At 52.0% G+C, this 57,671-nt stretch carries 39 protein-coding genes and 1 pseudogene (1 of these 40 running past the window's edge); 10 read left to right on the top strand and 30 right to left on the bottom strand.

Translation table 11 applies throughout. The annotated features are described in order from the left end of the window. Together QQ91_RS19320 and QQ91_RS19325 are read left to right on the top strand one after the other, a co-directional pair. Positions 1-97 (top strand): annotated as a pseudogene (locus tag QQ91_RS19320) (IS1 family transposase); the annotation flags it as partial. A gap of 267 nt (positions 98-364) precedes the next feature. Further along, entirely contained in the window at positions 365-2,476 is a 2,112-nt protein-coding gene (locus tag QQ91_RS19325) for an ABC transporter ATP-binding protein/permease (RefSeq protein WP_166277552.1), read from the top strand. A 111-nt stretch (positions 2,477-2,587) separates the two neighbouring features. On the opposite strand, the gene QQ91_RS19330 is transcribed toward QQ91_RS19325, so the two are convergent. The 4 genes from QQ91_RS19330 to QQ91_RS19345 all read right to left on the bottom strand — a co-directional run bounded on the left by QQ91_RS19330 (position 2,588) and on the right by QQ91_RS19345 (position 16,484). Next, positions 2,588-11,611, bottom strand: a complete 9,024-nt coding sequence (locus tag QQ91_RS19330) for a type I polyketide synthase (protein ID WP_166277554.1) — start codon at positions 11,609-11,611, stop codon at positions 2,588-2,590. A gap of 371 nt (positions 11,612-11,982) precedes the next feature. Further along, positions 11,983-13,842: a fatty acyl-AMP ligase gene (locus tag QQ91_RS19335; protein ID WP_166277556.1), complete on the bottom strand. Its 1,860-nt coding sequence runs from the start codon at positions 13,840-13,842 to the stop codon at positions 11,983-11,985. Between the two features lie 398 nt (positions 13,843-14,240). Then, positions 14,241-16,061, bottom strand: coding sequence for a fatty acyl-AMP ligase (locus tag QQ91_RS19340; protein ID WP_166277558.1), 1,821 nt, complete (start codon positions 16,059-16,061; stop codon positions 14,241-14,243). Between the two features lie 168 nt (positions 16,062-16,229). Continuing rightward, positions 16,230-16,484, bottom strand: coding sequence for a hypothetical protein (locus tag QQ91_RS19345; protein WP_166277560.1), 255 nt, complete (start codon positions 16,482-16,484; stop codon positions 16,230-16,232). 426 nt (positions 16,485-16,910) lie between these two features. Here QQ91_RS19345 and QQ91_RS19350 point away from each other — a divergent pair, with 426 nt between their 5' ends. Further along, a complete protein-coding gene (locus QQ91_RS19350) occupies positions 16,911-17,228 on the top strand; it encodes a hypothetical protein (protein WP_166277562.1) in 318 nt (105 codons plus the stop codon). A 139-nt stretch (positions 17,229-17,367) separates the two neighbouring features. Here the strand turns inward: QQ91_RS19350 and QQ91_RS19355 are convergent, their stop codons facing one another. Then, positions 17,368-18,684: an aminotransferase class I/II-fold pyridoxal phosphate-dependent enzyme gene (locus QQ91_RS19355; protein WP_166277564.1), complete on the bottom strand. Its 1,317-nt coding sequence runs from the start codon at positions 18,682-18,684 to the stop codon at positions 17,368-17,370. Continuing rightward, positions 18,677-19,132: an acyl carrier protein gene (locus QQ91_RS19360; RefSeq protein WP_201277205.1), complete on the bottom strand. Its 456-nt coding sequence runs from the start codon at positions 19,130-19,132 to the stop codon at positions 18,677-18,679. The genes QQ91_RS19355 and QQ91_RS19360 overlap by 8 nt, the downstream gene beginning before the upstream one ends. Positions 19,133-20,218: 1,086 nt before the next feature. Between QQ91_RS19360 and QQ91_RS19365 the strand changes: the two genes are divergently transcribed. Beyond that, positions 20,219-21,379 carry a histidine kinase gene (locus tag QQ91_RS19365; protein ID WP_166277566.1) on the top strand — a complete coding sequence of 387 codons (1,161 nt, stop codon included), beginning with the start codon at positions 20,219-20,221 and terminating at the stop codon, positions 21,377-21,379. Between the two features lie 78 nt (positions 21,380-21,457). Here the strand turns inward: QQ91_RS19365 and QQ91_RS19370 are convergent, their stop codons facing one another. From QQ91_RS19370 to purL, 6 genes are all read right to left on the bottom strand, one after another. Then, positions 21,458-22,621: a glycosyltransferase family 4 protein gene (locus tag QQ91_RS19370; RefSeq protein ID WP_166277568.1), complete on the bottom strand. Its 1,164-nt coding sequence runs from the start codon at positions 22,619-22,621 to the stop codon at positions 21,458-21,460. Positions 22,622-22,685: 64 nt separating this feature from the next. Further along, complete coding sequence (locus tag QQ91_RS19375; protein WP_166277571.1) at positions 22,686-24,242, bottom strand: MFS transporter; 1,557 nt, start codon at positions 24,240-24,242, stop codon at positions 22,686-22,688. A 3-nt stretch (positions 24,243-24,245) separates the two neighbouring features. Then, complete coding sequence (gene recO, locus QQ91_RS19380) at positions 24,246-25,133, bottom strand: DNA repair protein RecO (RefSeq protein ID WP_166277573.1); 888 nt, start codon at positions 25,131-25,133, stop codon at positions 24,246-24,248. Next, positions 25,130-25,810, bottom strand: a complete 681-nt coding sequence (gene deoC, locus QQ91_RS19385) for a deoxyribose-phosphate aldolase (RefSeq protein ID WP_166277575.1) — start codon at positions 25,808-25,810, stop codon at positions 25,130-25,132. The genes recO and deoC overlap by 4 nt, the downstream gene beginning before the upstream one ends. Positions 25,811-25,816: 6 nt before the next feature. Beyond that, on the bottom strand, positions 25,817-27,331 hold the full coding sequence (purF, locus tag QQ91_RS19390) for an amidophosphoribosyltransferase (protein WP_166277577.1): 1,515 nt from the start codon (positions 27,329-27,331) through the stop codon (positions 25,817-25,819). Between the two features lie 50 nt (positions 27,332-27,381). After that, a complete protein-coding gene (gene purL / locus QQ91_RS19395; protein WP_166277579.1) occupies positions 27,382-29,742 on the bottom strand; it encodes a phosphoribosylformylglycinamidine synthase subunit PurL in 2,361 nt (786 codons plus the stop codon). A gap of 194 nt (positions 29,743-29,936) precedes the next feature. On the opposite strand from purL, the gene QQ91_RS19400 reads away from it, so the two are divergent. Continuing rightward, entirely contained in the window at positions 29,937-31,310 is a 1,374-nt protein-coding gene (locus tag QQ91_RS19400) for a J domain-containing protein (RefSeq protein WP_166277581.1), read from the top strand. A gap of 140 nt (positions 31,311-31,450) precedes the next feature. Here QQ91_RS19400 and QQ91_RS19405 read toward each other — a convergent pair whose 3' ends face one another. The 3 genes from QQ91_RS19405 to QQ91_RS19415 form a co-directional block, all read right to left on the bottom strand. Beyond that, positions 31,451-32,413 carry a 30S ribosomal protein S1 gene (locus tag QQ91_RS19405; RefSeq protein ID WP_166277583.1) on the bottom strand — a complete coding sequence of 321 codons (963 nt, stop codon included), beginning with the start codon at positions 32,411-32,413 and terminating at the stop codon, positions 31,451-31,453. Positions 32,414-32,631: 218 nt separating this feature from the next. Continuing rightward, complete coding sequence (nrdR, locus tag QQ91_RS19410; protein WP_166277585.1) at positions 32,632-33,135, bottom strand: transcriptional regulator NrdR; 504 nt, start codon at positions 33,133-33,135, stop codon at positions 32,632-32,634. A gap of 112 nt (positions 33,136-33,247) precedes the next feature. Beyond that, positions 33,248-33,601: a DUF4342 domain-containing protein gene (locus tag QQ91_RS19415; RefSeq protein WP_166277588.1), complete on the bottom strand. Its 354-nt coding sequence runs from the start codon at positions 33,599-33,601 to the stop codon at positions 33,248-33,250. A 99-nt stretch (positions 33,602-33,700) separates the two neighbouring features. Here QQ91_RS19415 and cofG point away from each other — a divergent pair, with 99 nt between their 5' ends. Continuing rightward, on the top strand, positions 33,701-34,741 hold the full coding sequence (cofG, locus tag QQ91_RS19420) for a 7,8-didemethyl-8-hydroxy-5-deazariboflavin synthase subunit CofG (RefSeq protein WP_166277591.1): 1,041 nt from the start codon (positions 33,701-33,703) through the stop codon (positions 34,739-34,741). Here the strand turns inward: cofG and QQ91_RS19425 are convergent. Further along, the gene (locus QQ91_RS19425; protein ID WP_166277594.1) at positions 34,722-35,507 is read right to left on the bottom strand and encodes a hypothetical protein; all 786 of its coding nucleotides are present in this window, start codon (positions 35,505-35,507) and stop codon (positions 34,722-34,724) included. The genes cofG and QQ91_RS19425 overlap by 20 nt on opposite strands. Positions 35,508-35,835: 328 nt before the next feature. Between QQ91_RS19425 and QQ91_RS19430 the strand changes: the two genes are divergently transcribed. Next, entirely contained in the window at positions 35,836-36,636 is an 801-nt protein-coding gene (locus QQ91_RS19430) for a hypothetical protein (protein ID WP_166277597.1), read from the top strand. A gap of 88 nt (positions 36,637-36,724) precedes the next feature. Here the strand turns inward: QQ91_RS19430 and QQ91_RS19435 are convergent, their stop codons facing one another. The 5 genes from QQ91_RS19435 to QQ91_RS19455 all read right to left on the bottom strand — a co-directional run bounded on the left by QQ91_RS19435 (position 36,725) and on the right by QQ91_RS19455 (position 43,039). Beyond that, on the bottom strand, positions 36,725-38,380 hold the full coding sequence (locus QQ91_RS19435; protein ID WP_166277600.1) for a dipeptide ABC transporter ATP-binding protein: 1,656 nt from the start codon (positions 38,378-38,380) through the stop codon (positions 36,725-36,727). Beyond that, on the bottom strand, positions 38,377-39,168 hold the full coding sequence (locus tag QQ91_RS19440) for an ABC transporter ATP-binding protein (protein ID WP_166277603.1): 792 nt from the start codon (positions 39,166-39,168) through the stop codon (positions 38,377-38,379). The genes QQ91_RS19435 and QQ91_RS19440 overlap by 4 nt, the downstream gene beginning before the upstream one ends. Then, a complete protein-coding gene (locus QQ91_RS19445) occupies positions 39,158-40,459 on the bottom strand; it encodes a branched-chain amino acid ABC transporter permease (protein ID WP_166277606.1) in 1,302 nt (433 codons plus the stop codon). Before QQ91_RS19445 ends, QQ91_RS19440 begins: the two co-directional genes overlap by 11 nt. A 123-nt stretch (positions 40,460-40,582) precedes the next feature. After that, positions 40,583-41,857, bottom strand: coding sequence for a rod shape-determining protein RodA (gene rodA, locus QQ91_RS19450; RefSeq protein WP_166277609.1), 1,275 nt, complete (start codon positions 41,855-41,857; stop codon positions 40,583-40,585). A 117-nt stretch (positions 41,858-41,974) separates the two neighbouring features. Further along, complete coding sequence (locus QQ91_RS19455; RefSeq protein WP_166277612.1) at positions 41,975-43,039, bottom strand: Mrp/NBP35 family ATP-binding protein; 1,065 nt, start codon at positions 43,037-43,039, stop codon at positions 41,975-41,977. Positions 43,040-43,152: 113 nt separating this feature from the next. On the opposite strand from QQ91_RS19455, the gene QQ91_RS19460 reads away from it, so the two are divergent. Further along, on the top strand, positions 43,153-43,983 hold the full coding sequence (locus QQ91_RS19460) for an alpha/beta fold hydrolase (RefSeq protein ID WP_250833412.1): 831 nt from the start codon (positions 43,153-43,155) through the stop codon (positions 43,981-43,983). On the opposite strand, the gene QQ91_RS19465 is transcribed toward QQ91_RS19460, so the two are convergent. The 5 genes from QQ91_RS19465 to QQ91_RS19485 form a co-directional block, all read right to left on the bottom strand. Then, positions 43,984-44,262 (bottom strand): DUF1816 domain-containing protein, encoded by a 279-nt coding sequence (locus tag QQ91_RS19465; RefSeq protein ID WP_166277615.1) that lies wholly within the window; start codon positions 44,260-44,262, stop codon positions 43,984-43,986. 214 nt (positions 44,263-44,476) lie between these two features. After that, on the bottom strand, positions 44,477-45,403 hold the full coding sequence (rlmB, locus tag QQ91_RS19470; RefSeq protein WP_236095981.1) for a 23S rRNA (guanosine(2251)-2'-O)-methyltransferase RlmB: 927 nt from the start codon (positions 45,401-45,403) through the stop codon (positions 44,477-44,479). A gap of 77 nt (positions 45,404-45,480) precedes the next feature. After that, the gene (locus tag QQ91_RS19475) at positions 45,481-45,894 is read right to left on the bottom strand and encodes a Mini-ribonuclease 3 (RefSeq protein ID WP_166277620.1); all 414 of its coding nucleotides are present in this window, start codon (positions 45,892-45,894) and stop codon (positions 45,481-45,483) included. Between the two features lie 14 nt (positions 45,895-45,908). Next, positions 45,909-46,280 carry an STAS domain-containing protein gene (locus QQ91_RS19480; protein ID WP_166277808.1) on the bottom strand — a complete coding sequence of 124 codons (372 nt, stop codon included), beginning with the start codon at positions 46,278-46,280 and terminating at the stop codon, positions 45,909-45,911. 154 nt (positions 46,281-46,434) lie between these two features. Further along, positions 46,435-47,877, bottom strand: coding sequence for an LCP family protein (locus QQ91_RS19485; RefSeq protein WP_201277206.1), 1,443 nt, complete (start codon positions 47,875-47,877; stop codon positions 46,435-46,437). 374 nt (positions 47,878-48,251) lie between these two features. On the opposite strand from QQ91_RS19485, the gene QQ91_RS19490 reads away from it, so the two are divergent. Then, positions 48,252-49,214, top strand: coding sequence for a nucleotidyltransferase family protein (locus QQ91_RS19490; protein ID WP_166277623.1), 963 nt, complete (start codon positions 48,252-48,254; stop codon positions 49,212-49,214). An 85-nt stretch (positions 49,215-49,299) separates the two neighbouring features. Here QQ91_RS19490 and carB read toward each other — a convergent pair whose 3' ends face one another. The 4 genes from carB to QQ91_RS19510 form a co-directional block, all read right to left on the bottom strand. After that, positions 49,300-52,560: a carbamoyl-phosphate synthase large subunit gene (gene carB, locus QQ91_RS19495; RefSeq protein ID WP_166277626.1), complete on the bottom strand. Its 3,261-nt coding sequence runs from the start codon at positions 52,558-52,560 to the stop codon at positions 49,300-49,302. 158 nt (positions 52,561-52,718) lie between these two features. After that, positions 52,719-53,588 carry a branched-chain amino acid ABC transporter permease gene (locus tag QQ91_RS19500; protein ID WP_166277629.1) on the bottom strand — a complete coding sequence of 290 codons (870 nt, stop codon included), beginning with the start codon at positions 53,586-53,588 and terminating at the stop codon, positions 52,719-52,721. Between the two features lie 406 nt (positions 53,589-53,994). Beyond that, positions 53,995-55,893 (bottom strand): tetratricopeptide repeat protein, encoded by a 1,899-nt coding sequence (locus QQ91_RS19505; protein ID WP_166277632.1) that lies wholly within the window; start codon positions 55,891-55,893, stop codon positions 53,995-53,997. Further along, positions 55,880-56,560 (bottom strand): hypothetical protein, encoded by a 681-nt coding sequence (locus tag QQ91_RS19510; protein WP_166277635.1) that lies wholly within the window; start codon positions 56,558-56,560, stop codon positions 55,880-55,882. Before QQ91_RS19510 ends, QQ91_RS19505 begins: the two co-directional genes overlap by 14 nt. Before the next feature lie 152 nt (positions 56,561-56,712). Between QQ91_RS19510 and QQ91_RS19515 the strand changes: the two genes are divergently transcribed. Next, positions 56,713-57,671 carry the 5' portion of an ATP-binding protein gene (locus tag QQ91_RS19515; protein ID WP_166277638.1) on the top strand. 214 nt of this gene lie beyond the right edge of the window, so the window shows 959 of its 1,173 coding nt (coding positions 1-959); it begins with the start codon at positions 56,713-56,715; the stop codon falls past the right edge of the window.

Raw genomic sequence — 57,671 nt, forward strand, 5'->3', positions numbered from 1 at the left:
CTCGAGGCTAGTGAGAAAAACGCTCTCGTTCTCTAAGAAGCTGGAGAACCATATTGGCGCTATCTGGTACTTCATCCATCATTACAATGCATCCTTACAGGCGCTATCTGGTACTTCATCCATCATTACAATGCATCCTTACAGGTTTAGGACTACCAACTTCAAGACCTTCCCTGGATGAAAGCTCTCAATCTTTTTTCTTGGGTATCTGGGCTCACTTCTCTCACATCCTCAAGGCTAGGTACCCCTTTGCGTTCTGCGTGGGAGCGGGAGGATAAATCTGGGATTGTGATTGTCTTTAAATTCAATAAAGGGTTAGGATGACTCATCTTGCCAACAATTTTATCAAAAGCTATCCCTTGGTATGACCAATCCCAAAGCAAATCTCTCAGAGATCTCTCTTGCTTCCTGGAACTATCCTCCTTTCCTCCTGGATGCCCAAGGATTAACTCAAACAGTTGGCCGGGGTCAGATATTGCTGAATAATATCTCACTGACTATTCAGTCAGAAGAGTTTGTGGGTATTGTCGGTGTGAGTGGTGCAGGAAAAACGACTCTTCTCAATGCACTTAGTGGATATCGTCCAGCCAAGCAAGGCAAGGTCTATGTAAATGGCCAGGATTTATACAAGAATTTTAGTACGTTTCGCGCCGAGCTTGGATATGTTCCGCAAGATGACATCATTCATCAAGATCTGACGGTCTACCAGGCCTTTGATTTCTCAGCCCAGCTGAGGCTATCTCCCAGTTTATCTGGTAGAGAAAGAACAAGACAAATTCAGTCGGTCTTAGCTGATCTCGAACTGACTCATCGTCAACATACCCTGGTTAGAAAATTGAGTGGGGGTCAGCGTAAACGGGTATCTATTGGGGTGGAGCTGTTAACTAAACCTCGATTGTTCTTTTTAGATGAAGCGACTTCCGGACTTGATCCAGGCACTGAGTATCAACTGATGCTGTTGCTCCGGCGACTTGCAGATGAGGGACGGATCGTCCTGCTGAACACCCATACTACAAAAAACATCAAGCTTTGTGACAAAGTGGCTTTTCTGGCAAAGGGAGGGAGACTGGTATATTTTGGCCCGCCTGCAGACGCCTTAGAGCATTTCTCGGTTGATCATTTTGATGAAATCTATATCAGAATTGATGAAGAACTTGCGGCTCGAAATTGGCAAAAACAATATTTTCAGTCATCGGCCTATCAGAAATATGTTGTTGAGCCCCAAAAAAATGTTCAAAATTTGTCCTTGAATTCTACAATTTCTACTAGGAAAAAAACAGGATTTATTCCTAAGATAAAGAGTAACCAGTTAGGAGTCTGGCTTCGTCAATTAGCCATCTTGTCCCATCGCAACCTGACTTTATTACTTCAAGATCACTCTAGTTTAATTCTCACAATTTTGGTTGCACCTATGCTTGGTGGGCTAGATTTGTTAATGGTGAGGCGCAATATCTTTGATCCCTGGAAAGGTGACTCTGGACAATCACTGACGTTAATGTTTATTGCTTGTCTAATTGCCGTATTGACTGGCAGTTTGGCTACCATGCGCGAAATTGTAAAAGAGAGTGAAATCTATCGCCGTGAACGCATGATTGGCCTTTATATTATTCCATATATCCTTTCTAAGATCTGGCTTTGTATTGTAATTGCTGTCTATCAATCTGCGATATTTTGGGTCACCAAAATTTATCTTGTAGAATTGCCAAACAATGGTGTCGATGTCCAAGCATTGGCTTTATACTTTACGCTATTTCTATCAACTTTAGGGGGGATGATCATGGGATTGCTAATCTCGTCGCTCTCTGCCTCCCAAAATGCTGCACCATTACTAACGATTTTATTTCTAGTACCTCAAATTACTTTTGCTGGAGCAATTTTTCCCTTAACAGCCTTTGGTCCCCCAGGTCTTTGGATTAGCCGACTGACACTGACGCGCTGGAGCTATGAGTCGATGGTGACCTTGTCTGGCCTAGGCCAAAATGTGGCAAATGATCCATGCTGGCAACGCCCTGAGGAAGAACGACAATCTTGGAGTGAATCGGAAAAGGAGTCTTGTCAATGTTTAGGACCTCATCTATTTGAACGCTGCACATTTCCAGGGTTGCACAAAGAGTTTGACCCTGCTGTTGACCGACCTGAACCCATTAAACCTAATGATCTCGCAGAACCTCCTCAGACCCCCGACTCTTTCTTTGGACCTGAAGCTGAAACATTCCGAGATGACTTGGAGGTCTATCGCAAGAACGTTAAAATTTACAAGCAAGAAATGGAGCAGTGGCGACAGGAATTATCATCTTGGCAAGAACAGCGAGGTAAAGCCTTAGCTGCGGGAGAAGCCTTAATCACGCGAGTGCATCGGACTCAGGGCCAGAGTTTTGGGGTAGACGTCAGAAAGCACTGGGGACGTTTGGCAGCTTTAATTAGTGGAATGCTAGGACTTTTAGTGTTCGTTCAAAGACAGAAAGACATTCTGTAGATGGCGGGAGCATGTTAACCTTGCCCTATGAATCTATGAAGTGCCTCCGATGCGGAAATCTTGAGCACTAGAAGCTTGAGTATCTTCACTCCTGATCTAGAGAGTGTCCTGCTATATTTGCTGATCATTGTTCTGTGGATCAAACTCAAGTTCAGGAACCTGTTCAATCAGATAGTCTATTAATTCATATAATGTTGGGTGCTCAAATAAAAAGCTAGCCGGAATCGATTCGCCGATATTTTCTTCTAACTGATTTGACAGTTCCACCGCCATGAGTGAGTCAACACCCAGATCAGACAGTGTTTCATCGAGTGGCACTTCCTCTGGGGTGTTAAATCCTAACACTTCTGCTACTTCGGTGCGAATCTGCAAAGTAAGGAAATTGCGGCGATCGCAGCTGGGTAGTTGACGTAACTGTTCCAACCACTGAACCCGGGTATCTGATTGTGCAGATGCTGGGGATTGAAAGGCAGAAAGTAGTGGTAACTCAATTCCTTTAGGTAATTGATTCATGAATTTCAGCCAATCAATCTGCAGAACCCCGACTTGAGGACGATCGCTGCCTAAGAGCTCCCCTAGGGCCTGTATTCCCTTTTGGGGCGAAATGGGGTAAATGCCCCGTGACTCCAATCGGGCCTTTTGCTGCGGGCTCAATTCGGCAGCCATCCCAACCTCAGCCCAGGCTCCCCAATTGATACTGAGTCCCGGTAACCCTTTCTGGTGCCGATATTGTACCAACGAATCCATAAAGGTGTTGGCGGCGGCATAACTTCCTTGCCCCGGTGAACCGATCAAGGAAGCCATTGAAGAAAATAAGACAAAATAGTCAAGGGACAGCGATTTCGTTAATTGATGCAAATTCCAACTTCCGGCCACCTTCGGAGCCATCACCTGGGTAAAGCGTTTCCACGACAGTTGGGCTAACAACCCATCGTCTAGCACACCTGCGGCATGGAAGACACCAGTCAGAGGGGGGAGGGTCGCTGCAATCGTCTTAAATATTGGGGCTGCCTCCGCCCAGCAAGAGATATCACCCAACTGCACGGACACCTTTGCACCATTGGTTTCTAGTTGCTCAATCCTGGCTAGGGCCTGATCGGATGGGGAACGCCGGCCCATTAGAATTAACTGTTTTGCCCCCTGATGGACGAGCCACTGGGCCACTTGCAGTCCTAATGCACCAAGCCCCCCAGTAATTAAATAACTGCCAGCCGGGTTGATCGAAAGTCCGCTCAGCTCTGCTTGTTGAGATGGGCTGGGGAACGTCAACACCACTTTGCCAATATGTCTGGCCTGTTGCATGTAGCGAAAGGCGCGAATGCCTTGCTGAATTGGAAACTGCTTGAATGGTAGTGGTTTGAGGGTTTTAGCTTCAAAATGATCCTGTAGTTTCTGCAATAATTCGCAAATTAACCATGGGTCCGCCTTGGTCTCATCCCCTAAATCAAACGGAAAATACTGTGCCCCTGGATATTGCTGATGGACTTTTGTCCTGTCCCAAATCCCAATTTTACCGAGCTCTACAAATCGCCCATTGGGGGCTAGGGCCTCAAAGCTCTTACCGATGTAATCGCCATTGAAGCTGTTAAGGACGACATCAACGCCTTTCCCGTGAGTTGATTGGATGACCTCATCGGCGAATAAGAGGGATCGAGAATTCATCACATGGGTGACCCCCTGCCCTTGTAACACAGACCACTTTCCAGGACTCGCAGTCGCATAAACCTCGGCCCCAATCCATTGGGCAATTTGGACGGCGGCTTGACCCACGCCACCTGCAGCAGCGTGAATCAAAACTCTTTCGCCGGGTTGGAGTTTTGCGAGGTGAACTAACCCGTAGTAGGCGGTTAAAAAGGCTAAGGGTAGGGTCGCAGCTTGGGCAAAGCTTAAGTGTTTCGGTTTGGCGATCGCAAACTCAACCCGAGTTGTAACGTAGCAACTCACACCATCCATCAGCATTGTTGCCATCACTTCATCGCCAACTTTGAATTGGGTCACCTCCTCACCTGTTGCAACTACAGTTCCGGCACATTCAAACCCAAAGGTTAGTTGGTTAGCGCTTGTAATGCCTAAATGCTCAGCATAGTAGTCTTTGAGCAGTCCAAGTGCATTCAGTACATCTCTGAAATTCAGGCCGGCGGCCTCGACTCGAATCTCGATTTCATGCGCTCCAGGATTTCGACGGGAGATTGGCTGGAGCGTTAAGTTATCAATCAGGCCGTATTCTTTGAGCTTGAGTTGGAAGGCATCTTCTAGCGGCAGAGCTAGGCGTGGGGTTTTGCTTAGGGTTTTTACAGGCGCAATGCGGGCAACCCATCGGCCCCCACGACGATAGGCAATTTGACTTTCAACATCAGGGGAAATCAGCTCTTGAAGCAGTTGTTGTAATCCAACCTTCTCCAGATCCGCATTGCTGATTTCTGCAGTGTTCAGGTCAATAGAAGGATCTAAATCAAGGGTACGACAACTAAATTCAGGATATTCGAGCGCGATAACACGTCCTAACCCCCATAACGGTGACTGGTGAACCTGGATGGTTGTTCCGTCTCCTGCCAGGATTTGTGCGCCCTGGGTCACCAGCCATAAATCAAGGGAGGTCCTGGTGTAAACTTGAGTTAAGGCTTGAACCAAGTACAGGACGCTTTCACATTTGAGGGATTGAATGCGATCTAGGGAAGCGGAGGGCGTTGAGGTGTCTGGGTTAAGACTCCAAAGATGAATGACCCCACGCAGAGATACATCCTGATCCAGAAGACTCCTGAACAGGGCTTGAAAATGCTCCGGTTCAGACGGATTTAATTGATAATGTTGCGGATCGATCCGTTGATAGTTATTGCCGGGAGTCACGAAAAGATAACCTAACTCAGAGGAGGCTGACTCTGCTGGATCGAGGTTTGCAGGGGCGAGAACTCCAGGAGGTAGATCTACAGGGGCCTGCGCTTCGGGAGGCTGTAGATGCGGGGGGAGGTGAAATGTGTGCTGCCGGAGTCCCTCCGCAATCTTGTGCCCAATGGGGGGAACTGTGAAGATCAACCATGCTCCAGTGGGTGAAGGGGTTGAGGCGAAGGCAGTGTCTCGCTCAGCGGTTATCAGCGCTTTTTGTTCCCAGATCGGTTCATAAAATTCGGGCGTTCTCTCGGGTTCCAGATACCGCATTAACACCTGACGATTGGTTCGGGCTAAGGTTAAGCCTTCCACATGGGCAATAAGCTTCCCAGATTCATCAAATAGCTGGACCTCACCCATAAGATTACGTTTTTCAGGACCGAGGCCAACGGAGTTTGTGGGGGCATCGTTCAGACCAGACCCATCTAGAATTTCCCCTTTTGCCCAGAGCTGACTGGGAACAGGGTGATAAACTCGTAGGCGCTGGACACCGGCAGGTAAATAGATCCCCTGATCTTGACTTTGCCCAATCACCGCCGCCAAAATTTGGAAACTGGCATCCAAAAGAACCGGGTGTAACTGATAGGTATTGATGCTTTGAGCAAGGAATTCATTCAACTCGATTTCCCCTAACGCACGCTCCGGAGACGCCCACAGTCTTTTGACCCCCTGAAAGGCCTGACCATACTCCAACCCCCATTGATTCAGAGATTGATAGAAATCGGTCACAGAAATTTGCTTTGGTAAGGTCGCCTGATCAGTCTCTCGATCAAAGGTAAGGTGTGCAGGCTCAGCCTGAGTTGCGCCCCCAACCCTCTCTACCGTTCCCTGAGCATGAGCAATCCAGGTGGGTTCCTGGGCTGCTCCACCATCTGTCTCAGTATTGTCTTCAGACTGTAAACTAAAAATCTCAAAATGATAGGAATCTTGCTCAAGGGGGGTCAGAATCGTTTGCACAGTTAGCCCTTGAGTCTCCGGTAAAATCAAACCGCGTTGAAATTTCAGGTTGGTCAACTGCAGCGTGTGCTGATTGGGTTGATTGGAGGCAATTCCCGCTGCTAATGCCATTTCACAGTAGGCGCTTGCAGGAAGAATGACATGTCCAAAAACCCGATGGTCACTTAAAAAACTGGGAACGTTCGGACTGAGATTGCTCTGAAATTGGATTTGTCGAATCGCTGAGTGAAAACGTTGACCTAGCAGGGGGTGGACGGCTGAACGGGCTGCTCGTGCTTCACTACCGGAGGCTGGAAATAGCTCAACATTTGGGACCGTGGGGTGTGCTTCGATCCAATATCGTTGCCGCTGGAATGGATATGTGGGCAGACTCACTTTTTGGTGGGATTTTATTTGAGTATGGCCGATTGGATCCGAACCAGTTTGATCTGAACTCGTTGCATAAACCGCGTTCCAGTTAACAGCAATACCATTCACATGGAGATGACCTAAGCTCTGCAGAACCTGATGTAAATCGAAAATGTCCGGGCGGAGACTTGGTAACCACGCGCCAGGTGCCTTAGCTAAACATTGACGTCCCATGCCGAGCATCAATGGCTTGGGACCTACCTCTAGGTAAATCGGGGGAGCTGACTGTTTAGATGCGATCGCTCCTATTACTTGCATCCCCTCTAAGAAGCGAACCGGAGCCTTTAGATGTTGAATCCAATAATCTGCCTTAGCAATATCCTGATCCACCTGTGTGCCCGTTAAACAGGATACGAAGGGAATTTCGGGAAGAGCGTAGGAAACCGTTTCTGCGATTTGTGCAAAGGGTTTAACCATTGGATCCATCAAAGCGGAATGGAACGCATGGGACACATTGAGCCGCTTGTGTTTGATCGCTTGTGTACTCAAGTTTGCGGCAATGTTCTGAATGACCGTTTCCACGCCGGAAATCACAACACTGGTCGGTCCATTAATTGCTGCGATCTCAACCTCAGATTTATAGGGCTCAATCCAGTTCTGCACAGTTTCCAGCGGCGCTAAAATCGCGAGCATGGCTCCTCCGGCTGGCAGGGCCTGCATCAATTGCCCCCGATTGACAATGAGCCTAAGGCCATCTTCCAAACTCATAACGCCTGCAATACAGGCTGCTGCATACTCTCCAACGCTATGGCCCAGGACAAAATCGGGCTGAATGCCCCAAGCTTGCCACAGTTTGGCCAGCGCATACTCTATTGCAAAGAGCGCAGGTTGCGTATACCCGGTTTGATCCAGAAGGGATTGAGGAGGAGAATGCACACCTGAAGCCTCCTGAGGATCTAAGTCCTGGTTATTTACCGGATCATTCGAGTGAGGATATAAAACCGATAACAGCGGTTGATCCAAATAAGACCGCAAAATTTGGTCACACTTATCTAATTCTGCTCGGAATACAGGTTGCGTTTCGTAGAGCTGACGCCCCATGTCAATATACTGGGATCCTTGTCCAGTAAATAGAAAAACAATGGCGGGGATATTGGATTTATCCACATACCCAGAGATGACATCGGGGGTCTTTTTCCCGGAGATAAACCCTTCTAGTTGTTGTTGTAGCTGCCCAAGAGACGCACTGGTGACCGCTAAGCGCCAATTGTAATGCGATCGCCCCATATTGGCTGTGAAGCAGATATTTGCAAGGGAGTAATGAGATCCATTTTTTGAGACATGACCGTTTGAGGCATGGTCATTTAAGGATTCACCTTTCCTGCATAAATCCTCGAGCAGATCGCCATATTGGCTCACTAAGGTCTGTAATGCTAACTCTGATTTCGCTGATAGAGTTAATATCTGGGGTAACGGATCAGACTCTGCCAGTTGATCGGGTGGAAGATGTTTGGCGGCGGGCTCCACCAGAACCGTCTCCCTTTGGGGGGGCTCTGTCACAATCACATGGGCATTCGTTCCCCCAAAACCAAAGGAACTGACTCCAGCGATGCGGGGACGTTCTCCTTGCGGCCAAGCCTGACCTGTGGTTGGAATCTTTAAAGGGGTTCCTTCCAACTGGATGTAAGGATTAATCTCTTTTAAATGCAAATGGGGCGGAATTTCTTCGTGTTGTAGCGCTAGGAGAACTTTAATCAAGCCTGCAATCCCAGCAGCTGGTTCAAGGTGACCTATATTAGTTTTTACAGACCCCAACCAGCAGGAATGCTGGTTATCTCGAGGAGCTAGAAAAATGGATTTAAGTGCATTGACTTCAATCGGATCCCCTAAGGATGTTCCAGTACCGTGGGCTTCAATATAGTCAACTTGGTCAGCCTCAAACCCAGAATTGGCAAGCGCCTGACGAATGACAGCCTGTTGAGCCAGACTATTAGGCGCCGTTAAACCATTGCTGCGGCCATCTTGGTTCATGGCCGAACCTTTAATTAAAGCAATAATAGAATCGCCATTCTGCTGGGCATCGGAAAGCCGTTTTAAGGCAATGACCCCACATCCCTCACTGCGGACATAGCCATCCGCACTGGCATCAAAGGTTTTACAACGGCCGTCTGAGGCCATCATCTGGGCCTCAGAAAAGGTCAATGTCAGCTGAGGATTGAGAATTAAATTGACGCCTCCTGCGAGGGCAAGATCGCACTCCCCAGCATTGAGACTTTGGCAAGCTTGGTGGATTGCCACCAGGGAAGAGGAACAGGCAGTATCAACGACTAAGCTTGGACCATGCCAATCCAGGAGGTAGGAAAGACGATTGGCCGCAATACTAAATGCATTGCCTGTGCCGTAGTATATCTCCTTTGAAAGCTGAATTCCCTGTAATCGGGAATAATCCCCATTACTCATGCCTAAAAAGATGCCAGACTGACTGCCTGCTAATTGTTCCGGTACCAGTCCCGCATATTCCAAGGTTTCCCAGCACACCTCTAGCAGCAGGCGCTGTTGTGGATCCATCGCACTAGCTTCCCGTGGTGAAATGCCGAAGAACTTTGGATCAAATTGATCGATATCCTCGATGAACCCACCCCAACGCGCAGGTAATTCAATATCAGAGAAGGGATCAACATTATCCACATTCCACCGAGATGCGGGAACTTCGATAATTGCATCATTGCCATTCTTAAGTAAGTCCCAAAAGGCCTTTAAGGTCGGAGCACCAGGGAATCGTCCCCCCATGCCGATGACTGCGATCGCCTCATGGTCCCCTCGACGGTGCTGAGGAAATTGCACCGCTAGGTTGGGCTCTTCATCCAACGCTAACTTACGGGCCAAGCCATCGATTGTTGGATAATCATATATAATCGTGGGCGACACGGCCATCCCCAGCCATGCCTCTAAATCTGCAGACATGGTCACAACTTGTATCGAGTCCAACCCATAACTCGCTAAGGGTTGGTCAGGATCAATCTGATCAACCGAAAGTTGCATACGTTGGGCGATCTGATTAACTAACCAGTCCTTCAAGACCTGAACCTTTTCGACGCCATCAAGTTTAGATGAGGGTTTGGCAAACCCAGGATTATTTTTTTGACCTTCTAAATTGAGTTCCCACTTTGCAACTGATGTAAAACTTTCTTCTAAAAAATTGCAACGGCTCTGTCGTCGCATTACTTTCCCGCTAGTCGTTTTAGGTAGACTTCCAGGTGTGAGTAATTCGATGGCATAGATTTGTAACTCGTGGGCTTCAGAAATTGCTCGTCGAATGGCCAAGATCACTTCGTCTGCTTTGACAGAATCGCTACTCAACTCACGAAGATGCGATCGCTTGACCTCTTGGACTAGGACTAATTGTTCTGAATTATTTACCTCAATGGAAAACGCAGCTCCAGAATTTTTCTGGAGTGCGGGATGACAAGTCTCAGCTGTTAATTCAATATCTTGAGGATAATGATTCTGACCTCGGATAATTACAACATCTTTGAGTCTACCCGTTACAAATAATTCACCCAGATCACTGACACCAGAGAACTGCTCTGCTTCACTGTCATGCCAGAAAAAACCCAGATCTCCGGTTCGTAAATATGGACCGTCTTCTGAATCTGCCAGATATGCGTGAAAAGTGTTTTTTGTGATTTCTGACTTTTGCCAGTAACCCTGGGCGACACTAGCTCCCGAAACCCATATCTCCCCAATTGTTTCGGGGTCACAACGCGTTAGTGTTTCTGGATCAACAATGAGCACCTGGTGATCGAGCCAGGGATGTCCACATCCAACCAACAGTTTACTATCTTGAGGATTGGAACTTGGAACCACACGGTTTTGAGTTAACTCTTTGGCATCGAACCGACGCATGATGCTTGGAGTTGCCCGTTGTCCCCCTGTGACCAAGAGCGTGGTTTCTGCCATCCCATAGCAAGCATATAAAGCATTTCGCTTGAATCCGTAGGGCGCAAAGGTTTCAGAGAATTGATCTAGGGTTTCGCCCCGGATGGGTTCTGCGCCATTAAAGGCCAATTGCCACTGGCTTAGGTCAATTCCCTCCATCTGGTTGGGTTTGCATGTTTGAATACATAGATCGTAGGCAAAATTAGGCCCACCGCTGATATCTGCGTGGTAATCAGAAATTGCTCTCAACCACCGGGCAGGTTTTTGCAAAAAAGAGACAGGAGCCATGAATATCATGGACCCACCTGCAAAAAGGGGCTCTAATACTCCGCCAATCAGACCCATATCATGATGGAATGGCAACCAAGAAACACCAATTTGCTCTCGCGAACCATCAAAGCAGGTATAAATAGTCTTACAATTTTGGACTAAATTGCCATGGGAAACCATGACCCCTTTTGGGGTTCCTGTGGATCCAGATGTATATTGTAGAAGCGCAATCTTATCGGATGTCGGTGATGGTAACTGATGGCTTAGATCCTTCAAATCGTTGAAATGAATTTCAGTGGTAGCTAGCCATATCAATCGATCAGAAATGGGATCACTCTTCCCCCAACGCCTTACATCTGTGATAATTTTTTGGGTGCTAAGGGCCAGAACTGCCTGACAATCTGCTGCAATTGCTTGAAGACGCGATAAGCTCTGATTTTGACGCGGGGGGTAGGCTGGAACCGCAATTAACCCTGCATAAAGACAGGCGAAGAATCCAATGGTAAAATCTAGTCCCGCAGGATATAAGAGCAGAGCGCGATCGCCCGGTGAAGCGTATTTCTGAAGTTCCTGTGCGACTCTCCTAGCTCTAACATGAAGATCTTGAAAGGTCAGATGAGACTCTTCCTGTTCGCCATCTTTCAAAAAAGTATAGAGAGTTTTATTGGGTTGTTTTTTGGCCCAAAACTCTAATAAATCCACGAAGTTATCACTGTTGGAATCGAATATTGTCATACCCTATAATTTAGTGCTATTGAATGCAGTTCTTGAAAGGTTGAGTAAAGTTTTTGTTCGAAGAACCTTACGATTGACGACGATGCCATTGCCGTCGTTGAAACTCGATTAAACGGCTGGTTCTATACAGAACCGGTTGCAATCAATATAGTATTTAAATCAATCCCCCATTGGTAAATAATAAAGCCGCTCATTTGCAGAAAATGCATCAATACCCCCCAGAGTTTTTGTCTTGGAGGTTATTGGGTTGCTCATTCTTGGTGAGGATAATACGGTATTGTCAACATTATGATGATGTCTAATCTTTAGTCTTCCAATCATGGATGAGTCATAGAGTTTAGCTCGTTGAACCTTGCACTTGGCGAACACCTTTATGAAACCGAACCGTTGGTATTCAGATCTGCAGAAACGAGAATTCCTTCTGCAATACGGCTATTGGTCCAGCGTTCAATTACTTTGAGACTTCCCTCCAAAAACTGCGCACGACAGGCAGACCTTTGAATTTTTCCTGTGGGTGTTTTTGGAGTACTCCCAGATCGTGTCAATACAATTGAATGAGCTTCTACGGCATGACGCTCTGCCAGATTCTGACGAATGGCCTGGATCACTACGTCAGCTTTCAGGTTTCTTAAATCACGAGACTCAACTTCTTGGGCCACGACTAAATGCTCTGCACCATTGAACTCCACACCAAAGGCCGCTCCGCATCCTGGACGCAGACAAGGATGACTTTTTTCAACTGTTGCCTCAATATGATGGGGGTAATGATTTCTCCCCCACAAAATAATCATGTCTTTTAACCGCCCTGTGACAAACACTTCATTATTTTGAATAAAGCCCAGGTCACCTGTTCTTAGGAAAGGTCCTTCTCCTGTATTCAAGTGAGCATTAAACGTCTCTTCAGTTTCTTTTAGACGATTCCAATATCCCTGTGCCACACTGGGTCCTTTGATCCAAATTTCTCCCACCTGATTCGCTTGACGCCGTTGTTTGGTTTCAGGGTTCACGATAATAATAGTGTGGTTCTCTCCAATTTGACCGCAGCCGACAACAGAACGATGTTCAGACGTTGTTCTCGGAGGATAGGATTGGTCAGTCTCTGTGCGAGTGGGGATGGGTTGCACCACCCCGTTAGTCAGGGCTTCTTGTTCCAGTAATTGGACTATGGGAGGAGTTTTGCGCTTACTCAACGAAACCATGACAGTGGTTTCAGACATGCCGTAGGCTGGACAAAATGCTTCTTGACGAAATCCATATGGAGCATAGGTTTTTACAAAGTTTTTTAAAGTTTCTGCTGAGATGGGTTCCGCTCCATTTATTGCAATACTCCAAGAACCTAAATCAAGGCCGCTTCGTTGCTGAGGCGTTGTTTTACGAATGCAAAGATCAAAGGCAAAGTTGGGGCCACCCGTGGTGCTAGCGTGATAGCGCGAAATAGCCTTCAACCACCGAATCGGTTTGAGGATAAAATCAACAGGCGACATCATGACGACCTGGCCGCCCGTGTAAACTGCTTGCAAGACACCGCCCACCAGTCCCATGTCATGAAAAACAGGGAGCCAGCAAATTCCACCGCCATGACGATCTGCTTCAGTATACTCACAAGCCGTACTCAGTAAGCTCAAGTTATTTAAGGTATTACGGTGAGTAATCATGGCCCCTTTGGGATTGCCCGTTGAGCCTGAGGAATATTGTAAATAAGCAAGCTGTGATGTCTCTGGATGGAAGACTTTCCACGCATGACTGTCTCGCGTAGAAATCTGATCGGTCTCGATCCAGTTCAGTTCTGCTAGTTTTGGGATGGAGGCCAATTGTTGATGACTTTTTACTCGGAGTGCCTGGGTGGTCAATGCAAACCTGACTTCCGCGTCAGTGGCTTTAAAGGCTAGTTCAGATAATAGAGTTTGATTGAGCGGAGGCCAAGCGGTCACCGCGATCGCTCCTGCGTAAAAACATCCAAAAAACGCAGCCGTAAATTCTAAGGTTGAGGTCAGAGGATAGGTCAGTAAAACGTTTTGTCCTGTTGCTCCCCTTGACTGAAGGTGGGCCGCGATCGCCCGGGCTTGATTATCAAGCATTTCAAACGTTAAAGACCCCACCTCCTTTTCGCCATCCTTCAAGAACCGGTAAGCACAGACATCTGGCTGATCTTGAGCCCTATAGCGTAAAAGATCAACTAGAGATGGAATCTGTTTCCAGTCTGATGGAAGGCCAACTGGGTTAAAATCCATAGGGTCTAAAATTTGACAGGGTAAATATCAAAAGGATTATAGCTGGGTTGGTTCAAAATGGGGTAACACTTTCGGCGTGAAACTTTCGGAGGAGCTAATCTCAGTTATTAGCTTATATCTGGCAATTTTGGGGTGATCCTGCACAACAAAAGAACTCTCATTCGAAGGATGCCTTGAACGTCAGAACAAAAAGCCCGACTCCGATCCCACCACCATTCAATCGCTGACTCTGTATGAAAACAGCGGTCTGGTTTTCCGGCAAGCCTTTCAAGATTTAAATTAAAGATACGCGTGCAGATCTAGGCATACATAGAGCTAGATTAGGTCATTTTGAATGCCGCTAACTGAGCGGCATGAAAGCGGGACGAGAGCAACCTTCAAATAAAAATACTGCAGTCTTAGCCGGTATGAATACAGGCTAAGGTTCCAGCCAAATAGGATTCTTGACACTGATGTCGTTGAATCTTGCCGCTTGAGGTTTTGGGTAGAGTCCCAGTGCGGATCAAAACAAATTGGTGCACCGACAATTGGTGATGTTGCCAAATTTTTTGACGAAGCGCTCGAATTATCTTGTCAAATTGTTCCGAATGTTTATCTGGATTGAGGTATGAGCGTTCGACTTCCGCCAATACCACAACCTGTTCCTGATTATTGTGTAGAACTGCAAAGACCGCGATACAACCCGCTCTCAAACAAGCGTAACATTCATCTTCAATGGTCCACTCAATATCTTGGGGATAGTGATTTGCACCATGAATGACGATCACATCCTTCATTCGTCCAGTGCAAAACAGTTCGCCTTGACTTAAGAATCCTAGATCACCGGTTCGCAGAAAAGGACCCATTTCATCTTTTTCGGCTGTTATCCTAACATTTGCTGTTGTATCTGTGGGTATCTTTTGCTGCTTCTGCGCCGGTCTTTTGAATCCGTTGTCTGCCAAATATCCATGAAAGGAAGAGAGTGAGTCCCGATTCCAGTAGCCAGCGGCAACGCTCGGACCCTGAACCCATATTTCTCCTACCTCATGTTCCGCGCAGGATAATCTTGTTTCGGGGTTCACAATAATGATACGTTGATCTGGCAACGACTGACCGCACCCGACTAAGGTCCGACTCTCTTGGCCATCATGCTCCAAGGGTAATGCCACGTTTTGGCCCAAGGCACGAGATTGAATTGTCTTGAAAATAGGAGGATGTTGCTTTTTTCCCCCTGTTGCAATTAAAGTTGTTTCTGCCATGCCGTAGCATGGATAAAAGGCATGAGCTTGGAATCCGCATGGAGCAAAGGCGGCGGAGAATTGCTCTAGGGTATGCGGATTAATGGGTTCTGCCCCATTGAAGGCCAATTCCCAGCAACTCAAATCAAGGTTTTCCTTTTGTTCTGATGTAATCTTTTTGACACAGAGATCGTAGGCAAAATTGGGGCCACCGCTAATGGTGGCTCGATGGGTTGAAATGGCGTTCAACCACCGAAATGGACGTTGGATAAACATCAATGGTGACATAAGGGTGACTGGAAAACCGCTGTAGAGCGGTTGAAGAATTCCGCCAATGAGTCCCATGTCGTGAAAGGGCGGCAACCAGATAACGCCACTGCTCTGATCTGAAATCTCGAAACATTGGTGCAAAGATTGCAGGTTATGCAGCAGGTTCCGATGACTAATCATTACGCCCTTTGGGACAGAGGTTGATCCAGAGGTATATTGAAGAAAGGCTAAAGTCTCCGCTCTTATGGGGGGGGGGTGCCAACTGTCCCAGTCATGGAGTGTATCAGAGTCCGTTGTAATCCAATGGAGGTTCGTAAATTCATGGATTTTTTGGATACTTGTTTCGAGACTAAGTCGAATCTGTTGAGTGGTTAGAATTGCCGCTGCATCACAGTCTGCCAGGATGCTTTGCAGACGATGCAGTGAACGATTGAGGCGAGGTGGGTAAGCTGGTACGGCAATCATGCCTGCGTAAAGACAGCCTAAAAAAGCGGCAATGTAATCTAACCCTGGCTGATAAAGCAGCAGGATACGATTTCCAGGCGTGTATTGCGATTGCAGTTTGACGGCAATCGCGCATGCGTAGCGATACAGGTCTTGATAGGTTAAGCCTTCGGTTTCAGCCTCACCATCGATGAGGAACTGGTAGGCAATTTGAGTTTTTTGTTGTTGAGTACGATATAGAAGTAAATCCACTAGCGTCTTGACTGTAGACGGTAGAAACTGGCTCATTATCTTGTTTCTGATACTAATTGCGTTTGTGCTGCCTAGGTCATCCCGACTTCAGATTCAGGCCTGAGCGGTTTTCTTCTTGTGGTTGTGTGGTTGGTAGCGTGCGGTTGCAGAATGTAAGGATCTGTTCAGAGGGATTAGAAAATAGTGCTGAGAGTATCTATTAGATCAGTTGGGGATTAGATCAGTCGGGGGCGGTGAGGCCATGCCCGTACATAACCATAGGGCAGGCTCTATTTTCCGCAATTGATGACTGGTTTGCACGGCTTTGCTCCCGGAGGAACTGTCCTCTTTAGCAATCGTGCTGTTTGCCCTATCGCTGAGCCACTGCTTCATGGCCTTTCGATACCGCATTGCAGCTTCATTTTTACCCGTGAGGGGATGACCACATTTACTGCTGTAGACCGGATAGTGATTTTCCACAGCTTTGCACAGATTAGGGGGGGAATGCTTTTGCGGAGGGCCCTCATGCCTCTTTTGAGCAGTTCGCCTGCTCTTTGTTTTAAGCTTGTTGACCGACTTCGAATTCTGGGACGAAGGTGGGGGCAAGTTTTGTGAGTGACTGTCGACTTTTTTGCTCAATTCCTCATTGAGGGCTTCAAGCTTAGCGATGTGCGACAGAATTTGCTGGACCGCTCGCCTGAAACTTTCTGGTCTCTTTGACCAGTCGTCCTCCGAAACCGCTGTCAGGAAAATGCTATAGGTAAGGATTGCCATAGAGAAAACACTATCAGATTTGCCTGGCAAGAGCATCATCAATTTCTGTCCGCTGAATGAATACGACATTTCAGAGACCGGTCAGTTAGTGAAACCCGCGGGTTGCTTGGGCAACCGATCGGTGGGATCCAGATGCACAACCAGATTCTTCAGATCCAGACTGAAGGATTGCCGCACAGGGTCTGCGAAATGCTCTGGTTCCCTAAGGCCGCTGAGATCGAATCGCTGCTGCTACTGTTCAAGACAGGATTCGGTTCGGATTGCCTACTGCTCAGCCAACCGGCGGATCGCATCAGTTCCCTGTTCCAGTTTTGCCTGTGGATTCATCCCCTCCCAATTTGCATCACAGCATTGACAGAGCGGTATGTGATTGATTCTATGGCTCCCACTATTTTGGCGGGATTCGCCCAGGAAGTGCTTGAATACCTTCTTGCAAAGGGCAGCGAATGAGAGCCCTTCTGGGTGCGCTTGCATTCTGGGAATTGTTGGATGGCTACCGCCATGTTTATCGCGAGACCCACCAATCCAATCCGGAACAACATGCTGTACGGGCATTGGCAGCCGCCTATCCCATTAATCCAAGCAACGACTATAACATTAGCTTAGCTACTTCTTCAGTTAAGGCGTCAACCGTTTCTCGAATCTGCGCTTCTGAGTGGGTAGAACTGATGAAGAACCGTAACCGAGCCGCATTATGAGGCACCACCGGGAACGTCATGGGTTGGACATTAATCCCTCGCTGCATCATTTTCTGGCTCAGCTCAATGGCCTTTACCGTATTTTTTACCATAATCGGAACGATTGGCGAGTGCTGGCTCTGGCCTGTATCGAGCCCTCGTGCTTGAGCCAAGGATACGAATAGATTGGCATTATGCTGCACTTTTTTGACCCGTTCAGGCTCTGCTTTGAGTACCCGCAGTGCCGCTAATGCCGCAGCGGTATTGGGCGGGGACATCCCAATACTGAAAATAAATCCTGGCGAGGTGTACTTGAGATAGTCCACCACCGCTTGTCCCCCTGCAATGTAGCCGCCACAACTCGCAAAGGACTTACTCAAGGTTCCCATCCAGAGGTCAACATCAGTGGGGTTAATCCCAAAATGCTCCCCGATTCCTGAGCCTTTTTCTCCCAAAACACCGATGGAATGCGCCTCATCAACCATCAAAAACGTCTTATGTTCTTGTTTTAGGGCAATAAAGTCTGGGAGATGGGGAATATCACCGTCAGCGCTGTAGACTCCTTCGATTGTAATGAGCGCCCGACGGTATTTGTAGCGCTGGCTGACGAGCAACTTCTCTAAGGCGTCTGCGTCATTGTGGGGAAACGGAATCACTTTTGCCCCTGACAGTAAACATCCCTGATAAATGCTGTTATGGCTTAAGGTGTCGTAGAAAATGATGTCGTCACGCGAGAACAAATGACCAATGGTGCTGACATTGGTAAGGTGCCCTGCGACGTAAGTTAGGCAGTCCTCGACCCCTAGAAAATCTGCAATTTCTCGCTCTAAGTCCAAATGCAATTGCTTCTGTCCTGATGCCGGGCGACTGGCTGACACAGACGTTCCATACTCATCGATCGCCTGCTTTGCAGCCTCTGACACGGCAGGATGGCCCGATAGACCTAGGTAGTTATAGGCCGAGTAATTGATGTGAGGTTTACCGTCAATATGGGTGACATCTGCAGCAATCCCTTCGTGTGAACTGAAGTAGGGGGGGGTTAAACCTAAACTATGAATCTGAGCCCGTTGTTCCCTCAGTTGCTGATATTCGGGGTAATCTTCGAACCGGTAATATTCCGACGGAATTTCCTGAGCTTCAGCCCTGACTTTTTTGGCCAGCAGGTCCGCTAGGAGCTTGCGTTTCGCATCTGCAGAGAGTTGGGATGAAGCCTTTGGGAAATTACTCATCAGCGTGTCCTAGTGATCGATTAACTGCGAATTTTTCCTCAGTTAGCTCCTGTGCAGATAACATCGTATTGAGCAGCTGATCCACTTCTTCGTCACTCATTGTGTCTAATTCAGCTAACAGCTGCTGTGCCTCAGGATGAAAGCTAGCGCGATCGCTGACCTTAGCACTAGTGCTATTGGCGAGATAGTCTGACAAAGCGTGAATGTTGGGACGCTCAAGCACAAGCATGGGATCCAACCGACAGTTTAAATATTCTTCTAGGTCTCCTGAGATATTGACCATTTCCACAGAACTCAGCCCGTAGTCGGTAAAATCTTGGTGAATGTTCACCATATCAGGATCAAGATCCAGAGAATGTGCTAGGTGAGCAACCAGCCAACTTTGGATCTCGTGATATTTTTTGGCTTCTTTGGACTTCTCTTGGAGAGTTTCGATGGATTTGCTCACGTCTGCTCGCTCTTGGATACAAAAACTGGAAAATGCAGGGATCTCAGGTCTATAGACAACTTTAAACAGAGTTCAGCCAAAGCGCTGCCAATTTAGGCCAGGACAGTTTTGAGAAAATTGGACTTTGAGACAGCATGCCCCGCCAAAATTGTCCTGGGGCTGTCAACAACAGCAAGAGCACTCAAGATGAAAATAGCACAATGCTGTCAGCAAGTGTTTACAGCCCTTTGGGGGCATGGAAAAGAGTCCATGCAGAATACAGCTAAACGGACCAAAATGATCAAAAGTAGCGTCCATCGGCATAAGCAGGTTATTGAGAAGCAACAGAAGGGCTACCAATAAGGTAGGACAGTTTTGGGAAAATTGAATTTTTATGGATAGTAGCTTAATTTTTGACTTTCGCGTAAAAAAAATTACGAACGCAGCATTCAGTACTGTCTTCCTAAAGCATGAGGAGATCTAGGGGCATGAGGGGGGCAACCTCGTTTTAAATTATGCATTGTGTTGATTGTTACAGTGAACGCTTGGTTGCGAACTATAAAAAGAGTTGGCTCTATCGGGATTGCTGGGAGGTGTGTCACTCGAAATGCTTGGACCCATTGTAGGAAAAGGCTTATAGCCTTGGAGGCGCGAATCATTCCAATCCTAAGCCCTGAAAGCTTTGCAGCCTATTGACACGATCCACCTCCCTGAAACAGCTATTGAGCCAAAGAGTTTTATAGCGGGGCTGATAGTCCAAGCTAACACTCAAGTGATTGAGAAATCTCCCAGTTACACTACTCGATTGGACGAACGATTGTCCACTCAAATTGACTTAGTGGTCCCCTCATGCCCCCTTCCGGGAGGAAGGAACAGTTGAGGGTGTAAAGGAAGGCGCGAAGTTTGCTCTTGCCAAACTTTATGAAGCTGATGGCCCAGCCCTCAGACCTTTTGGGTGTTAATCTCTTTCCGCGGGGGATTGAGGCTGATTGGTGCTGAAAAACGGGATAGGTTCATGGAAGAACTTTTTCTTTACGAGTTTCGCTCTGCGATACTATGCTTAAAACTGGTGAGCGCTGCGTTGGCAATGCATCCGCCCTAGGGACCATGACAGAATCTTCCCCTCCTTTCTCTAATTCTGAGCCTCATTCCGCACCAGGGCTGCAACTCCTTCTCTTTGTTGACCAGCGTACCCTGGCCTTAGAGCGAACCGGGGAAGTGATTGAATATCTCAATCAGCTCCAGGCTCAGGAAGACTTTCACCTTGAGATTGTTGACGTCCACGATCGCCCCTACCTGGCTGAACACTTTAAATTAATTGCCACCCCGGCCCTGGTTAAAACCTATCCGCCCCCGCGTCACATCTTGGCTGGTTCCAGCCTGATTCGGCAGCTTGAAGATTGCTGGCCGAAGTGGCAAGAGTCTCTCATCCTCCGTGATGGTGCAGGAAGAACCCTTGATGAGGATTTTGTGTCCGACTCCTTTGCCCAATCGGTTCAGCTGATGCAACTGGCAGATGAAATGTTTCGCCTTCGCCAGGAGAATGAAGCCTTAAAAGATCAGCTCAGCTTCAAAGATCGGATGATTACAGTCCTGGCCCACGATCTTCGAAATCCCTTAACAGCGGCTGCCATTGCCATTGAAACTTTGGAGACTCAATGGTCAGAAACTAAGGCGAAGCATCGTTTGCAGCCAGCTACGCTATCGCGTTTGCTGCATCAAGCCCAGATCCAAATTCAAAATATTGATCGCATGATCACCAATTTGCTGGAAGCTTCGCGGGGTCGTTTAGATTCGCTGCAAATTCAGCCTAAACGCCTGAATCTGCGCGATCTGTGTCTGGAGATTTTGGAAGATGTTGCCGCCAGTTTGCGCCAAAAAAGTCTCGATCTTGCTACGGATATTCCCGCAGATATTCCGGACGTACATGCGGATGCGGACCAAATTCGCCAGGTTTTTATGAACTTGCTGGATAATGCTGTTAAATATACGCCCTTCAAGGGACAAATTACCGTGACGGTGCTCCATCGAACCACCCAAAAGGTGCAGGTTTCTATCTGTGATAATGGACCGGGTATTCCCTTGGAAAAGCAGGCCACCATTTTTGAAGATAGCGTCAGACTGGAGCGAGACGTGAATAAGGAGGGGTACGGAATTGGTCTGGCCCTCTGTCGCCGCATTATTCGCGCCCACTATGGTCAGATTTGGGTGGATTCCTCCACCAAGGAAGGCAGCTGCTTCAACTTTACGCTGCCGGTATATCGTTAAGCCTGGCTCCCTGGGCTGGGATGGAAGGGAGGGAATGGGAGGGATGGGACTCTCAGCGCTGGAGATCCAGTCAGACCCTCAGAGCTGTGAAATGGGTGTTTTGGCAAAAATTTTTCCGTAAAGCTGCTCAAGTCGGTTCAAGTTTTCGAGCAGGGAATAGCGATCTAAAACCCGCTGTCGGGCTTTGCGCCCTAGGATCTGGACCAGTTCTGGTTGGTTAGCCAGCAGGGGAATCAGTGTGGTGAGTTCGCTTTTGACCCGACTGGGATTGAGGACAATCCCAGCCCCCTGTTCTAGAACCTCGCCGTCAGCTCCGGCATCGGTTGCCATGCAGGCTACACCGCAACTCATCGCCTCCAGAAGAGACAAGGAAAGACCCTCTACGAAGGATGGCAGGATGAACACATCTGATCCGCGCAAAATGTCGATCCGCTGCTGGTCGTCCATGATGGCCCCGAGCCAGAGAATATTATGTTCCGGGCCATAGTTTGGCATCAGTACATTCATCAGCGGGCCTTCCCCCACCAGGATGAGCTTACAGCTGGGGGGAAGAGCGGTCTGTTTCCACGCCCTGAGTAAGGACTCCACGTTTTTTTCCAGCGCAATGCGGCCTTGGTAGATAAATAACTGTTCGGCCCCCGTTTCGCGGCGAAAATTAGACACTGGATGGGGAGAGTATTTCTGGGTGTCGACCCCATTGGGAATGACCACAATGCGATCGCCGGAGACTCCCAGGCGCATCAGCAGATCCCGTTGGGCCTGGGAAAAGATAATGACCGCATCGTAGTTGGCCAAAGAGGGCGCATACAGTTGGTACATGAACTGCTGGGTCCCTGCCGATAAGTTGCGGTGCTTGTGACTAAAGGGCGGGTGAAAAGTGGCGACCAGAGGAATGTGAAGCTCTTCACAAATTTCCGGCAGGGAAAAATCCAGGGGAGACAGGGTCAAAGACGCATGGACTAAGTCCGGGTTGAGATCTTGGAGGGCTTGAACGAGCAGTTTGCTAGAGCGTGGAGCCGGAATGGTATAAACCTGCGACTTGTAGAGAAACGGCAGGGAAACCTCCTGCACGTCTTTGTGGTAGGTTAGTCGGTTTGGCTTGGGGTCGCCTTCACTCTCTTCCTGGGCAAAGTGCAGAAAACTGACCCGATAGCCCCGGTCCCTGAGCGCATTCGTAATCTCACGACTGTAGGTCACATTCCCACAGGGAGGTGACTTTTTCCCAATCCAAGCAATGTGCATTCAGACAATCCGAAACGAGTAAGTAGGAGCAGACTCCATGCCCTGACCTAACCGAGAATTTGGGCTAGGAACTTGCTTGCGTACGGGAAATATACCAGTTTATGAACCCGGATGTCACAGCGAGTCCCGTTAATCCCAGGAAGACTGACTCAAGACCAAACCAGGTTTCTGCCAGGCCAGCCAGGGCTAGGGGCAGGCTCAGGGCAATATTGACCAGGTTATTCTGAAGGCCGAAAATCTTGCCGCGCATGTATTCGGGCGTTTTTTCCTGGATGATGGTTTGCATGGGAACTCCCACTAAGGCCGCTCCTGACCCCAAGCCAATGAGCAATATCAGGGTGAGGGAGAGGGACCGGGTGGAAAAGGCTAGCCCAGCTAAAGCGATGGCCAACACAATTGATCCGGAGAGGCTGAGAATTTTACGGGGATAGCGATCGCCCGCAATGCTCAAAAAGATCAGTCCCAGCGCCATGCCCACGCCGCCGGCAGCCAGTAAAATACCAAACTGAGAGGTTTTAAGTTCCGGCAGAATTTCTGCAACGCGCACCACCAGGACCGCTAAAGCCGCCAGGATGGAAAACAGCATCACCAGCTGAATAATTGCAGATCGCACCTGGGGATGTTTCCCAAGATAGTCCAGCCCCGCCTTGATATCCTCCCAAACCCCTGCAAAGGACTGGGTTCGAGCCACCAAGCGTTCCTGCACAGTGACAGAACTCACGATGAAGCCAGCCAGGGTGTAGCTGCCCCCAACGAGGATTTCTCGCCCCAGATCGGGATTGCCTCCCCATCGGGTTACCAGATGAGCCATGGTACTGAGCAAGGGATCGCCCGCAGCAAAGCCCAAAATAACCGCAGCCATCATGGTTAGCGTATAGAACGAATTGGCGCTGAGCAGCTGCTCTTGTTCCACAATCAGCGGAATGGCCGCCTGTTCTGCCGGGGCGAAAAACTGGGTCAAGGTGGAAACGAGAAAGGTCATGCCCAGTAAAATCCAGAAGCCCACCGGTATTCCCCACCAGTCCCTAAGGTTGTCCGCCAATCCCAGCCCCACAGGGAGCAGAAAGACCAGTCCGCCGCGCAGAAGATTGGTGAGGACCAGGGTTCTCTTCTTGGGCCACCAGTCCACCATCACTCCAGCGATTGACCCAAACACCACTGCCGGCACCGTAAAGGCAATCATGATCGAAGAAACCCACCCGCTGACGGACTGCCCCTGGCTTTGGTAATGATCTGCAATCAAGGCAATCATAAAGACCAGATAGACCTTATCCGCAACCTGGGAAAGAATTTGCGACCCCCACAGGGTTAAAAAACTGTGATTGCCCAGCACCGGAAACAGCCCCTCGTCGGCCTCTCTGTCGGCCTCTCTGTTGGCCTCTCTGTCGGCCTCTCTGTCGGCCTCTCTGTTGGCCTCTCTGTCGGCCTCTCTGTCGGCCTCTGTCCTGTCAGCCTTTGCCTTGGGAGAAGCGGGGTTTGTCGCAGGGGAATCCGTGTTTAGGTCCACAACCGAGGCCGTTGATTTGTGCAGCAGGGAAACGGGATGATGCTCACCTTTCCCATTGGTGGATTGGGAAACAGAGGCAGAAAAGCTTGGGGAATCATCCGGGGGAGAACTCATGATTCAGGGGAGGGAAGAGGCGGACACGGAAAACAGATGATCAATCAACACTGCCGATTGTATCGGTCGATCAAAGTAGTGCTGAATAAAGCTCCGTAGAATTTGTTCAACCTTCAACAGATTTTGCGGGGAGAACAGAGGATCGCCATGGGGCGAGGTCAGCTGCTGAATATCCCCTTCCCCAAGGCTCTTTAAGATTAACCAGTGTGGGAGCGAAAGCCGGATTAAGTCCGGTTGCTGCTTTCGAAGGCGAGGATCACCTTTACTAGTGTAATCAGATTTTGGACCCTCGGAAACGCGAGTTGGGCGCGGGGGAGAGTGGAAATGCTCTAGGGCTTTCCCCAGCACTACCCCGCCGGCTGCAGGGCTAAAGAAGGCGCCCGCCGCACTGTTCAGGTGGTGGGCATCAATGGGCTGCTGGGTCAAACAGCAATGGGCAACTTGGGGGTTCAGTCCGGCCAGGGTGAGCAGGGTCATAATCCCCAAGAGCAAAAGACTTAAGACCGCTTCTGTGGTTTCTAGTTCGCCCAAAAGATAGAGCATTTGGCGATAAAGTTCGGGCTGCGGCTGCTCACTGAGGGCTTGCCGCAGAACCAGCTCCGCCCAATACTGTCCCACCGTTAGTTTAGCTAGGCTGCGGCTCAGCCCTGGATAGGAGGTTTGAAGGTCTGCCTGGAGTATTTTGTCCAGAGACCGGCCCCGGACCAAGAACAGCTGACTTACCACAAACAAGCTGGTGCGGCCTCCTAATTTGGATTTTGGCTTGCGGGTTCCCGGGGCAACAGCCCGAATCAGTCCACGCTCAGGAGACAGAATACTTAAGAGCCGGTCGGCCTCCCCCATGGCCGTCGACTTCAACACAATGCCTGGGGTGCTATAGGTTAAACTCACCGCTGCTCGTCCTGTCCTTGGACAATTTCTACCCCGCGCGAGGTGCCAAGACGGGTTGCCCCAGCCTGGATCAGCGCGAGGGCTTGATCATAGGTTTGGATGCCGCCCGCGGCCTTAATGCCGACCCGGTCGCGCCCTACCTGGTGCAGGATTTCCACATCGGCTACGGTGGCTCCTCCAAACCATCCGGTACTGGTTTTGAGAAAGGCCACCCCCGCATCCATGCATACCTCTGCCGCGAGACGTTTTTGCGTCGGTGATAAACGAGCCATCTCCAGAATCGCCTTCACGGGAACCTGGGTCGCCTCGCAAATTTGCGCCACTTCTCGATGTAACTCATCCAGGCGCTGATCTCGCAGCAACCCGAGGTTAATCACTAAATCTAGACCGCCAGCGCCCAGGTCCACGGCTTCTTGGGCTTCGTAGAGCTTGCAAGCTGGGGTGCTAAAGCCAGAGGGAAAGCCCACAACTGTGCACACTTGAACCTCGGACGGGTGCAAAAGTTCCACTGCCTGGGTCACATGGCAGGGAGCCAGACAAACCGCCGGGAACCCATAGCGGTCGGCAGCTCCGCAGAGTTGTTCAATGTCCGCTTGACTGGCAAAGGGATCAAGACAGGTGTGTTCAATGTAGGAGGCAACGTTGAAATTAGCCCCTAACTGAGTTTGAGGTGCCATCTCCCCTTAAACCGTCGACTCTAGCATCAGCTTTGATCGCTTCAAAGGCTCTGGAATTGCAATGGGGTAGTCCCCGGTAAAGCAGGCAGAGCAGAAATGATCAGGGTTCTCTCCCGTGGCGGCTAGCATCCCCTCCCAGCTTAAATAGTAGAGAGTGTCGACATCAATTTGGCGGGCAATTTCTTCCACACTTTTTGTGGCGGCAATCAGATGATCTTGGCTGTCGGTGTCAATGCCATAAAAGCAGGGGTGATTGACCGGGGGAGAAGAGATGCGCATATGAACCTCAGTGGCTCCGGCCTCCCGCAGCGCCTTGACAATTTTACGGCTGGTGGTGCCGCGCACAATGGAGTCATCAATGAGGATGACTCGTTTGCCGCTGAGCACATCGGGCAGTGGATTAAGCTTCATCCGAATGCCCTGTTCTCGCATGGTTTGCGTCGGTTGGATGAAGGTCCGGCCCACGTAGCGATTTTTAATGAGTCCTTCGGCATAGGGAATGCCTGAGGCCTGGGAAAATCCAATGGCTGCCGGAACGCCAGAATCCGGGACTGCGATCACCAGATCAGCCTCCACCTGGGATTCTTGGGCCAGGTATTTCCCGAGCCGCAGACGATAGCTATAAAGGCTTTCCTCGTGCATATGGCTATCGGGCCGAGCAAAGTAAATCATTTCAAAGATACAAAGCTTAGGATTCGCTGCGGCAGCCCACAACTGCGACTGAATTCCCTGCTGATCAATCCAAACCAGTTCCCCCGGCAGGACGTCGCGCAGATAGGTGGCTCCGATAATATCTAAGCCGCAGGTTTCCGAGGATAGCGCGTACTGCTGCTCCCCCTGCTGGCCCTTCGAGGGCAGCGTCCCAATCACTAAGGGACGGATGCCATGGGGATCGCGGATACCCATCAGGCCCTGGGCGGTACCCAACACTAAGCTAAAGGCCCCTTGACAATCTTGACAGGCAGCGATCGCCGCCTCGGGCCAGCTTTTATCCTGATTCACCTCCTGGGCAATTCGGTGAGCGATGAGCTCTGAATCCGTGGTGGTTTCTAAGTTCAGCCCTTCTTGGACCAGATGGTCCCGCAGCTGCAGCGTGTTGACCAGGTTGCCATTGTGGGCTAGGGCAAGCTTGCCCCGCGCCGTTTCAACAATAACGGGCTGCGCGTTGGACACTCGACTGGTGCCAGTGGTGGAATATCGGGTATGTCCAACGGCGATGGATCCGGGCAGATGCTGCAAAATGTCTTCGTCGAACACCTGGGAAACCAGTCCCATGCCCTTGTGCCCAAAAAAGGTGCCCTCTTGAAAGGAGGCAATGCCCGCAGACTCCTGACCTCGATGTTGCAGGGCAAACAACCCAAAGTAGGTGAGCTTGGCCGCCTCCACCTCCGTGCCAAAAATGCCAAAGACCCCGCAGGCCTCCTCAGGATGATCGGCCAGCTCTGGCTGACCCTGATTTCCTGGAGCGACCGCCGCTCCTTCAAAACGATGATTGGACAGAGCAGAATGGAGTCTGGTCATAGTTTTTGTAGAAACATCTGGATGGAGCGGAACCCAGCGGTGCAGCAGCCCTAGGAGTCCCTAAGCAGTTTTTGTTCAATGGCCTGGGACCAGCGTTGGGTCATCGTATCAATCTTAACCTTGATTAAGCTGAGGTTATCGTCCGTCTGGATCTCTAATCCCGTCTCCGGTGGACAGACCGTTCCCAGCCTCTGCCATTGGCCGGACAGATGATTCGTAAGATCGGCCTCCCATTGCGCTTGATGCTCAGGGGCCACAGAGACCACAATTCTGGCTCCGCCTTCACCAAACAGGGCTCGATCCCAGCGCCAGGAGGTCGCCCTTGGCGACGACAGTTGAATTTGGGCACCCCGTTGGCCCGCGATGCATGACTCTGCCAGGGCCACGGCTAATCCACCTTCTGCACTGTCATGGGCGGACCGGATCCACCCCCGTCTGATGCCTTCGCGACAGGTCTGTTGAACCTGTCGCTCTAAATCAAAATCAACCTGGGCCGGGCGTCCAGCCACGGTGCTGTGGATGGTGGCCAAATATTCCGAGGCTCCCAGGGCCACCGAACGCTCGTCGGTGCAGTGGCTGGGTTGCCCCAGTAGATAAATGAGATCCCCCACGGTTTGCCAACCCTGTCCGCAAATTCGTTCTAAATCCGGTATCAACCCCACCATGCCCACCACCGGTGTGGGATAGATGGCGGTGGGCTGGCCCTGGCTATCCAGGGTTTCGTTGTACAGGGAAACATTCCCCCCGGTCACGGGGGTATTCATCTGGCGGCAGCCTTCGGCCAAGCCGCGGCAGGCCTCCGAGAGTTGCCAATAGCCCACCGAGTTTTCTGGACTGCCAAAATTTAAATTATCGGTCACGGCCAGGGGGTCTGCGCCAACGCAGCTTAAATTTCTGGCGGCTTCAGCCACCGTGGCCTTTGCCCCTTCCACGGGATCGAGGTACACATAGCGCGCATTACAGTCCAGGGTTGCCGCCACGCCTCGACGCGACCGGGCCACTGCGCTTGGCGGCTCTAGGGGCCGCAGACGCAAGATGGCTGCATCTCCTCCTCCTGGACCTAGCACGGTATTGTTTTGAACCTGATAGTCATATTGGCGATAGATCCACTGCTTAGAGGCAATGGAGGGAACCTGCAACAGTGCCAGTAAAATGTCCGACCAGGGTCTCACTCCGCTGGGGCCCTGAAGCCCTTCTGGACGGGAGGGTGGCAGTTGATCGGGAGTCCATTGTCGGGCGGCCTGGATATAGTCGGGTGGAGTAGAAAGGAGTTCGCGATGGTAGAGGGGCGTATTCTCCGAAAGGGCTGTAGCGGGGATCTCGGCAGCAACATTGCCTTGAAACCGGATTCTCACAATGGGATCGGCGATGACCTCTCCAGCTACCACGGCTTGGAGCCCCCAACGATGAAAAATTTCCATCAGCTCGGGGGCTTTGCCCTGCTGGGCGACGAACAGCATGCGCTCCTGAGATTCTGAGAGCAGATATTCGTAGGGCGTCATGCCTGCTTCCCGATTGGGAATTCGATCGAGATCGAGATCAATGCCCAATCCGCCCTTAGCGGCCATTTCTGCTGTCGAGCAGGTCAGTCCGGCAGCGCCCATGTCCTGAGCTGCCACTACATATCCGGTTTTAAAGGCCTCCAGACAGGCCTCAATCAGGGATTTTTCTAAAAAGGGATCGCCCACCTGCACCGCGGGGCGATCGGCTTCGGAGCGATCGCTGAGTTCCGCGCTAGCAAAGCTGGCTCCGCCCATCCCGTCGCGTCCTGTGGTGGATCCAACGTAGAGCACAGGGTTTCCAACACCCGCCGCTCCGGCTTTCACAATCTCGTCGGTTTCCATCAGACCGAGGGCCATGGCGTTGACTAATGGATTTCCCGCATAGGCGGGGTCAAAATAGACCTCTCCGCCAACGGTGGGAACGCCGACGCAGTTGCCGTAGTGACTAATGCCTGCAACCACTCCATGGACCAGTCGCCGCGTTTTGGGATCGTTGAGATCTCCAAACCTCAAAGAGTTGAGCAGCCCAATGGGACGGGCACCCATGGTAAAAATGTCGCGTAAAATTCCGCCGACACCGGTGGCGGCCCCCTGAAAGGGCTCGACGGCTGAAGGATGATTGTGAGACTCCACCTTGAAGGCCAGGTGCAGCCCTTCTCCGAGATCAACAATGCCTGCGTTTTCTCCTGGACCCACCAGAATGTGCGGGCCTTGGGTCGGAAACTGCGTTAAAAGGGGACGGGAGTTTTTGTAGCAGCAGTGCTCGGACCACATGACTCCAAACATGCCCAATTCGGCTCGATTGGGATGCCGCCCGAGTCGTTTTACAATATCTTGATACTCTTCAGGGGTGAGCCCTTCTGAAGCAATCTCGGCTGGGGAGCAAGGGGAGGACTGGGGGGTCGACATCTGAATCCTATTAGCGGTCCAGGCTCCTATTGTACATGCCCGTTGTGAAGGCTCCTAGGGAGTTGTGAAATCGGTCGGAGGGTGAGGATCTGATCCTCATGATGGCTTCACCCCACTGGATCCTGGAGCCGAGAAGGGCCCCCGTGAGATAGATTAATCTCAATGGCTGTAATTTGCTAGCGGTTGGAGACTCAATGACAGATTCGCCTGATTACTACCAAGTTTTAGGGGTTGCGAGAACGGCCACTCAGGGCACCATTAAGCAAGCGTTTCGCCAGCTCGCTCGCCGGTACCATCCGGACCTCAATCCCCATAATCCCAAGGCTGAAGCCGCGTTTAAGTTAATCCAACAAGCCTACGATGTCCTGGGCGATCGCCGTGAGCGTCAGCTATACGATCGCCTCCAGACCTTCTCCAATCCCTCACCCGCTTGGCGATCGGAGACAATGGATTCGTCCCAGGACCGCACGGCCCTGGCAGATTGTCAAAGGATTTATTCTCTGGGTATTCAGCTGGCCTCCCAGCGCAAGTATCAACTGGCCAACCAGCGCTTTACCCAAGCGATTGAACTAAAACCCACCTTTGTTGAGGCCTATATGGGGCGCTGCCAAGTGCGCTATGTGCTGGGAGACGATCGCGGCGTTCTGGAGGACTGTAATCAAATTCTGCAACTTCAGGCAAAGGTTCCCCAGGCTCACTATTATCAAGGGCGGGCAAGGCACCGCCTCAATTCTGTTGAGCATGCCATTCAGTCTTACTCCAAGGCCATTCACCTGGATGAGAACTACGCTGCTGCCTACTTTTATCGAGGGTTGGCCCAGGCGGATCTCCAGGCTTATCCAGCCGCCCTATCCGATCTAACCCTGGCTTCCCAACTCTACCGGTCCATGGGAAATCAGCAGGGGGTCGAGCGGGCCGAATCCCAGCTAAAGCGGCTACGGCAGCAGTCCTCAACCTCTCCCATCCCGGAATTCAAGGGATGGCGGAGCTTGGTGGGCCTATTGATCAATCCCACCGGGATGCTTCAGCCTGTCTTCGACTCCCTGAGTTCGCCCCAAGCCACCCAGCTTGGCTTAGGAATGGGGGCCCTGGCAATTCTGGCATTTTCGGTGGGCCTCAACGTCCTTTGGCCGCCTTTTTTACAACTCACAAATCCCTGGCAATCGCTTTTCTTAGGAGGATTGGCATTTCTCGTTCTTGTGGTGGTCAGTGGCTTGGGATCGATCTTATTTGGGAATCGCGGAGGAAATTGGAGTGGAGATATCTACCTGAGCGGTTTGACCTTGATGCCCATCGGTCTGGGATTTTTACTGGCAAGTCCCATGATTCAGGTATTTGGACAACGGGGACTAGGGAGTTTGGTGCTGATGATCTGTGCCCTCAGCACCCTGATTTTCTACAGCGGTCTCACGCAACTCAACCGCCTGACAGAACCTCAGGCCACCGGGACAGCCCTGGTGGCGCTTTTGCTCGGATCCTGGGCCACTGAGACGGTCTACCGACTTTTGATTGCTGAGTCCATCTCCCGGTTCATGACGAGGTTGATGACGCTTGCTGGAGGAGGCTAAGGAGAACAGCGCAGGCTTCGCCTTGCGCCTCCGACCTTTTGCCCTTAGCAAAAGACCTCCTCCCCATCCTTGCAAGTGGATGGAAAGGAGGCACAATTTGTCAAGAACCAGCTGATACCCCGCTGATCCACCGAACTAGTTTAATCAGCCGTTGCCATCATGTCGGCATCTGCTAGATCCGCGCCCACTTCCTCGTTCCCCTGGGCTTGGGCCGCTAGCTGCTGACGGTACCGCTCGGCCATTTCTTCAGCCCTTTCGTAGACGGTTTGCGGATTTTTAACCATGTCCCCAGGCTCGGGCTCAAGCTGCTTGGTAGACAGGGAAATGCGACCGCGCTCTGCATCAAGGTCAATGATCATGACCTTGACCTCATCGTTGACGTTGAAGACGCTATGGGGCGTATCAATGTGGTCGTGAGAAATTTCCGAGATGTGCAAGAGGCCACTGACCCCGCCAATGTCAATAAAGGCGCCGTAGGGCTTAATGCCGCGCACGGTTCCGATGACCACCTCACAGACTTCCAGTCGATTCATCTTGCGCTCTACCAAGGCGCGACGATGGCTCAGAACCAGGCGGTTGCGCTCTTCATCCACCTCCAAAAATTTGAGGGGAAGCTGCTCGCCAATGAGATCCTCCTTGGCGGAGCGAGTGCTGATATGGGAGCCAGGAATGAAGCCCCGTAGACCCTCAATGCGAACCAGGGCGCCTCCCCGGTTCGTGGCAAAAACGTCGGAGCGCACGGTTGCATCTTCAGTCTGCAGCTGTCGAACCCGTTCCCAAGCGCGCATGTACTCAATGCGACGAATGGAGAGGGTGAGCTGACCGTCTTCATTTTCATCTGCCAAGATGAAAAATTCACGGGTCTCGTTGGATTGCAGGACTTCGTCTGGCGCCTCGATGCGGTTAATGGACATCTCCTGAATGGGAATATAGGCGGCAGTTTTTGCTCCAATGTCAATCAGGGCACCCTTTGGCTCGATACTGAACACCGTTCCAGGTACGATATCACCGGGGTTAAAGTGATAGTCATATTGATCCAGTAAAGCCGCAAAATCCTCGTGGGTAAAACCAATATTTGGGGTAAGTGTTTCCTGATTGACCATACTAAAGTTTCCTAAATTACCTCTTGGTAGTAATGAATGCCTCCTTCTATCGTTAGGTACTGACCTGAACTAAAGAAGTAAAAAGCTGTTTACAAACGCAGACGTGATCAAGGTGGCGATTTCGCAACCGATCTACAATGATAGCCTAAATCAGTAAGGGGTAAACTCTGATTCTTGATTCACCCCTTGATTCAAGGTATGGAGACGGAGAGAGTTTCCTAGGCAGGTGGTGTGGGTTCCAGGTGGGAAGGCAATGGCTGCTGCTGCAATCGCCGCACCTGCAGGTCGTTGAGGGTGTTGACAAAATCTCGAATTCCGCGAAACTGGCGATACACTGATGCAAAGCGGACGTAGGCTACCTCGCTCAGGGGCTTGAGCTTTTCCAGGACGGTTTCTCCCAGTTCGGTGCTGGTGACCTCGCGCACGGCCCGCTGCTGCAGTTCGGCTTCGATATCATCCACTAGTCCCTCAATCAGCACCGCATCGATCCCGGTTTTTTCGCAGGCGGTGACCATGCCGCGCAGCAGTTTCGATCGATCAAAGGACTCGCGCTGTTCGTCCCGCTTGATGACGGTGATGGGGACAAATTCAATGCGCTCATAGGTGGTAAATCGTCGGATACAGTCTAAACATTCGCGGCGGCGGCGAATGCTGCGTCCGCCCTCCGCAGATCGCGACTCGATCACTCGGCTATTGCTGTGCTGACAAAATGGGCATTGCATCTGGATTGTTTTCCCCCCGGTGGATCTCGTTGGCGACGCGACTCAACCCGATGTTATCTTTCCCTCTAAGGTACGCTATTTCTCCTCTGGGCTACGGTGGATGCTCTGGGCCTTAGGGCTCTGTTTTTTCAATGACAACTGTAAGACGCGCGGCCAGCAGACCCACCCCCGCTAAAACGGCGACGAAGGGAAATAGAACGGCGGCTACCGTGCCACCGATGGCGCCAAGGGTGAGGGGCAGCTCGAAGAGCACTTTCTGGTCTTGGGTTTTCACGACGATGCGCCGAATATTTCCCTGGGAAATTAGATCCTGTAGCTTGCTCAGAAGCGTATCGCCGCTGATGGTGAATTCCTCAGTGCGGGCAGAGCTCTGGGACTCGACCGTTGTGTAGTCGGCATTCACGGTGCTGGATCCGGGGTCCGAGTTCAGGGGATCAGAATTTGGGGGAGTCGGGCGTTCGGTCATGGTGAGAGTCTCCTGACGTTGAGCGGTTCACAGCGATGGGGAGAACCGGGAGCGCTATGGTAAAAGCAGAGTTTGTCCCGGTTCCCTCCATCTTGACATATGCCCCTTAAAAACAGGCGAGACGTCCCCGGTGTGATTACCTACAGTCCGGCATTCACGCTGGTGCCCACCTATGAATGTTTTAATCGCTGTACTTACTGCAATTTTCGTCAAGACCCCGGTGGCTCTCGCTGGCTGAGTTTGACCGCTGCACAGCAGCAACTGCAGCAATTCCCCGCCGGATCCCTTTGCGAAGTCTTAATCTTGAGCGGTGAGGTTCATCCCCGCAGTCCCCGACGCCGTTCCTGGGTTGATCACATCTACCGTCTCTGTGATCTGGCCCTATCCCTTGGCTTTTTACCCCACAGTAATGTTGGCCCCCTAACGGTGGGGGAGATGGAGCGCCTGGCTCGGGTGAATGTCTCCATGGGACTGATGCTGGAGCAGATGACGCCCCGCTTGATGGAAACGGTGCATCGACAAGCCCCTAGTAAGCGCCCTGACCTCCGCCTCGCACAGATCCAGCAAGCAGGGCAACTGGGAATTCCCTTTACCACTGGACTGCTGCTGGGCCTCGGAGAAACGCCTGCGGACTGGCGGGACACTCTCCAGACCATCGCTCAGGTGCAGCGGCAATGGGGCCACATTCAAGAGGTGATTTTGCAGCCCTATCAGCCGGGGAGCCGCGAAGTCCGGGGAGCCCCTGGATTTTGCGCTCAAGATTTGGTGTCTGTGGTGGAGCTGGCCCGGGACCTGCTCCCGGAGGAGATTGCCCTGCAAATTCCGCCCAATTTAATTCAGGACGAGGCACTCCTAAGGCGCTGCCTCCAGGCTGGGGCTACGGATCTCGGGGGGCTAGGGCCAATTGATCAGGTCAATCCGGACTATCCCCATCCGCACCTGGGTCGGCTGGAGCGGCTCTTGGATCAGTGGGGGTTTCAACTTCGACCCCGTCTACCGGTTTATCCGCAGTTTGAATCGCGGTTACCTGTGGCGCTGCAGAGGGCACTTCAGCCTTGGAAACAGCAGTTTGCGGCCAAGGGGGTAAGCCCGTCCCCCTCCGCCTTGCCGAACCAAGCGCCTAGCTTTCGGGGAAGGTGATGCGAAACTGTCCATTGTGCTGGATGATTTTGCCTCCTAAGTCCTGGATTTGCTGAACCGCGATCGCTCGAGTTTTATCGTCAATGGCTCCGGCCAGGATATTAAACCAGGCTGCCACGCGAGCATTGCGGCTGTCGGGATTGGTGGCTAGGAACTCAGCCGTGGCGCGCGATCGCGCTGCAATAGCCTGATATTCGGGATCCTCCGATTGGCTGGCCCATTGGGCTGCATTGAGATAGGACTGACGCGCCGCCTGGGGATCTCCGAGAAAGAGCAGTTCATCCGTTGCTTTAGACTGCCAGAGAAAGTATGCTTCTGCCTGGAGCGCTGGGGGCATGGCCTCGATGCCCTGACTCAGGAGATCAATGGTTTTGGTGGGATTCCCGGCAAAAAGAGTGACCGAGGAGGATAGGTAAGGATACATGTTTAGAAAGAGCGGGTCTCGCTCCACCACCACCTCAAAAAAATCTGGAGACACTGGGTATCCCGTGACGGCGCGAGCTGAGTCATCCCCAAAGTACTGGATAAAATTTAAAAAAGCCCAGTTGGCAACGAGATTGTCATAGCCCAAGCTGGGCAAGTTCTTGAGGAGCGTCACGCTGGTTTTAATCTGGCGTTCTTCGCGCCGATAAAACTGTTGAGTTTGGGGCTGATTGGCTGCCTGGGCCTGAAGTTTTTCACGCTGCATGGTGACCACCCCCAGCCCTGTGCACAGCGCGATCGCCAACGCAAGGATTTCATTCCCGTTTAAAAGTGGACGTTGCATGGTTCGATTGAGTCCATCCCGAAGTCATCCCGGCTGCTGCTACCGGAGGCATTGATGGTTTTAGTATGGATCGTTCATTCCAAAAACTTTCTTCTCCTTTGCCCCTAGCCGCCGCATCCTCACGAAACAGGCGGCGGCCCTGTCAAGGGGCGCTTACATTGCAATTGTTGTCAATTACTGTTCCCGCCTCGATCCCTGTGGTCTACTACTAGCAGTGTGCCCTGGGACTCGTCAATGTCCTGTTTGGGGTCTCAGGCTTCAGCGGTGCTGACCTGGAGACTTTGGAAAATGGCTGCCTTGGGGCACGGTTGAAAACGGGCGGACCGCTATGATAACTTTCTCCCTCACCTTTGCAACGGCCTTAATGTTTTCCGGACTGTTGGTGACCGGCTTAACTCTTTTGCCTCGGTTGGGGGCTGCGGGTAAAACAATCTTGCAGTTTTGTACCTATGCTCCGGGCCTGGATGCACTCCTGGCCTGTTTAATCTGGATTCCTTGGGTGGTGAGTGGCATGGGGGTTGGCTGGGTTGGCTTACTGGCGACCGTAGCCGCCCAGGTGGTCACCATGCAAGCCTGGATTGTGATCCATGAGCTGATCCATCGACCGGCTGCTCAAGGTCCACGTATTGTGGGGTTTCTTAATCAGCGGTATGGCTGGTGGCGCAATAACTTAGCCCTGTGGGTGACCTCGGTGGTGCTTCCGGTGTTCTTTTTAATCCGGTTTGCAGAACTTCTGCTTTATCCTTGTTTGGTGGTCTTGCTCGACTTCCGCCGCTACGATCATCGAGAGTGGGTGAGCGTGAGCCGCCAAAAATTTGAGGGGCTGGTTGGCCATGATTTGATTTGGTGCCTTTACTGCGACTGGATGACGGGGGTGTATTCCCTGGGAGCTGAAATGCTGCGCAATGTGGAGTCATTTTGGTGCCCTATTCGTTTTTACGACGGTAAGAAGTGCGAGAACTGTCAGCTGGATTTCCCTGATATTGCCCAGGGGTGGGTGGGCACCGATGGCTCTATGGCAGATGTGGTCAAAGTCTTAGAAGACAATACGCCTCGCGATCAACCCTGGAGGTGGCTCAGTCATCCAGATCGCTCATCGCGGGCCTCTTCCGGGTCTGAAAAGGGTTAATCAAAATCTCGCCCCATTTGAGGGGCAGGGCCACTTAGATTAGCGGGTAACGGCCCCTCCCCTTGTCCTGTTCTGCTTTGATTTTCCCCTAGCTCAGTCGCGCCAGGAGGGGGGCTGCCTGGATCAGACTCTGGGTATAGGGATGTTGGGGAGTTTTAAAGATTTCTGCTGTGGGTCCAATTTCAACGATTTTGCCCTGATGCATGACGGCAATGCGATCGCAGAAAAATCTGGCGACCCAGAGATCGTGGGTGATAAAGATATAGGTGAGCTGCCGTTCTACCTTCAGGGACTGCATCAAATCCAGGACCTGGGATTGAATACTGGCATCCAGCATACTCACGGGCTCATCACAGATAATCAGCTGGGGCTGGGTAATGAGCGCCCGCGCGATGGCAACGCGCTGAAGCTGTCCCCCGGATAGATCGGAGGGGAGACGATGCACGTAGTCCTCCGCGGGGGTGAGCCCCACCCGCTCCATCAGCTTTTTGGCCTCTATGATCGCCTGATCCCAGGATTGGAGGCGATGGATCAGCAAGGGTTCGGCAATGCTGGTGCCGATTTTCATCATCGGGTTCAAGCAGGCGCGAGGATCTTGAAAAATCATCTGAATTTGACGGCGCATCTCCCGCAGCCTCTGGCCGCGCAGATCGGTCAGTTCAACGCCCTTAAACTGCACGCTGCCTGACTTGGGGCGTGCGAGCTGGAGGATAGTACGAGACAAGGTACTTTTCCCACAGCCGGACTCGCCCACCAGCCCCAGGGTTTCGCCATTGCGCAGGGTGAGATCAATTTTGTCCACTGGCCGGATAATGCTGTCTTTTCCAGCGAATAGTCGAGCCAGGAGATTGGCCTCCTGTACGTAATATTGCTCGAGTTGGGTCAGCCGCAACAGGATGTTTTCCTCCCCTGGAGGATGGCTGGGATCAAAGGCTTCGGCGGTTTCCGTTTGTAAATGCAGGGCCGACTGCAGCAGCGACTGGGTATAGGGATGCTGGGGCCGGGTCAAAATTTGGTCCGCTTTCCCCAACTCCACCATTTGACCCTGGTACATGACCGCAACGCGATCGCAATATTCACTCACCAAGGCCAGGTCGTGGGAGATCAGCAGGAGCCCCATCTCCCGATCTCGACACAGGCGGGTCAGTTCCTGCAGGATTTGAGCGGAAACAGTAACATCCAGGCTGGTGGTGGGTTCGTCGGCAATCATCAGCTTGGGACCCAGGAGAAGGGCCAAGGCGATCGCCACCCGCTGGCGCATGCCGCCGCTAAATTCGTGGGGGTATTGGGTCCAGCGATCGCCGGGGATATTGACGGCCTTGAGGGTGTCGAGCACCTTTTTTTGCGCGGCGCCGTGGGATAGGGCTGGCTGATGAACCTTTAAGGTTTCAAGGCAGTGCTGTTTAATGGTCATCAGCGGATTGAGCCGCGTCATGGGGTCTTGGAAAATGTAGGCAATTTCCTCGCCCCGGAACTGGGTTAACGCGCTTCCAGAAAGGTGGCGAATATCGCGCTGGTTTAGGGTGCAGCGGCCCTCGACCCGGCTTCCCTTGGGCAGCAGATGCATCAGCGTCCGGCCCAGGGTGGATTTGCCGCAGCCCGACTCCCCCACCAGCCCCACGCACTCTCCTCGGCCCACGGTCAGGCTGAGTCCCTCAATCGCCCAGGTGGGGGAGGCCTCAGACTCTGATCCTAGAGGATAGGCTACCGATAGATCCTGAACCGAGAGCAGCACATCACTCATGGCGTTTGACCTAAATAGGCTTCCAAGACTTTGGCATCGGCTTGCACCTCCTCCGGTGTGCCAGTGGTGAGATTTTGCCCCTCGGCCAGCACCCACACCTGGTGGCACAGGGACATAATCACATCCATATTGTGCTCAATAATTAAGAAGGTAATGCCTTCCTGGTTCCAGCGAACAATGTGATCGCAAATATCCTCAATGAGTTTGGGATTCACCCCGGCTGCTGGCTCATCCAGCAGAATCAGCTTTGGATTGGCCATCAGTGCCCGTGCCATCTCCAGGAGCTTGCGCTGCCCCCCTGAGAGAGATCCAGCATAGGCGTGAGCCATATGTCCTAACCCCACGGTTTCGAGCAAATCCAGGGCTCGGGCTCGCTGAAGCTGCTCCTCTTTCACAATCTTGGGGTGTCTGGGGCGCAGCCAAACATTGCGCAGCCGTTCGCCGGTCTGCTGTTGTACGGCCAGCAGCATATTTTCTAAAACCGAGAGCCGCGAGAGGACCCGAGCCACCTGAAAGGTCCGCACCATGCCGCGCTGCGAGATTTGGTGGGGCGCAAGGGTTTCAATGCGTTGCCGATCAAAGATAACCTGGCCGCTATCGGGCTGGATGAAGTTGCACAGCAGGTTAAACAGGGTGGTTTTGCCCGCTCCGTTTGGGCCAATTAAGCCCACAATCTGACCGGTCTGAACATTCAGGTGGACATCTTGAACGGCCCGTAAGCCTCCAAAGGACTTACTCAAATGCTGGGCCGATAGGAGTGCCGTGCTGGAAACAGCGTTAGCGACCAAGGGTTAATTCCTCCTTCTTGCCAAGGATGCCCTGGGGTCGCCAGATCATCAAAACAATCAGCAGCAGGCCAATCACCATCACCCGAAAGGCACCGGCTTGGTCGCTGTTTAAGGAGAGGGCGGGTAGGAGAAAGCGCGTTAAGGAGTCGTAGGCCCAAAAAATTGTGGCCCCCAACAGCGTACCAACGTTGCTGCCCGATCCTCCCAGGACCACCATGATCCAGGCGTTAAAGGTGACCAACGGGATAAAATTGTCGGGATTGATGTAGGTGAGATTCCAAGCAAAAAACGCCCCGGCTAATCCCGCGATCGCGCCCCCCAGCATGAAAGATTGCATTTTGTAGCGAAATACGTCCTTCCCGAGGGCTTTGACCACGGCTTCATCCTCTCGCACCGCCTTTAAGACTCGGCCCCAGGGCGAATGGACGAGTTCTTCTAAGCGCCAGAAGACAAAGGCAACCGTGATCACCAGCAGCCACATTAATCCCACCTTGTAGCTGTAGTTAAATATGAGCGAAACCACCCCGGCCAGGATCACCATCCCCACCAACCCCACAAGGGCTGTGACGCTGGCGCGGGTCACAAACTGTCCCCAAGTGGATCGTTGAAATGCTCTTTGGGGATCTCGAAACTGACTGAAGACACAAGCACTTCCGCCACTGATGGTTACCAGACTGAGCAGCAGGAAGACGAGATTGACCGTGACCCCCAACCAGAAAAAAAAGGTGGTGGATCCCACCATGATCAGCCAGCTGCCAAACCCGGAACTGATCCGCAGCCGCGATCGCACCGGTTGAGTCTCCAGGGTGTTTTGGGCCTGATCCACCATCCAGCGCCAGAGTAGCCAGGTGGAAAATCCGGCAATCCCAAGGAGCACGAGGGCCATACCGTACCTGATCCACAGGTTGGGGTCAAAACTTTCCAGGGGGAGGGGATAGTTGTAAACCCCCTTGGTTCCGTTGGTAATGTCTTCTTCGTTGAGGGCAATGAGGCGCACGACCTCCGAAACCCCAATGGTGACAATGGCCAGGTAGTCTTCTCGGAGTCTCAGGGTCGATAGGCCAATGATAAAGCCCAAGATCGCAGCCAGAATCATGCCCGCCCCAACCGCCAAGATCAGCGGGACTCCGGCCCGACTGAGCAGCACCGTGGTGTAGGCTCCCACTGTCATGAAGGCCACATGACCAAAGTTGACCAGTCCGGTGAATCCCCATTGCAGGTTAAGGCCTAAGGCAAAGAGCGCAAAACTGGCGGTCAAAATCGCAATGGATGAAACAAGGTAATCGACCATACAGGCAGGCGCAGGCGTCAAAGCGTAATGATTGTACCAGCTCTTGCCAAGGAGAACCGCGTTTATTTTCAACGGCGGTAACCTGTGGGCACTGCCGAAACTCCAGAGGTCATGCCACAGACGCTAAAATCGTTTCACCTGTCGATGGTTGGCCACGGACTCGGCGAGTCCCAAGGCAATGAAGTTGGTTAACAGCGCCGATCGGCCATAGCTGATCCAGGGTAGGGGAATCCCGGTGACCGGGGCTAACCCAATGGTCATGCTGATATTCACAAATACCTGAAAAATCACCATGGATAAAATGCCGATGCAAAGTAACGATCCAAAGTCGTCCTTGGAGGTGCGGGCAATCATCACCAGTCGCCAGCAAATCACCCAAAATGCGACCAGAATCGCCACACTACCCACATAGCCTAGCTGCTCACCAATGGCTGAAAAAATAAAGTCGGTGTGCTGCTCTGGAATAAATTGCAGCTTGGTTTGGTGTCCGTTATTTAACCCCTGGCCGAAGAGTCCTCCTGACCCGATGGCAATGCGAGACTGGATCAGGTGATATCCACCCCCGAGGGGGTCTTTTTCCGGCTCAATAAATAAAATAATGCGCTCCTGCTGATAGTCCTTGAGCAACCCCCAGGCCTTCTGGCCGAGAAAACCAGCCAGTCCGTTGAGACTTACGGCGCTGATGGCTGCAAAGATTTTGTGCTTAAAGCTGAAGGCTGCTACGGAGGCCAGAAAAAAGGCCCACCCACCATAAATCTGATATTTCAGGGGCTCCTGAATTGGAATATTCGATAAAATTACGGAAATCAGGGGGCTGAGGGCCAAAAATATCCAGCCGAGTTTGGCCCTGGCCCAGTACAGCATGCCAATGCTCACAGCCCCAAACACCAGGGAGGTGCCCAGGTCGGGCTGAATGAGGACCAAGCCCCAGGGAAGGGCAATAATGGCCAGGGTGCGAAAGATAGAAACTAGCTTGTCGGCTCGCCAGTGCTGCAGCAGCGCGGCGAGGGAGATAATGGCCCCTACTTTGGCAAATTCCGAGGGCTGCAGGTTAAATCCGCCCACAGAAATCCAGCGCTGGGCGCCTAATTCACTGGTGCCGATGAAGACCACCAGTAACAGAGACAGATTTGTGAGCAGATAGAGAATCCAGTGCCAGCGCAGAATCAAATGGTAGCGAAATCGCGCCAGCAGCAAGGCGATACCAATGCCCACTAGCCCTGTCACCCAGTGCTGGACCCAATCGGTCCAGCCGCCCCGCAGTTGGGTGCTGCGAATGAGTAATCCCCCCAGGAGGGTGAGGGTTACCACGACGCCAAACAAAATTTTATCCATGCCTTGCCAGGGCTGGATCCAGGCTTTCCACTGCTGAAATTTAAAGGGCGATCGCCGCAGCATGGTGACCCCAGTGACAATAAAAATGGGTGAGGGAAGGGCAGCGCCTGATCCAAGCGCTGTTCAATGGGTGTTTTCCACCAGAGGCAGATATCTTAAGGATGCCCCAATCAGGAGCATTTAAGCGGTCAGGGCTGCCACCGAAACTTTTCCGGCAACGGCCTGGGCTATGTCGCGCAGTGCTTGGGCCGAGGCAGAATCTGGCTGCGAAAGAAGGATGGGTTGACCCGCGTCTCCACCTTGACGGACAGACATCTCTAAGGGAACGCGTCCTAGCAGTGGTAGGCCCAACTCCTGGGTGAGTGCGGCTCCGCCGCCGGACCCAAAGATATCGTATTGCCTCTCGGGCAGGTCAGGAGGAATAAAATAGCTCATATTTTCCACGACGCCCAGCACGGAAACCCCCAGCTGCTGGAACATTTTCAGCCCCTTGCGGGCATCCAGGATTGCCACATTTTGGGGCGTGCTGACAATTACAACCCCGGCCATGGGAACAGCCTGAGCCAGTGTGAGCTGGGCATCGCCGGTTCCGGGGGGCAGATCAATAATTAAATAGTCTAGGTTTCCCCAGTTCACCTGATAGAGAAACTGGCGAATAATTCCATTTAGCATTGGACCTCGCCAGATCACGGGCTGATCGCGATCAATTAAAAATCCCATGGACACCAGTTTAATGCCGTAGTTTTCGGCTGGCTGCAGGATATCTCCCGTGGGGTGTTTTTGAACTTCAATCACCGCATCTTCGAGATCTAGCATGGTGGGCACATTGGGGCCGTAAATATCGGCATCAATCATGCCCACGGCGGCCCCGCTCTGGGCCAGCGCCACGGCAATGTTGACGGAGACGGTGCTCTTGCCAACGCCTCCTTTGCCACTGGAAACTGCGATGATGTTTTTAACTCCAGGGATGGAGGTGCGATCGGGCAGGCTCTTTTGCTGAGGAGTTTCTGCGGTGACCTCCACCTCAACGGAGGTGACCTCTGGCAAAGTCTGCACGGCGGCTTTGCACTCCTCTACGATAAACTCGCGCAGGGGACAAGCGGGGGTGGTGAGGACGAGGGTGAACTTTACCTGGCCCTGATGAACACTGACGTTCCGAATCATATTGAGATCCACCAAACTCTTCTGGAGTTCAGGATCTTGAACGGGCTTGAGGGCATCGAGGACGGCAGCTTGGGTTGGCATCGTTGGAAGAGTCAGAGCGAATCACACAATCATGTGTGCATCTTAACGTTTTGTGACGCCCGCGCTGAAAAAAGAGTCTCTAAAATCAAAGACATTCCCCCTAGAGCGATGCCGTGGCGATCAACCTTGACTACAGCTTGGCGGGGCCCTGGGACAGTTCCAGAATTCCTCTCCTCTGTCTCCATGGCCATCCCGGATCCAAGGCCTGCATGCAGGTGTTTACCCAGTCCCTGGCCCAGTCCTGGCCCACCCTCACTCCCGACCTGCGTGGTTACGGCCAGTCTCAAGTGCGGCGACCTTTTCCGATGTCGCAGCATTTGCTGGATCTAGATCAGTTGCTGCGCGATCGCCAGATTGATGAATGCGTGGTGCTGGGGTGGTCCCTGGGCGGAATTTTGAGCCTGGAGCTAGCCCTTGCTCAGCCCCAGCGGGTGAAGGGGATGATCCTAATTGCCTCGGCCGCCGATCCCCGCAGCAGCCACCCGCCCATTACCTGGCAAGATAATGTCCTCACAGCGATCGCCTCCCTGCTGAATCGTTGGAAACCAGGCTGGCCGTGGAATATCCGCCAGTTTGGGCAGCGATCGCTCTATCGGTATTTGGTTCAGACCCACCGGCCTCAAACCTACCGCTACCTGGCCCGCGATGCTTGGCCCGCCTTCTTCCGCACCTCAAAATTTGCACACCGATCGCTCCAGGAGGCCCTGCGGCAAGGCTATAACCGCGAAGCTCAGCTTGCGTCCATTCCTTGCCCCGTTCTGGTGCTGGCTGGCGAGGGCGATCGCCACATTACCGCCCGATCTAGCTATCGAACCGCCTGTGAGCTGCCTCGGAGTACCTGGATTTGCTATCCCCACTGCGCCCATCTTTTTCCCTGGGAATATCCCGAGGAAATCAATGCCGCCATCCATCAATGGCTATCGCAGCATTTTGATTCCTTTTGATTAATCCTCTGAAACAGTTACTTGAGTTGGCTTACAGCGCCGAACTAACGCTTCAATTCCCTCGGCTTGCTCAAGCTCAAGATCTTGGACATAGCCGGGTAGAGCAGATTCCGCTTCTCCAGAGGTCAAAAACGGTCCAAAATAGTACAGACATCGAGGTGAATGGGTCCGAACCTCAACCCACCAGGCTAATCCCAAACGATTATAAATGTCGGCAACTTGTACTTTTAATCCTGATGTGGATCTTGTTTTCACCACGTTGAGTCCTTTATTATTCATTCCTAAAAATTAAGATAGAAAGCCGTACGTTGACTGTCGAAAGTCGGTCCCTAAATCAAGACTAGTCATCGAAGATCAAGTGTCTAGGAGTGAATCATCGAGGCCTTGTGTCATCACCATAGCAGCGATAATGGGTTTTCTTCCAGCCGACCAAAGGGTGATTTTACTTGACCTTAGCTTAACCTCCCCAGATAAATCGTGGCGAACAATACCCTTATTGGATCCCCTTCTGGGTTCTTTGGCGGACCATTTCGTAGAGGGCAATGCCTGCGGCCACAGAGGCATTGAGACTTTGGGTCAGTCCCAGGAGGGGAATAGTCCCCACTCCATCACAGTGTTTTTGCGTGACTCGGCTTAGCCCCTTGCCTTCAGAGCCAATCACCAACACCACTGCCCCGGTCAGAGGAAGCGCCTGAATGGAGTCAGTCGCGTCCAGGGTCAGTCCATAGACCCAATATCCAGACTCTTTTAAGGTGTCCAGTGCCTGGTTTAAATTGATCACCCGGGCAATGGGCAGGCGCTCCAAGGCCCCCGCCGCCACTTTTGCGACGGTGGCGCCCACGCTTGCCGATCGCCGTTGGGGAAGAACCAATCCCTGCGCCCCTAGGGCCTCTGTGCTACGAATAATTGCCCCCAGATTATGGGGGTCGGTGATCCCATCCACTGCCACCAAAATGGGATCACGTTTCTGCTGCATCGCTGCGGTCATTAGCCCTTGAAGGTCGAGATAGGCACAGGCTCCTACCTGGGCAACGATCCCTTGATGATTTCCGTAGTGGGTGAGCTGATTGAGCCGAGTAGAACTCACATCATCAATAATGACTCCCCTAGCCCGATAGTCTGAGAGCAGAGCCATGAGTTCAGAATTTTGGCGCAGGCTTGGGGTGATCCAAACCCGATTCAGGGGACGCTGATTTTTAAGGGCTGCGATCACCGTGTGGCGGCCAAAGATTAAATCTTCTCGATTCTGCCCCAGATCCTCGTCGGGCCTTGGAGACCCCTCCTGCTGAGGAGTAGAGACCCGAGGCGGCCGCTTCTGGCTTGATGTTTGCCGGATCGGGCGATCGGGGGATCGTGTCCGCGGATCGGATCGACTCGACGGTCCCTTTCGAGAGGACGCTCTCTGCTTTTTGGGTTTCATTCCCATAACCTCGCAAGACGGTAAATTGATCCGCTCCTGAGCTAGGAGAGACGATCCCCTGCAGAGAGGTAAATCCTTCACGAACCTAGCGCTGGAGGGATCTGCGTGAGCAACTCTTGAAGTCGCGCTTGATCCGTTAAAAAGAGATAGCCAAGCAGGGCTTCAAAGCCGCTGGCCTGTTGATAAATACTCAGGGAAAGCCTCTTGGGCTTTCCAAAGGCTGCGTTGCGGCCCCGACGATAAATCGTGAGTTCAGACTCCGTGAGGTAGGGCAACAGGATTTGCACAAACTCTGCCTGGGATTCTGCCTTAACCTGCGCAACCACCTGTTGATGGTAGGTCTGAATCCTTTGAGGGGGAAAGGCAAAATGGGACCGGGCCAATAACTCAAATACCGCATCACCCAGGTAGGCAAGGGAAGCAGGAGATAGCGCCTGCACCTCTCGCATCGATCGTGCTGGGGAAAACAGATCGGCGGACTCGAACTGCATCACGATGCGCAGACTTAGGCGTTGGCGCCAATATTTTGAATGGCAGCGTCAACATTCGGCTGTAACGATAAAAAAGACTCTAGCCTGACCAGCTTAACTGTCTGCGTCACGCGGGGATTGGAGACAATCTGCAAAGATCCTTTTGCATTTTGTGCCTTTTTGGCCAATTGGACCAAAACGCCGAGGCCAGAGCTATCTAAAAAATCAATTTTGGACATGTCTAGGATGACATGATGCGGACTTTCATCCAGACATTTGGTCATGACCTTCCGAAAGACGGGTTCAGAAAAGGCATCTAGCAGTCCCGTTAACCGAAATAGCTGATAGTTTTCCCTGACATCGCGAGTACCTCGGAGACTGACGGTCAGGTTGAGCTGTTCTGGAATAGTTCCCTCCCTGTGGCGAAATTCGTGACGACTTGCATACCCTTGTGCATTCTGACCTCACGCCAAGAGCCAATGGCACCTGGGATGAATTGGCCAGGAATATCGACCGACAAGTATAGAGCGTTTTGATCTTGATGTCTACCGCTAAAACAACTTAAAACCGGTTGTCGTTGTAGTCATTTGGGGAGCTGTTCCAGTCCGGGGGATCGCCATATTCTTGAGACTCGTCTGAATAATCCCGATCGGATCGGTTCTCCCTGGGCTGAATAAACTCTCTAGCTTCGCGCGATTCCAACCAGTCCGTGCCTAGCCGAATGGTGAGGTCTGATTGAAGGGCACCGGTGGAGTCAACCACCAGTTCGCTTTTGGCCAGGGTTTCCTGGAGTCGGCGTCCGGCGGGGACATTGCCCCACTGGGGAATAACCTGGGTTTTTTTAATGGGGGTTGGCCAGTCTTCGTCAACATGGACGTTGGTGTATCCCAGGTTTTGAACGTAGCTGGCCATGTAGTAAGCTGCCTCTGGGTCTGGAGTGGCGTTTTGAATATCAATGCGTAACCAGTAGTCTTGTTCCGGATCGTCGTTGGTGGCCGATTCGTAGCCCTGGGGTGGGTCAACCTCGAACTGAGCTTGCATCACTCGGTCCATTCCGGCGTAGTCCATAATCCAGTAGCTGGCATCAAATTCCTCTGGACCGCTGAATCGTCCTGGAAGCAAGGTCATTTGCAACTGCTCCGACTTGAGCTGCAAGCTGAATTGCACCAGGGCCAGCATCTCGCCCATGCTCAGATCGGAGTCAATATATTTTTGCAAGATTCCTAAAATATGTGGAATCTTGGTCAGCATTAGCGGATTGCTGAGTTTTTTCTGTAGTGCCTTGAGCAGAATCTGTTGGCGCTGAGCCCGGCCGATATCTCCTGCTTGATCGTTACGGAAGCGTGAAAATCCCTCGGCCTGTCGGCCGTTGAGTTCTTGTAGGCCCGGTTCGAGATCAATATAAAGTCCCTGGGTTTTGTCTTCATAAAACATCCGTTGAGGGACTAAAACTTCAACCCCACCGAGGGCGTCCACCAGTTCTCGAAAGGCTCCGGTGCTGATGCGAACATAGCGGTCAATCTGAACATCGTTCAGGGTATTGCTGACCACCTGAGAGGCTAGTTCTGGGCCCCCGTACCAGTTGGCGTGATTGATTTTAGTCAAGCCCACCTCTGGAATCTCCACCCGCGTATCGCGGGGAATGGAAAGGATATTGACCTTGTGGGTGCCGGGGTCAAGGCGCACCAGGAGCATGGTGTCGCTCCGGCTTTTAAAGATTTCTGGGGAACCAGGTTCGGCATCGGGATTGAGGTCAACGCCCATGACGAGGATATTGACAGGCCTGGCAATGCCGTACTGCAACCCCTCTTTGAACAGGTCGGTAATGGAGAATGGTTGCCCATCTCCCTGGGCTTGACCGGCCCGGAAGGGGGTGATCAGGGCCAGCGAAGCGCCCAGGGCTGCGGAGAGCGTGATCACTGAGGTGAAGGTGAATCCCCACATGAGCCAACGTCCCCACTGGGGCTGAGCATTCGGTTGGCGATCGCGCTGGGACCTAGCCATTGGTTTTCGCTGCGGCGTGGCCGCGTGAGATGGACGACGCACTCGATTCCCCCGATTTGACTTAGGCCGTTTTGATTGACCCGTAGATTTGTCGCTTCCCTTGACCACACTGACTCCCACAGCCCGTAGACGCTGAACTTGAATAACAGTTCCAGAGGGCTAGACCCTACAATTTCCGTTACCTTACCCTACCCACCCGCTTGTCTCGCCGTCGATTGAGACAACGCTATGATTCTACACAATTGCCTTTCCCATTCCGCGACAGCTGGCCAGAGAAAGGCTGGAAATATCCAGAAGTATGAACCGGGGCTAGGCATAATGGGAAACATTACTCTCTCAACTTGATCGCCCAAAGTCTCATTCACGGAACTGCTATGCAAGCTGTCATTATTGCTGGAGGAAAGGGTACCCGTTTGCGCCCTCTCACCTATCGTCGACCTAAGCCTATGTTGCCCCTTTTGGAGCGCCCTTTTTTAGATTGGATGGTAGAGCGCTGTCGCAATGTTGGCATTACGGATATTTTGATTAATATTCACTACCAAGCGGACCAAATCCGGGACTATTTTGGGGATGGTCATCAATTTGGCGTAAACATACGCTATGTCGTCGAAACAGATCCCTTAGATACCGCTGGATCGATGAAGTTGGCAGAACCCTATTTCACGGGGGATCCGCTATTGGTGTTTAACGCCGATATCTTGACCGATTTGGATTTGGCCGCGCTGATCAAGGCCCACCAAGACTCCCAAGCCGATGCGACCTTAACCTTGGCGCGGGTTGAGGATCCCACGGCTTTTGGGCTGGTGGAGCTCCAGGCCTTGGGGGCAGCGCACATCGGCCCAGTCTTAGCCTTCCGAGAGAAGCCGACGGCGCAGGAGGCGGCCCAGCTGGCCATTGATACGGTGAATGCAGGGACCTACGTTTTAAATCCGCAGATCTTTGCCCAGTATGAGATGAACCAGCCGCTCAGCTTCGAGCGCCAGGTGTTTCCGGACATTCTGAATCAGGGCAAAAAGATGATGGGCTTTATCTGGGAGGGATACTGGCTGGATCTGGGCACTCCCGCGAAATATTTGCAGGGGCAGCTGGATATGCTAACGGGGGCAATGCCCTATCAGATGCCAGCCTCCATGGGAGAGAAAAGTCCGGGCATCTGGCTGGCAGACTCCACCGTGATCGATGCAGGGGCCTCGGTGAGTAGCCCCTGCTATTTGGGCCATCGCGTTACCCTTGGCCCCAATGCTATTTTGCCCGCTGGCACCATTGTCCATGCCGATAGCTATATTGACGCTCCGGTGCAGCCTGGAATTTATAGCACTGGCACCTTGGTGGCCTAGAGGTCCGGGAGGATCTGAGGCTCCAAGGGAGGCACTCTGGAGGCACTCTGGAGGGACGATGGCCTGGGACGATGGCCTGGGACGCTTAGGCAGACATGGCCGCATGGTACTCTTGCACCGATTGCACCCCCATTGGGTCTGACTGTAGGGCACGAATGGCGGCGATAGTGGCCTTAGCCCCTGCCAGGGTGGTCACCATGGGGACTTTATAATCCAGCGCAGAGCGGCGAATTAAACGACCATCGGCCTGGGCTTCGCTGCCGGAAGGCGTATTAATAATAAAGTGGACCTGCTCATTTTTTATCCAATCCAGAACATGGGGGCGCCCTTCGTGGAGCTTAAACACAAGGTCTACCTCTACCCCTTCCGCCTGCAGGACGTTGCGGGTGCCTTCCGTGGCAATCACTTTAAAGCCTAAATCCATGAACTCCCGCACAATCGGGACCACGGCTTGCTTATCCCGGTCGTTCAGGGATACAAAAATTGTGCCCTGGAGGGGAAGATCCTGATGGGCGGATAGCTGAGATTTGGCAAAGGCATGGCCAAAGTTTTGATCAATGCCCATGGCTTCTCCGGTGGACCGCATTTCAGGCCCGAGGATGACATCGGTGCCTGCGAATTTACTGAAGGGTAACACCGCTTCCTTAACCGCAACGTGGTTGGGAATCTGCTCGCTGGTAATCCCTAGGTCGGTCAGGGTTTTCCCAGACATGAGGCGGGCCGCAATTTGGGCTAAGGGCAGTCCCACCGCCTTTGAGACAAAGGGAACGGTGCGGGAGGCGCGAGGGTTGGCTTCTAAAATGTACACTTGATGGCCCTGGACCGCGAATTGTAGATTCATCAGGCCAATGACGCTGAGTTCTTGGGCGAGTTGGGTCGACCAGGTTCGGATGGTGTTCAGGGTCGCTTCGCTTAAGGAAAAGGTGGGAATGGAACAAGCAGAGTCTCCAGAGTGAATTCCGGCCTGTTCGATGTGCTCCATAATTCCGCCAATCACCACCCGTTGGGTATGGTCCGCGATGGCATCTACGTCCACCTCAATAGCATTTTCCAAGAACTTATCAATCAAGATGGGATGATCTGGCTCCACCTGAACCGCATAGGTCATGTAGCGCTCTAGCTCCGCATCGGAATAGACAATTTCCATGGCTCGTCCCCCCAGGACGTAGCTGGGGCGAACCACCACCGGGTATTGGATGCGCTGGGCAATGCGGAGCGCCTCTTCGTAGCTGCGGGCGATGCCATTGGGAGGCTGGGCAATATTTAACTTGCGCAGGATAGCTTCAAATCGCTCCCGATCTTCGGCAATGTCAATGGAGTCGGGGGAAGTCCCCCAAATTTTAGGGAGGTGAAGGACTCCCTGCTGTTCCTGCGTTTGCAGATATTCCTGGAGTGGCACGGCTAACTTTAACGGCGTTTGCCCTCCAAACTGGATAATGATTCCCTCTGGATTTTCCGCTTCGATAATGTTTAAAACATCCTCACGGGTGAGGGGCTCAAAGTAGAGGCGATCGCTGGTGTCGTAGTCGGTGGAAACCGTTTCCGGGTTGGAGTTGACCATGATGGTTTCAAACCCGTCGTCCTGGAGGGCGTAGGAGGCATGGCAGCAGCAGTAGTCAAACTCAATGCCCTGGCCAATCCGGTTCGGCCCTGATCCTAAAATCATCACCTTGCGGCCATCGGAGGGCAGCACCTCGGAGTCGTGTTCGTAGGTGGAATAGTAGTAGGGGGTAAGGGCCTCAAACTCTGCAGCGCAGGTGTCCACGGTTTTGTAGGCGGGCACCACCTGGAGCGATTTGCGATACTGACGCACCTGCTCCTCCTGGGTATGAGTGGCATAGGCAATTTGGCGATCGCTAAAGCCTTTTTGCTTAATTTGCCAGAGGGTGTCGGCATCTAGGCTCTCCAGGCTTTGGCTGCGTAAAAAGGTTTCGGTCTGCAGTAAATCTGCGAGTTGACGCAAAAACCAGGGATCAATGCCCGTAACTTTATAAATCTCTTCAATGCCCATCCCGGACTGCATGGCGTGGCGCAGGGTAAAGATGCGGTCGGGGTTAGGCGTGAGCAGCCCTGCTCGAATCTGCTCATGGCTGGGCAGATCCTCATCGCCATCGCAGCCCCAGCCGAAGCGCCCGGTTTCCAGCGATCGCAGCGCCTTTTGAAAGGATTCCTGGAAGGTGCGGCCAATGGCCATTGCCTCTCCCACCGATTTCATCTGTGTGGTCAGAACCGGCTGGGCTCCAGGGAATTTTTCAAAGGCAAACCGGGGAATTTTCGTCACCACATAGTCAATGGTGGGTTCAAAGCTGGCGGGGGTTTTTTGCGTAATGTCGTTGGGAATTTCGTCCAGGGTGTAGCCCACGGCGAGTTTAGCGGCAAACTTAGCGATTGGAAATCCCGTGGCCTTAGAGGCCAGGGCCGAGGATCGCGAGACCCGCGGATTCATCTCAATCACCACCACGTCCCCAGTTTTGGGGTCCACCGCAAACTGAATATTCGATCCGCCCGTTTCAACGCCAATTTCTCGAATAATCTTAATCGAGGCGTCTCGAAGACGCTGATACTCTTTATCTGTGAGGGTTTGGGCCGGAGCGACGGTGATGGAGTCTCCGGTATGAACCCCCATGGGGTCAATATTTTCAATCGAGCAGATAATCACCACATTATCGGCCAGATCCCGCATCACCTCTAGCTCGTATTCCTTCCAGCCAATGAGGGATTTTTCGACCAGAATTTGGGTGACCGGGCTGGCATCGAGACCAGACTGGGCAATGAGCTCAAATTCTTCCTGGTTATAGGCAATTCCGCCCCCTGTGCCGCCCAGGGTAAAGGCAGGGCGAATAATCAATGGGTAGGAACCAATCTCCTTGGCAATTGATCGGGCTTCATCGAGTGAGGTGGCCAACCCAGAGGGACAGCTATTGAGGCCAATGCGATCCATGGCATCGCGGAACAGCCTGCGGTCTTCGGCCATTTGGATAGCTGGGAGCTTGGCCCCGATTAATTCCACCTGGTGCTTTTCCAGGACGCCAGACTCAGCTAGGGCCACGGCGATATTAAGGGCTGTTTGACCGCCCATGGTGGGCAGCAGCGCATCGGGCCTCTCTTTTTCAATGACTTTTTCCACCATTTCCGGCGTGAGCGGCTCAATGTAGGTTTTGTCCGCTGTATCCGGGTCTGTCATGATGGTGGCCGGGTTGGAGTTGATCAGCACCACCTCATAGCCTTCTTCCCTGAGCGCTTTACAGGCCTGGGTGCCTGAATAATCAAATTCACAGGCCTGGCCAATCACAATGGGGCCGGAGCCAATGAGCAATATTTTCCTGAGATCGTTGCGGCGAGGCATAGGTTTTTTTGTGAGTGCGCGTAATAAGGGGTGGACAGACCCTTGACAGTCCGGGAAGAGATTGTTCTAGGCCAAACTCTCCCAAAGATTGTGACATCCTCTGGGGGCGATCGCTACTGGTGAAATCGAGTTATTTTCTGAACCTTTGGGGGATCGCGCTACATCGTGCCCCGGAACAGCCCCTGGGGGCGCAAGAGCAGCACCAAAATCATCACCACGAGGGGAATCGCTAGCTTATATTGTTCGGGAAGCCAGTAAATTCCCACATCCTGGGTAATGCCGATCACAAAAGCTCCGGCAATCGCGCCGTAGGGGTTGCCAATGCCCCCCAGAATCACCGCAGCAAATAGGGGAAGGATTAAAAACCAGCCCATATTGGGGTTGAGATTGTTAATGAGTCCGTACATACTGCCGCTCAAGGCTGTCAGTCCTCCGGCAAGCACCCAGGTGGCGATCACCACCTGCTGCACGTCGATGCCGGAAACACGGGCCAGGTCAATATCATCGGCCACTGCCCGCATGGCTTTGCCGAGTTTGGTGTTTTGCAGCAAAATGTGCAGGCCAATCACGGTCACAATGGACATCCCAATCACGATGAGACTGTAGTAGCGAATTTGAAAGGCGCCAAAGTTAACGGCAGTGGGCACCGGCAGGTCATAGTTTTTGGTGGAGCTGCCCCAGAAGAAAATGACGGCGTTGCGAATAAACAGCCCTAACCCAATGGAGATAATCATTAAGGTTGTGGAGGTCACCCCTTGATCGCGCATGGGTTTCCAGATCAGGCCTTCGCAAAGGAGGACGCCTACAATGGCGATCGCGCTGCCCCCGATAAAGGCCAGGACAATATTCACTCCTAGGCTGTTGATCAGCAGACTGAAGTAGGCTCCGGCGGTCAGAATATCCCCGTGGGCAAAGTTGGGTAGGCGCAGAATCCCAAAGGTAAGGGTGAGGCCGACAGCGGCGAGGGCAATGATGCTGCCGACGGCGATCCCGTTGATGGCGTATTGGGTAAGGGTAACCAGATCCATGCGTTTGTGTTGGTGCGGTGAGGGAGGGTAGGAGGTCGGGGGAAACCGCTTAAACCCTACGCAAGGGTACATCGCTGGGTGATTTGCTTCAACCCTGACTCGTGAGTTGGGCTGAAAGACAGCCGTTGCGAGGTCGATTAAAAATGGTGTGAGGTTTGACTTTTTTTATCGCAGCGACTGCCCTCCAACGGGAGTCCTGATGCTGGAGATCGAAACGGGTGAGGTTAAAGCGGGTGCATCCTATTGGCTGAGGTCGGGGCGATGGGTGCAAAGGACGCCTGTGTTACTGAGGATAGGGCAGTCCAGCGTGTGGTTTGAATGCTCTCATCTGCTGGGCTGACATCAGTGCCGAGAGATTAACCAGCCATATTCTCGGTAACTTACAGGCTAGACATGGAATTGAGCGCTACATCAGCCATAGACCTACCTGGGGCAGTGTTTGCGATCGCGTTGCCAGAATCTGCTTCAGCAGATTCTGGGTCAGGGGGTTATCAGACAGGATAGATGCCTGTCCTGCATCGATCACTTTTTTGAGAAAGGTCATAAAATTTTGTTCGCAGGCCCGCGTCTGCGGATGATCTTTGCCGAGCTGCTGACGGAGGATGGAAAGCGATCGCAGGTACAGGAGTTCAGCTTTGTCGTATTGTTTTTGCTTGCAGTAAAGTCCTGCTAGATTATTGAGGTTGGTGGCTACGTCAGGGTGATGCTTCCCTAAGGTTTTTTCTAGAATTTCAAGCGATCGCAGGTAGAGTGGCTCGGCTTCACGGTCACGTTCTTGAGCTTGATGGAGTTCTGCTAGGTTATTTAGCACCTTTGCCACGATAGGATGGTCTGTTCCTAGCTGATGCTCCAAAATTTCCAGCGATCGCAGGTAGATCGGCTCAGATTGACAATATTTCCTTTGTCTTCGGTACAGTTCGGCCAAGCTGTTCAGAGAGCTGCCGACTAAAGGATGATTTGCACCCAATGCATTTTCCCGGATTTCAATTGAGCGCAGGTAGAGCGATTCGGCTTCACTGTGGTACCCTTTCCTATCGCAGAGTATTGCTAAATTGTTCAGGCAGGTAGCCACAGTAGGGTGATTTTGCCCTAATTGCTGTTCCAAAATACTGAGTGACTGTCGATAAAGTGATTCAGCCTCGTCGTAGCGTCCTTGTTGACTGCACAGCCCTGCAAAATTGATTAAAAAGACTGCCACATCAGGATGACTGCTCCCTAGAGTCTTTTCCAAGATCTTCAGCGATCGCGAGTAGAGTGCTTCGGCTTCGCTGTAACGTCCCTGAGATTGGTAGAGTAACGCTAGATTCTGCAGGCAGGTAGCCACGTTGGGATGGCTTTTGCCTAGCTGCATTTCTGTGATTTCAAGGGCTCTGGTATAGAGCTGTTCTGTATTACTGTTGCGTCCTTGAGATTGGTAAAGCAAAGCTAAATTGTTAAGACTGGCAGCCACTTCAAGATGATCTTGGCCCCAACGATGGCATCGTAAACTCAGGGCTTTTTTTAGGAGGGGCTCTGCTGCTGCGTATCGCCCTTGAGTTTGATACAAACGGCCTAAGCGATCGAGACTATGGGCTAACTCTGGAGAATCCGAAGCCTGAATTCGGCTCAAAAATCCCTCGAATCTAGAGGTGATATCGTGCAGGTCTTTTTGGGCGTTGACTGCGGCTAAGGCTTCCAGAGCCGGCAGCAAATTAAACTTCAGCAATTCCTCGTGTGCAGCCCCTGCAGTTAGCCCTTGTTCAAACCGCTGAAGGAGGAACTCTGCGCGTTGGCGGGCATCCTCAATGTTGCCAGTTTCCCCAGTCATTTCTAGCACCGAAGGTTCTGTTGCGATCGCTTCTGTTAACCGCAGGCGCGGGTTGAACCAGCTCATTAAATCCGGCATGGCGAACTGAGCTGCATCATAAAAAACTGGGGTCATCCACCAAATTTGTCGTAAAGGACGCTCGGCGAAGCGCTCCCGATTGAAGTTCAACGCCAGCATCGCATCCTGCAACGGCACTCCTATCCGAAACGCGGTTGAAAACCCATGAATGGAAACCACGCCGCTGGAGCGTTGATCCAGTTCTGCCAGTATGTAATCCACAATTTCCATCGGCTCTCGGTAGGTCGGCAACTGAAGTTCAGCGAAGGGGATCTGCTGGTGGTCAAGCTCCGTTTTTAAGCAGGCGATCACCTGCTGGCGTGAAAACTCCGAACTGAATTCCACCCGTGCCATTCCAGCCTCAGCATGTTGTGCCCACAACAACAGCCGCGCCGAAATATCGGCGATCGAACCCATGGGCGGGGAATCAGAGAGTGCCACCCTTCGCGTCCTCGGGAAGGTGCTTTTGCTTCTTTAAAATATCGACAACGATAGGATGTAGGCCAAACCAGCGTTGTCCATTAAACTCCTGTACTGCCCGACTCGTTAGCAAAGAATATAGGGCGGGCGTCGGAATTTGAGTATCTTGATCCCCCTCATAAATCCGCTGCAATAGCCTGACCTTCTCGGCATATGGCACCGGATCGATATCAAAGGGACTTTGTCCGAGGCGGCGCTCATAATCGCTGCGGAGATTCAGAACTGCCCCCGTAACATCTGCCTCACTAATCTGTGTTGCATTTCGAATCTGAGTACTTTCTGCAGCATAGGTTACTAAAGTAAATAAGTCCCTCAAGTTTCCACCGCAGGCAACGATGAGACGCATGAGCTGTCCGCTTTCGCAAAGATTCTCATCCATGCGAGCCGATAAAACAGCCTGTATGGCAGCTCGTCCTCCGGTATTTTCCTCGTGAGTTTGCAGATAAACCGGAGTATCCGGGATGACAAAGCTGGATGCATCGCCGAAAGGCAACCGGGGAGCTTCTGCAGAGTAATAGAGGGCGATCGGCACACTAAAGATCAGGTGTGTGCTTAATTCCTGAAAAATGTTGCCATCTTCTAACGAAGTTGCGCGCGTGGTCTGGAGTCTGGGGCCAAAGGCATCCATGCAGGGATTGCGTTAAGAAAGGCTTTCACTTCATCCTAGCTGGAGTGCGATCGCTTCAGGTTTGCTTTCGCATCGAAAGTAATAGGCCTAATAAACATACGTTGAATTCGACGTACGTTAGAATTGACGTATGTTGATGTCGACTTATATTTATGCGAGTTAATCCTGGTGGAAATTTGGCTCCGGATGAGGTGGTGGGGCGCGATCGCTTCATTAAAAAGCTTTGGAAAATCCTTGATCGTCAGAGTCTGGTGTTGACGGCAGAGCGACGGATGGGGAAGACCAGCGTGATCCGTAAGATGTACCAGGAGCTGCCAACAGGAAAGGTGGCAATATTTCGGGATTTGGAGGGGTGTAAAACGGCGCTGGATTTTACGCGGCGGGTGGTGGAGGATGCTCAGGATTATTTGACCCTCAAGCAAAAAGGATGGAAGAAATTGCAGGAGGCGGCGCAAGCTTTTGAGGGATTTGAAATTGGTGGAGTGGTCAAAATTCCGGAGCGGGCTGCGGCGCACTGGAAGCTGATTTTACGTCAGGCGTTAGAGGATTTACTCGACCAGCGCCCGGAACAAATCATTTTGTTTTGGGATGAGTTGCCGCTGATGGTCTATGACATCCGCCGTCAGGAAGGGGAACAAGTGGCGGAGGAGATTTTGGATGAGCTGCGGGCAATTCGGCAAACCTATGGCCACAAGGTGCGGATGGTGTTTACCGGATCGATTGGTTTACATAATGTATTGACCAAGTTAAAGCGGTCGGGATATGCCAACGATCCGACTAATGATATGAAGACGGTGGATGTACCGCCCTTGGCAGAAGCAGATGGTGTGGCATTGGCTCAAGCTTTGATTGCAGGGGAGCAAATTTCCTTAACGGAAGTTGAAAGGTGGGCACGGGAGATCGCGATCGCCGCTGATTATATTCCGTTTTTTATTCATCAGATGGTGGGGCATTTGGCAGATGAGGTGGAGGATTTTGGGGGTGTGACGACCGATGCCATTGTGCGGCATTATCTGCTAGATCCGGACGACCCATGGCATTTGCGCTATTTTCAGGAACGGATTGAGACCTATTACCCAGATAGTGAAAAGTATTTGGCGTTGGCGGTTTT

The organism is Lyngbya confervoides BDU141951, from assembly GCF_000817775.3.
Lineage (GTDB): Bacteria > Cyanobacteriota > Cyanobacteriia > Thermosynechococcales > Thermosynechococcaceae > Lyngbya > Lyngbya confervoides.

Bases quoted from the DNA above. Each gene is read 5' to 3' on its own strand.
- QQ91_RS19325 (WP_166277552.1), top strand. From the start codon at position 365: ATGACCAATCCCAAAGCAAATCTCTCAGAGATCTCTCTTGCTTCCTGG.
- QQ91_RS19330 (WP_166277554.1), bottom strand. From the start codon at position 11,611: ATGACAATATTCGATTCCAACAGTGATAACTTCGTGGATTTATTAGAG.
- QQ91_RS19335 (WP_166277556.1), bottom strand. From the start codon at position 13,842: ATGGATTTTAACCCAGTTGGCCTTCCATCAGACTGGAAACAGATTCCA.
- QQ91_RS19340 (WP_166277558.1), bottom strand. From the start codon at position 16,061: ATGAGCCAGTTTCTACCGTCTACAGTCAAGACGCTAGTGGATTTACTT.
- QQ91_RS19350 (WP_166277562.1), top strand. From the start codon at position 16,911: ATGCACAACCAGATTCTTCAGATCCAGACTGAAGGATTGCCGCACAGG.
- QQ91_RS19355 (WP_166277564.1), bottom strand. From the start codon at position 18,684: ATGAGTAATTTCCCAAAGGCTTCATCCCAACTCTCTGCAGATGCGAAA.
- QQ91_RS19365 (WP_166277566.1), top strand. From the start codon at position 20,219: ATGACAGAATCTTCCCCTCCTTTCTCTAATTCTGAGCCTCATTCCGCA.
- QQ91_RS19370 (WP_166277568.1), bottom strand. From the start codon at position 22,621: ATGCACATTGCTTGGATTGGGAAAAAGTCACCTCCCTGTGGGAATGTG.
- QQ91_RS19375 (WP_166277571.1), bottom strand. From the start codon at position 24,242: ATGAGTTCTCCCCCGGATGATTCCCCAAGCTTTTCTGCCTCTGTTTCC.
- deoC (WP_166277575.1), bottom strand. From the start codon at position 25,810: ATGGCACCTCAAACTCAGTTAGGGGCTAATTTCAACGTTGCCTCCTAC.
- purF (WP_166277577.1), bottom strand. From the start codon at position 27,331: ATGACCAGACTCCATTCTGCTCTGTCCAATCATCGTTTTGAAGGAGCG.
- purL (WP_166277579.1), bottom strand. From the start codon at position 29,742: ATGTCGACCCCCCAGTCCTCCCCTTGCTCCCCAGCCGAGATTGCTTCA.
- QQ91_RS19400 (WP_166277581.1), top strand. From the start codon at position 29,937: ATGACAGATTCGCCTGATTACTACCAAGTTTTAGGGGTTGCGAGAACG.
- QQ91_RS19405 (WP_166277583.1), bottom strand. From the start codon at position 32,413: ATGGTCAATCAGGAAACACTTACCCCAAATATTGGTTTTACCCACGAG.
- nrdR (WP_166277585.1), bottom strand. From the start codon at position 33,135: ATGCAATGCCCATTTTGTCAGCACAGCAATAGCCGAGTGATCGAGTCG.
- QQ91_RS19415 (WP_166277588.1), bottom strand. From the start codon at position 33,601: ATGACCGAACGCCCGACTCCCCCAAATTCTGATCCCCTGAACTCGGAC.
- cofG (WP_166277591.1), top strand. From the start codon at position 33,701: ATGCCCCTTAAAAACAGGCGAGACGTCCCCGGTGTGATTACCTACAGT.
- QQ91_RS19425 (WP_166277594.1), bottom strand. From the start codon at position 35,507: ATGCAACGTCCACTTTTAAACGGGAATGAAATCCTTGCGTTGGCGATC.
- QQ91_RS19430 (WP_166277597.1), top strand. From the start codon at position 35,836: ATGATAACTTTCTCCCTCACCTTTGCAACGGCCTTAATGTTTTCCGGA.
- QQ91_RS19435 (WP_166277600.1), bottom strand. From the start codon at position 38,380: ATGAGTGATGTGCTGCTCTCGGTTCAGGATCTATCGGTAGCCTATCCT.
- QQ91_RS19445 (WP_166277606.1), bottom strand. From the start codon at position 40,459: ATGGTCGATTACCTTGTTTCATCCATTGCGATTTTGACCGCCAGTTTT.
- rodA (WP_166277609.1), bottom strand. From the start codon at position 41,857: ATGCTGCGGCGATCGCCCTTTAAATTTCAGCAGTGGAAAGCCTGGATC.
- QQ91_RS19455 (WP_166277612.1), bottom strand. From the start codon at position 43,039: ATGCCAACCCAAGCTGCCGTCCTCGATGCCCTCAAGCCCGTTCAAGAT.
- QQ91_RS19465 (WP_166277615.1), bottom strand. From the start codon at position 44,262: ATGAATAATAAAGGACTCAACGTGGTGAAAACAAGATCCACATCAGGA.
- rlmB (WP_236095981.1), bottom strand. From the start codon at position 45,403: ATGAAACCCAAAAAGCAGAGAGCGTCCTCTCGAAAGGGACCGTCGAGT.
- QQ91_RS19475 (WP_166277620.1), bottom strand. From the start codon at position 45,894: ATGCAGTTCGAGTCCGCCGATCTGTTTTCCCCAGCACGATCGATGCGA.
- QQ91_RS19485 (WP_201277206.1), bottom strand. From the start codon at position 47,877: ATGGCTAGGTCCCAGCGCGATCGCCAACCGAATGCTCAGCCCCAGTGG.
- QQ91_RS19490 (WP_166277623.1), top strand. From the start codon at position 48,252: ATGCAAGCTGTCATTATTGCTGGAGGAAAGGGTACCCGTTTGCGCCCT.
- carB (WP_166277626.1), bottom strand. From the start codon at position 52,560: ATGCCTCGCCGCAACGATCTCAGGAAAATATTGCTCATTGGCTCCGGC.
- QQ91_RS19500 (WP_166277629.1), bottom strand. From the start codon at position 53,588: ATGGATCTGGTTACCCTTACCCAATACGCCATCAACGGGATCGCCGTC.
- QQ91_RS19510 (WP_166277635.1), bottom strand. From the start codon at position 56,560: ATGGATGCCTTTGGCCCCAGACTCCAGACCACGCGCGCAACTTCGTTA.